Origin of the sequence: Streptomyces sp. NPDC057877 (assembly GCF_042796855.1) — a bacterium.
In the GTDB taxonomy this organism is placed as follows: Bacteria; Actinomycetota; Actinomycetes; order Streptomycetales; family Streptomycetaceae; genus Streptomyces.
Genome location: NZ_JBHVMS010000008.1, coordinates 283,730 through 340,422 on the forward strand (window position 1 = coordinate 283,730; position 56,693 = coordinate 340,422).

Below are 56,693 nucleotides of genomic sequence, written 5' to 3' on the forward strand. Positions count from 1 at the left end.
ACGGCCTCCCCGGCGTCGTCCCGGTCCGCGACTCGAAGACGGCCTCGTACGACGGTCCTGTCCTCGTCTTCCAGCCCAGGGCGTGGTCCGCCTTCGTCGCTGGGCTCCGGACGGAGTGACCAGAAGCGCATGCCAACCCACTGTTCGAGGACTACCGACATGGCAAGCACAGAGGCTGACCTGAGCACCGTCCGCTGGTACGGGAGCAGCTACAGCAACGGCAGCGGCGGCGACTGTGTCGAGGTCGCCCACGGCCTCCCCGGCGTCGTCCCGGTCCGCGACTCGAAGACGGCCTCGTACGACGGTCCTGTCCTCGTCTTCCAGCCCAGGGCGTGGTCCGCCTTCATCACCGCACTCACGTCCTGACGCTCCCGGGGTCATCCACAGGCTGGGCGGGTTGACGGTGACGGGTGGCCCTCAAACCCACGGCAACACGTCAGCGCGGGGATCGGCCCGCCTGATTCCGACTGGTCGGTATGGACAGATGGAGCCGCCCACGGTACAACCGGGGCATGCGCATCGCCGTGACGATCTTCCTCACCGACGAGACGATCACCCCCACCCGGCTCGCCCGCGAGCTGGAGCAGCGGGGCTTCGCCGGGCTCTATCTGCCCGAGCACACCCATATCCCCGTAGAGCGGACCACGCCGTACCCGGGAGGCGGGGACCTGCCTCGTGAGTACGGTCGTACCCTCGACCCCTTCATCACGCTCGGTCAGGCCGCCGCCGTCACCGAGCGGCTCGGGCTCGGGACCGGCATCACGCTGGTCGCCCAGCACGATCCGATCGATCTGGCCAAGCAGATCGCGACCCTGGACCAGCTGTCCGGCGGACGCTTCACCCTCGGCCTCGGCTTCGGCTGGAACGTCGAGGAGGCCGCCGACCACGGCGTGGAGTGGCGCACGCGCCGTGACCTCGTCCGGGACCGGATGCGGCTCATGCGGGCGCTCTGGGCGGATGAACCCATGGCTTACGAGGGCGAGTTCGGTGGCGTGCGGGCCAGTTTCGCCTATCCCAAGCCCGTGCAGAAGCCGCGTGGGCCGGTCAGCGGGCCGCGCACGCTGGTCGGCGGGGCGGCCGGGCCGAAGCTGTTCGCCCACATCAGCGAGTACGCCGACGGGTGGATGCCGATCGGCGGGCGCGGTCTGTCCGACTCGCTGCCGGTGCTGCGCGCCGCCTGGTCCGACGCGGGCCGCGATCCGGGCGCCCTCCAGGTGGTGCCGTACGCCGTCCACCCCACCCCCGGCAAGCTCGCGCACTACGCGGACCTCGGGGTCGAGGAGACCGTCGTGCAGTTGCCGCCGGGCGGGGAGGCGGAGGTGCTGCGGACGTTGGACGCGTACCAGGTCCACCTGTCCTGAACGCCGCCGTGCTGATCAGCGCTCGTATGCTCGAAGAATGACGACTCCCGCGACCTCCGGAACCGGCCCGACCGAGAACTCCATGCGTCGCGCCCTCAAACGCGCCCGGGACGGCGTCGCCCTCGACGTCTCCGAGGCGGCCGTGCTGCTCCAGGCCCGCGGCGAGGCCCTCGCCGACCTCACCGCGTCCGCCGCCCGGGTGCGCGACGCGGGGCTGGAGGCGGCGGGCCGCGCCGGTGTCATCACGTACTCCAAGAGCGTCTTCATCCCGCTGACCCGGCTCTGCCGGGACAAGTGCCACTACTGCACCTTCGTCACCGTCCCGGGCAAGCTGCGGCGCGCGGGGCACGGGATGTTCATGTCGCCGGACGAGGTGCTCGACGTCGCCCGGCGCGGTGCCGCGCTCGGCTGCAAGGAAGCCCTCATCACCCTCGGCGACAAGCCGGAGGACCGGTGGCCGGAGGCGCGTGAGTGGCTCGACGCGCGGGGCTATGACGACACCATCGCCTACGTACGGGCCATCTCCATTCGGATCCTGGAGGAGACGGGGCTGCTGCCTCACCTCAACCCGGGTGTGCTGAGCTGGACCGACTTCCAGCGGCTCAAGCCTGTCGCCCCTTCCATGGGGATGATGCTGGAGACCACTGCCACGCGGCTGTGGTCCGAGCCGGGCGGTCCGCACTACGGTTCCCCGGACAAGGAACCCGCGGTGCGGCTGCGGGTTCTGGAGGATGCCGGGCGCTCCTCCGTTCCCTTCACCTCCGGCATCCTCATAGGCATTGGGGAGACCTATGAGGAGCGTGCGGAGTCCCTGTTCGCCCTCAGGAAGACCTCCCGCGCCTACCACGGCATCCAGGAACTGATCATCCAGAACTTCCGCGCCAAGCCGGACACCGCCATGCGCGGCATGCCGGACGCGGAGCTGGACGAACTCGTCGCCACGGTCGCCGTCGCCCGGCATCTGCTCGGGCCCGCCGCCTGTCTCCAGGCGCCGCCCAACCTCGTGGACGCCGAGTACGAGCGGCTCATCGGCGCGGGTATCGACGACTGGGGTGGCGTCTCGCCGCTCACCATCGACCACGTCAACCCCGAGCGTCCCTGGCCGCAGATCGAGGAACTCGCCGAGAAGTCCCGGGCGGCGGGCTTCGAGCTGCGGGAACGGCTGTGTGTGTACCCCGAGTTCGTCACCCGTGGCGAACCCTGGCTCGACCCGCGGCTGCGTCCGCACGTGGCCGCCCTCGCCGACCCGGAGACCGGACTGGCCCGCCCGGACGCGGTGGTCGAGGGTCACCCCTGGCAGGAACCGGAGGAGGCCTTCACCGCCACCGGTCGTACGGATCTGCACACCACGATCGACACCGAGGGGCGTACCTCCGACCGCCGCGACGACTTCGACGAGGTGTACGGCGACTGGGGCGCCCTGCGCGAGGCCGCCGCCCCGGGCATGGTGCCCGAGCGCATCGACACGGACGTGCGGGAGGCGCTGCGCACCGCCGCCGACGACCCCACGCGGCTCACCGACGCCGAGGCGCTGGCGCTGCTGCACGCGGACGGGCCCGCGCTGGACGCGCTGTGCCGGATCGCGGACGACGTGCGCCGGTCGGCGGTGGGCGACGAGGTGACGTACATCGTCACCCGCAACATCAACTTCACCAACGTCTGTTACACCGGCTGCCGCTTCTGCGCCTTCGCCCAGCGCCGCACGGACGCGGACGCGTACACCCTCTCCCTGGACCAGGTGGCCGACCGGGCGCAGCAGGCCTGGGACGTCGGCGCGGTGGAGGTGTGCATGCAGGGCGGCATCCATCCGGACCTGCCGGGCACGGCGTACTTCGACATCGCGAGGGCCGTGAAGGAGCGGGTGCCGGGGATGCACGTGCACGCCTTCTCGCCGATGGAGGTCGTCAACGGGGCCACTCGTACGGGCATGTCCATCCGGGAGTGGCTGACCGCGGCGAAGGAGGCGGGGCTGGACTCGATCCCGGGTACGGCGGCGGAGATCCTCGACGACGAGGTCCGCTGGATCCTGACCAAGGGCAAGCTGCCCACCGCGACCTGGACCGAGGTCGTGACGACGGCCCACGAACTGGGCATCCGGTCGTCCTCGACGATGATGTACGGCCATGTCGACCAGCCCCGCCACTGGCTGGCCCACCTGCGCACCCTCGCCGGGATCCAGCAACGCACGGGCGGTTTCACGGAGTTCGTGACGCTCCCGTTCATCCACACCAACGCGCCCGTGTATCTGGCGGGAATCGCTCGCCCCGGTCCGACGATGCGCGACAACCGCGCGGTCACGGCGATGGCTCGGCTGCTTCTCCATCCCCATATTCCCCACATCCAGACGAGTTGGGTGAAATTGGGTACGGAGGGTGCGGCGGAGATGCTCCGCTCCGGTGCCAATGACGTCGGTGGGACCCTGATGGAGGAGACGATCTCCCGGATGGCGGGGTCCTCCTACGGCTCGTACAAGTCGGTGCGCGACCTGATCGCCGTGGCGGAGGCGGCGGGGCGTCCGGCGCGTCCGCGGACCACTCTTTACGGTGAGGTTCCGCAAGAGCGGCAGCGGGCGGCGCGGGAGTCGGACGGGCACCTTCCGGAGCTGTTGCCGGTGCTGGACTGACGCGACCGGCGGACCGTGGGGAGGGCCGCGCGAAGTACGATGATCCGACCCCGGGGTCGACGGGTCTCCCGGGGTCGGATACTGAGGAGATGCGTGCCGTGCGGATTCCCTCCTGGGCCTGGGTCACCGGCCTGACCGCGGGGGCGGTCGTGGCGGTCGCCGTGCTGGCCGTCCAGGCCGAGCGGGGCCCGCAGCCCATCGCCTCCGCCACTCCGCGCCCCACGGCCTCGGCACCCGCCGACTCCAAGCCCTCGGCCGACCCCAGCGAGGCCGCCCCCGCGCCGGTGCCGGACGACTCCGGAACCGGGCGCCGGGTCGTGTACTCCCTGGGCGAGAAGCGGGTGTGGCTGGTCGACGCGAGCGACTCCGCCCGCCGCACCTTCGCCGTCTGGCCGGGGACCGTCAGTCCGGACCCCGGCAGCTACGCGGTGTCCTCCCGCAACGAGGCCACCACCGGCTCGGACGGCGTCGAGATCGAGAACATCGTCTACTTCACCGCCAAGTCCGGCGTCTTCATCGGCTTCTCCAACGCCCTCGACGGCTCGTCCCCGCCCCCGCCCGCCGAGGGCGCCCAGACAGGCGGCATCCGGATGCGCGCGGCGGACGGGGACGCGCTGTGGGCGTTCGGTACGGCGGGGACGACCGTCGTGGTGGTCGGCTAGCGGGTCGCGGTCAGCCCGCCGCGTCGGTGCGCGGTGCCGCCTGTACGACGAGCAGCGCGACGCCGCTGAGCAGGACCACCCGCAGGGCGGCGTCCAGCCCGTTCCAGTCCGCCGACTGCCACATGGCGAACCACTCCCCGCCGATCGCCATGAACCCGGCCCCGAACAGCAGCAGCACCATCAGCAGCCCGTACGTCGAGAACCGCCGGGCCGGGCCCTGGCCGCGGCGCGCCCACAGCCAGGTCGCGTAGACCAGCAGGAGCGCGGCAACCGTCTCCCACACGATGATCGCCACATAGGCGGCATCCTGGATCCACCGGGTGGTGATGGCCCGCCACATCAGATCCTCGTCCTTGAACGTCGTGTCCATGGCCAGCACATGCCGTACGAACTGCTGGTTGGTCCCGAAGTCCGTGATGTTCCCGAAGGCCACGAGGGCCATGTAGAGCGCGACGGTCCCCGTGAGGACGGTCGCGGCGAGGGGGATGGTGCGCGAGGTTGTGGTCATGACACTCATCCTCTCCACCGTCCCTGAGGCCCCATGCGTCATTGAGCCACCCTGACCGGTCCTCTTTCTGCCGCCAACGGACCGTTCCCGTTCGATTACAGTGCTGAACTGTCGTACGGAACGGACGGACGGTGCCTGGGAGGTCGGGGTGAGTGGGACAGCCGGTGCCGTCTGGGGGCGGGGCGAGCAGCAGGACTTCCGGAGCCGGGTGCGCGGGACGCTGCTCGGGGCGGCGATCGGGGACGCGCTCGGGGCGCCCGTCGACGGGCTGGGGCTCGACGGCATCCGGGAGGCGCACGGCGCCGAGGGGGTCGTGGACCTGTCGCCCGCCTACGGCCGGCGCGGTGCCGTCACCCACCTCACCCAGCTCACCCTCTTCTCCGTGGACGGCCTGATCCGTGCCCAGGTACGCCGGGACACCGGCGCCTGGCACCCGCCGACCGATCTGCACCGGGCGTACCTGCGCTGGGCCACCACCCAGCGGGACTGGGGGCCCGACGAGCGGCGCAAGGACGACGGGTGGCTGGCGCGGGAGGAGTGGCTGTACGCCCGGCGCGATCCCACGCGGACGCTGCTGCTCGGGCTCGGCGACGACGTCATGGGCACCCTGGAGGCGCCGAAGAACCCCGGTGCGGACGGGCCCGAGGCCGCCGCCCGCTCGGCGCCCTTCGGGCTGCTCGTCGGCTGGGAGCCGCAGCTCGTCGTCCAGCTCGCCGTGGAGTGCGCCGCGCAGACCCACGGCCACCCCACCGCCTGCCTCGCGGCGGGCGCGTACGCCGTGATCGTGCACGGGCTGGCGCTGGGGGAGGGCCTCGACGGGGCCGTGCAGCGGGCGCTCGGGCTGCTCGCCGCGCGGCCGGGGCAGCAGCCGGTCGCGGACGCCTTGCAGCAGGCGCTCGGGGCGGTGCGGCAGGGCATCCCCAACCCGGGGCGGGTGGCCGAGCTGGTGGGGGAGGGGACGGCCGGGCAGGTGGTGTCCGCCGCCGTGTACTGCGCCTTCGTCGGCGACGACGTCCGGCAGGGGCTGCGGCTCGCCGTCAACCAGGACGGGCCCTCCGCCGTCACCGCCGCCCTCACCGGCGGCCTCCTCGGCGCCCTGCACGGCGAAACGGCCCTCCCCCCGGCCTGGCTGGCCGAGCTGGAGGGCCGTCCCACGATCCTGGAACTCGCCGACGACTTCGCGATGGAGATGACGCAGGGTCCGGCACTGCACGGTCCGGCGGGCGCGGCTCCGGCCTGGCTGGCGCGGTATCCGCGGGGGGCCTAGCCCGTAGCCGGGAAGGACCCCTCAGTCCTTCACCGTCGTCCCCACCCCACCGCTCTCCGCCGCCGGTGCCGCCGCGGGTGCGGGGATGGCCGCCGACGCGGAGTCGTCGCCGTCCGTGTTGATGCGCTCGATGATCGCCAGTCGTTCGGGGGTGTCCTCCGGCTTGATGAAGCCGATCAGGATGTAGAGGATCAGCGAGACGGCCAGCGGGATGGACACCTGGTACTGGAGGGGGACGCCGCCGTCCACGTTCCAGTGGATCGGGTAGTTGACCAGCCAGAAGGCCAGCAGACCCAGCCCCCAGCTCACCAGCGCCGCCGTCGGTCCGGAGCGGCGGAACGGGCGCAGCAGGCCCAGCATCATCGGGATGGCGATCGGGCCCATCAGACCGGCCACCCACTTGATCACCACGGTGATGATGTCCTTGAACGTGGGCGAGTTGACCTGCGTCGCCACCGCCATGGAGAGGGCCAGGAAGACGACCGTCGTCAGCCGCGCCGCGATCAGCCCCGAGCGGTCGTTCCACCGCCGCGCCTTCGCCGACAGCACCGGCGCCACGTCCCGGGTGAACACGGCGGCGATGGCGTTGGCGTCGGAGGAGCACATCGCCATGGTGTGCGAGAAGAAGCCGACGATCACCAGGCCCAGCAGACCGTGCGGCAGCAACTGCTCGGTCATCAGGGCGTAGGAGTCGGAGCCGTCCCCCTTCTCGGAGGTCACCAGCAGCGGGGACATCCACATCGGGAAGAACAGCACCAGCGGCCAGACCAGCCACAGCGCCGCCGAGAGGCGGGCCGAGCGCTCGGCCTCCTTCGGGGTGGGGGTGGCCATGTACCGCTGGGCCTGGTTGAGCATGCCGCCGTTGTACTCGAACAGCTTGATGAAGAGGAAGGCCAGCAGGAACACCGTGCCGTAGGGGCCGACCAGGGGCTTCTCGTGGCCGTCCAGGGCGGGTTCGTCCCAGACGCCGAAGAAGCCGCCGTAGTCGCCGATCTCGACGAGGACGGCCACGAACATCGCGAGACCGGCCAGCAACTGGATGACGAACTGGCCGAGTTCGGTGAGCGCGTCCGCCCACAGGCCGCCGATGGTGCAGTAGATGCCCGTGACGACGCCGGTGATGAGGATGCCCTGGTTGAGGGAGACGCCGGTGAAGACCGACAGGAGCGTGGCGATGGCCGCCCACTTCGCGCCCACGTCCACGATCTTCAGCAGCATGCCGGACCAGGCCAGCGCCTGCTGGGTCCTGAGGTCGTAGCGGTTCTTCAGGTACTCCAGCGGGGAGGCCACATGGAGTCGGGAGCGCAGCCGGTTGACGCGCGGCGCGAACAGCTTGGATCCGATGGCGATGCCCAGCGCGATCGGGAAGGACCAGGTCACGAAGGACGTGACGCCGTAGGTGTACGCGATCCCGGCGTAGCCGGTGAACATCACCGCGCTGTAGCCCGACATGTGGTGCGAGATGCCGGAGAGCCACCAGGGCATCTTGCCGCCCGCGGTGAAGAAGTCGCTGACGTCGTCCACGCGTTTGTGGGACCAGACGCCGATCGCGACCATCACACCGAAATAGCCGATGAGCACGGCCCAGTCGAGACTGTTCATGCGCCACCCTTCAACGGTCCGCCTTGTGAACGGCCCGCTCATCGTGGTGGCGTCTACGTGGGCACGACAAGGAAGGGGAAGGTCAAGAGGGAGTAAAAATGTTCGGTGCGATGACTCTGGTTCATGGACGTGAACGCCCGGCCGGGGGTCTCAGCGCATCAGTTCCCCCGCGTTGACCAGCAGCGACTGCCCCGTGATCGCCCTCGCCCGGTCCGATACGAGGAACACCGCCGCGTCCGCCACATCCGCGTCCGTCGCCAGCTCCGGCAGCGCCATCCGCGCCGTCAGCCGCCCCAGCACCTCCTCCTCCGGCACCCCCTCACGCTCCGCCGCCCGCCGCACGTACGCCCGCACCGGCGGCCCCCACATCCAGCCCGGCAGCACCGTGTTCACCCGGATCCGGTCCGGCCCCAGCTCCCGCGCCAGCGAGTACATCGCGCTGGTCAGCGCCCCCTTCGAGGCCGCGTACGCCGCCTGCCGCACCTGCGAGGGCGCCGCCACCGCCGACTGCGTCCCGACGAACACCACCGCGCCGCCCCCGTCCGCCGCCCGCAGCCCCGGCAGACAGGCCCGCGTCATCCGCAGCGTCCCCAGCAGGTTCACCTCCAGCACCCGCGACCAGTCCGCGAAGTCGGCGTCCTCCAGCCCGCCGAAGTAGCGGTCCAGCGCGGCCACGTGCACCACCCCCGAGATCCCCCCGAACCGCTCCCGCGCCAGCTCCGCCAGCGCCACGCACTGCGCCTCGTCGGTGATGTCCGTCGCCCGGTACGCCGTGTGCGCCCCGCCCGGATCCACCTCCGCCGCCGTCTTCGCCAACCGCGCCTCCGTACGCGCGCCGAGCACCGCGTTCCCGCCGTCCCGGACGACGGCCGCCGCGACCTGGTGCCCGAGCCCGGCGCCGACTCCGGACACGACGACGGTCTTCCCCGCGAGCAGTGACATGAGCACCCCTCCATGACCCCGGCGCTGTATCTGACGAGGCGTCAGAGTATGGCCGCGGCCACCAGGAAGAGGAAGGGAACATGAGCGGGTTGTCCGCCGAACTGGCCGCCGTGGGCCCCTACGGAGTCCACCCCGGCTGTGCCCGACACGCGGACCCCTACGGAGTCCACCCCGGCTGTGCCCGACACGCGGACCCCTACGGAGTCCACCCGGCTGTCCCCGGCACGCGGACCCCTACGTCAGCGAACTGAGGTGCCGGGCGGGCGTCAGCGCAGTTCCTCCGGGCAAGGCGTCCCCCGAGGGAACTGATACGGCGCCCCCAGCCGGTACACCCCCGCCTTCGGCGCGAGCAGCACCGTCCACTTGTCGCCGTGCGGGTCCTCCTCCGCCTCCATCAGGCAGCCGTTGGCGTTGTCGAAGGTCTTCGGCTCGCCCTCGGCCCGGTCCTTGGAGGCGTCCGTCTCCTTCGGCGGCTCCACGCCCTTGCCCTCGGCGTCGACCAGTCCCAGCCAGGGCGAGTACGGCACCCGGATGAGGACGCGGCCGGGCTGGCGTACCTCCACCGTCATCTCCCCCTGCTCGGCACGGTCGACCACGGCGGGCGGATCGGCGAGCGGTGCCGGGTCCTGCACGGCGAACAACTGCCAGTTGGCGTCGCCCCAGATCTGCTGGAGGTACGGCAGCCCGCGCTGCACCAGCTCCCGCTCCCGCTGCCCGCCGTCACCGTCGGGCTCGTCCTTGGGCAGCACCACGAAGTGCACGGCCCAGCGCTTGAGCCACTCGTGGTAGTTCGCGGAGTTGAGGGTGTCGTCGTAGAAGAGGGGATTGCGGTCCATGTCGGCCTGGCGGTTCCAGCCGCGGGCCAGGTTGACGTACGGCGCCAGGGCGGAGGCCTCCCGGTGGGAGCGGGCCGGGACGACCTCGACCCGGCCCTTCTCCGCGCCGACCTCCTGAAGCTCGTTGACCAGCGGCGCCAGCTCGCGCGCCCAGGACGCCGCCGGGGTGGTGTGCACCACGTCGTCGACGGACTTGAAGCCGATCCAGAAGGTGAACACGGCCAGCGAGAGGACGATCGTGTACCACTTGCGGGTCCGCGCCACCGCGAACGGCAGCGCCGCCACCAGCGCCACCCCCGCGAACATCATCGCCAGCCGGGTGATGTTCGACCCGATCTGCGAGCTGATCAGCCACACCAGCAGCACCGCGAGCCCGTACACCGCCGCCGTGATCCGTACCGTCGTCCACTCGCGCGGTACGCAGGCGAAGACGGCGATGGCGGACAGCAGCGGCAGTATCGCCGAGCCGAACGACATCGGCTGGGTACCGGAGAACGGGAACAGCCACGCCGACACCGCCACCACCGCGCTCGGCGCCAGCCCCAGCGCCCACGCCCCCGGCCGCCGCTTCTGCAGGAACAGCGCCGCCGCCACCAGGCCCACGTACAGTCCGGCGACGGGTGAGGCCATGGTCGCGAGCGCCGCCAGCGGGGCCGCGCACAGCGCCTTCGCCCAGCGCTTGTAGCGCCAGCGGTGCGGCCAGCAGAAGACGACGGCGACCGCGCCCAGCGCGAACACCGTCCCGAGCCCGAACGTCACCCGCCCCGAGGCCGCGTTGCACAACAGCGCGAACACCCCGGCCGCCGCTGCCCACAGCGGGTTCCGCACCGATCTGCTGCGCATCAGGACCAGCGTCAGCAGCCCCGCCGACACCGTCCCGGCGATCATCATCGTCGTACGGACCCCGAGCACCGACATCAGGTACGGCGACACCACGCTGTACGACACCGGGTGCATACCGCCGTACCAGGCGAGGTTGTACGCCGAGTCGGGGTGCCGCCCGACGAACTCGGCCCAGGCGTCCTGCGCCGCGAGGTCGCCTCCGCTGTTCGCGAAGGTGAAGAACCAGACGACGTGCAGGACTCCCGACAGGCCGGTGAAGAAGAGGATCGGGTGCCGGGAGACGCGGGCCCGCAGCGCCTGGACGGCCGGGTGGCGGGAGAGGCGGGAGAGACGGGAGGCGGGCGCGTCGGACGCGGGTACGAGTATTCGCGGCCCGCTGTCCGGGCTCTTGTCCGGGTTCGGACTGGCGTCACCGGCGTGTGTCGGCTCCGTAGTGACCACCTGAAGGCACTCCCCGTGTCCCGTATCTGTCCCGTTTCGCGACGCTAGCAGAGACCCCGCCGGTGGTCGCCCGGGCGGGCGACCACCAGCGGGGTGGGCCGTTGTGCGGCTCAGGCGATACGGGTCAGCTTGTCCATGAAGCCCGGCTCGGCGAGATCGCCCTGAAGGGCGACCGGCACCTCGACCGCACCACCGCTGTCGTCACCGACGGTGAGCGTGCCCACCTTGGTGCCCGCCTTGGCGGTGTGCGGTACGTCGTCGGAGGCGAAGGACAGCTTCACCTCGAGCCCGGCCCAGCCGACCGCGGTGACGTCCTCGGTGACGACGACGGGGGTCCGCCCGCCGAGCCCGTCGTCCACGTACCCGACGACGTCGCCCTTCTCGAGGATCTTCGCCGGGGTGAGCGCCTCTTGAGCACCGAGCATCGCGGTCTTGCTGACCGCGTTGACGGTGTCGATGATCGGCGCCTTGTGCTGTCCGAGGATCGCGCCTACGAGGGTGACCGTCTCACCGTCGACCTCCTTGCGGGAGGCGAAGAGGAGGTTGCCACCGGCGGCGGTGGTGGTGCCGGTCTTGATGCCGATGGCGCCGTCGTAGGGGACCAGATAGTTGTAGTTGTACCACTTCTGTCCGGACGGGTCGGTCCACTGCCCCATGCTGGTGATCTTCATCAGCTCGTCCATCTTCACCAGCTCGTTGCCGAGCTTCACCTGGTCCTCGGCGGTGGAGACGGTGGTCTCCTTCAGGCCCGACGCGTCGGTGTACGTGGTGTTGGTCATGCCCAGTTCCTTGGCGGTCTCGTTCATCTTCTCGATGAACGCCTCCTCGGAACCGGCGTCCCAGCGGGCCATCAGGCGGGCGATGTTGTTCGCCGACGGGATCATGATCGCGGAGACGGCGTCCCGCACGGAGATCTGGTCGCCGTCCTTGACGGTGTTGAGCGTCGACTCGCCCTGCTCGTTGTATCCGCCCTCCTTCTCGGCGAGCGCGTCGACGGGGATCATCTCCCCGTCCTCGCCCTCCTTCAGCGGATGGTCCTTCAGCACGACGTACGCCGTCATCGCCTTGGCCACCGACCCGATCGCGACCGGCTTCTGCTCACCGAAGTCGCTCATCGTGCCGATGCCGTGCACATCCATCCAGCCCTGGCCCTCACTCGGCCACGGCAGCCCCTTCAGGTCGCCCTCGAAGGAGTACGACTCCTGCGCGGTCAGCGTCAGCGTCGGCGTCGGCAGCGGGCGCACGGCCTGCACGATCGCAAACACGATCGCCAGCAGCAGCACCAGCGGCGTCCAGATCTTCACCCGCCGCGCGAGCGTCCGCATCGGGGTCGCCGGGGGCGGCGGCGTGTTCGTCAGCTCCGCCAGCAGATCGAGCGGCGGCTTCGGCGGCAACGGCTGCTGCGTGGTCCGCTCCGGCCCGACCTGCGGCATCCCCGAGGTCACGTCCCCGGGCACCGGCCGCCCGGCCACCTCGTCGGCCAGGGGCTTGAGCGCGACGAACTTGCTGGTGCGCTCGGCGTTGGCGGGGGCGGGGGGCTTCGGTGTGGCGGGGGGCTCGGGGTCCTCCGCGGGGGCCGTGGGCGCCGTGGGCGCCGTGGGGGGCTTGAGGGCGTCGCCCAGCTTGAGCATGGTCGTCGGCTGATCGACCTCGGGCTTCTTCAGGCGTACAGCCTTGAAGACGGCTGTGGGCTGGTCGACGGGGGGTGCGCCGGAGCCGTCGGCTTCCGGTGCGGTGTCGGTGTCGTCGCCGCCATCGTTGTCCGGGTCCGGGTCCGGGTCCGGGTCCGAGTCCGGGGCCGGGGCCGGGTCCGAGTCCGGGTCGGTGTTGGTCTCGGTGTCCGAGTCGGTGTCGGCGTTGGGGGCGGGGTCGACCTCTGGCCGGTCGTCGTCACCGGGGCCGTCGGCCTCATCGCTCGCGTCGCTCTCGCCCGCGTCACGATCCTCGACGGCGTCCGCGTCACGGCCCCCGGCGGCTTCCGCATCGTCGACCGCGGAGCCCTCCGCGTCGCCCGCGTCCTCACTCCGATCCTCACCGGCGTCCTCGGCCCGGGCCTCCTCCGCCTCCGCCGGGGCATCCGCACCGCCCCCGCCCTCGGCGTCCCGCGCGCCCTCGGCCTCCGAGCCCTCCGAGCTGTCGGTCGAAGCGTCCTGGGCCTCCGAGCCGTCGGTCGAAGCGTCCTGGGCCTCCGAGTCCTCAGCCGAAGCCTCCTCGCCCTCCGCACCTCCCGCCGGAGCCCCCGACGCCTCCTCCTCCGCCTCCCCGCCGGAAGGCGACGTCACCCAAGCCGCCACCGCCGCCCGCAACCGCTCATCACGCTCCGGGCCACCCGGGCCTGAGCCGCCGGGCCCGCCCGGTGCGGAGAGCACCCGGGTGGCCGTATCCGCGCGGCGGCCGGAGGCCTCCGCCTCCTCCCGGGTGACGGCGAGACGCGGGTCGCGGGACTCGCCCCGCGCCCCGGGAACCGGACCCGCGCTCCCCGACGTCGGTTCTTCCGACGACTCGCGCTGCCTCGAACTGTCGGGGGACTCGCCCGCCACCGATGCCTCCTCCATGCGCCGCACGTACTCTGTGCTCCTACCCGAAAACCCTGGAACCGCCGCCCGGACCACCGCCCCACGGCCTGTCCGAACCGTGTACCAGTGTCCTGTGTGCGGGCCTGCCCCACGCGGTAGACGAGAACGACATACCTACTGGTTCCACTACAAACAGGTCACGCACCCTCGACAGACGGATGTGAGAGGGGTCACCCTGTCATTCATCCACGCGGGGAGGCATGGATGGGCAGGAGCCGCAGAACACTTCCGGAGGAGCTTCTGCTGCTGGCGTTGGACCCGGCCACGGGTACCACTGCACAGCCGCAGTCGCTCGACCTCGGTCTGGCCGGAGCACAGCTAGTAGAGCTGGCGCTGGCCGGACGGATAGCCCCTGACGGGGATCGTATCGCCGTGGTCGTACCACGGCCGACAGGAGATCCGACTTTGGACTGCGCGTTGGAGTTGCTGCGAAGGCGTGGCGCTCCCGTACGGGCCGTCCACTGGATTGGCGGACCCCGGCTGGGGCTCCGTCAGACGTACCTCTCGCATCTGGAGCGCTGCGGCATGGTGCATGCCGTGGAGGGCCAGATGTGCGGGGTGCTGCCGACCACTCGCTACCAGGCGACGGACAACGCCATCAGCCGGGAGATCAGGGCCCGGCTGGACTCCGCGATCCGCACCGGCGTACCGCCGGACCCGCGGACGGCGGCGCTCGCCGCGCTGGCGCACGCGGTCGGCCTCGGCAAGCACCTGTATCCGGGCAACGAGGGACGCTCGTCCCGCTCCCGGCTGCGGGACCTGATCAGGCACGACCCGATGGGCGGCCTCGTGGCGCACGCCGTGATGGACGTCCAGAACGGCGTGGCGGCCCAGCCGCGCCGCAGCCCGGCCCAGGTGGCAGGCCGTCCGGCCGGTCCCGGGGCCAGGCAGGCGCCGGAACCCGCCCGCGGCGTTCCGACGCAGCCGCGCCGCGGGATGGCGCGCGCCGTGGCTCACTGAGCCGCAGTCCACGGCACGCACCGCGCACACAGACCCGGTTCGGGAGCCGCAGCGACCCGCGCGGGGTGGTGGGACCGTACGCATGTACCGGTACGGCCCCACCGCCCCGCGCGGTCGCGCACCGCCCCGGGCGTGGCGTACGGACGTGTGCTGTTCGGCCATCCGCCGTGAACTGGCGTGTACCCGCCGCATATCCCTGGTTCTCCAGCGGTAAGAAGCACCTTGGTGGCAGTCTGCTCAACAGCAGATACGCAAAGTCGCAAGTTCAGGCAATGCAGCCGGAGGTGCACGTCCCGTGGCGTCCAATGTCAATCCCACAGTCAGGCGGCGCCGGCTGGGTCAGGAGTTGCGCAGGCTTCGTGAGATCAAGGGCATGACGGCCGAGGAGGTGGCCGAGCGCCTGCTGGTGTCCCAGTCGAAGATCAGCCGCCTGGAGAACGGCCGCCGCAGCATCAGCCAGCGCGATGTGCGCGATCTGTGCGGGGTCTACGAGGTGGAGGACCACAGGATCGTCGACTCGCTGATGCAGATGGCCAAGGACTCCCGGCAGCAGGGCTGGTGGCATTCCTTCGGCGACATCCCCTACAGCGTCTACATCGGCCTGGAGACGGACGCGGCGAGCCTGAGGGTGTACGACCCGCAGGTGGTGCCGGGGCTGCTGCAGAGCCGTACGTACGCGGAGTCGCTGATCACGGGCGCGCTGCCGGAGGCGACACCGGCCGACATCGAGAAGCGGGTGCAGGTGCGGCTGCGTCGGCAGGAACGTATTTCTGCGGCCGAGAACCCGCTGCGGCTGTGGGCGGTGATCGACGAGGCGGCGGTGCGCCGGGAGGTCGGCAACAAGCAGGTGATGATCGAGCAGCTGGAGTATCTGCTGGAGATGTCCCAGCTGCCGCATGTGACGGTGCAGTTGATCCCGTTCGCGATGGGCGCGCATCCCGGGGTGAGCGGGCAGTACGCGATTCTGGAGTTCCCGGACGCGGCCGACTCGAGCGTGGTCTACATCGAGGGCGTCACCAGCGACCTTTATCTGGAAAAGGCGCAGGATGTCCAGAAATACAGCGTGATGTACGAGCATCTGCGGGCACAGGCCCTGAATGTCGACCAAACTCGGGAATTTATCTCGAACGTGGCAAAAGACTACGCACGCTGAGCGAGCCGCCGAACGGTACACGATCGCCCGGTCTGGATGGAAGACCCCACTGGAATATGCCATCCGGTCGAGTGAATAGTCTCTCCGGACGCCGATGTTGGCGAGTAGCGTCGATCACGCCAATCACGCACGAAGGTTGGCGCGATCCGAGCACATCGACTGCACCTGGCAACTGGAGTGAACATGGCAATCAAGCAGGGCACGACGGACACGTGGGTCAAGTCCTCGTACTCCCAGGGCAACGGCGCCTGCGTCGAGGTCAAGTCCCCTGTCCACAGCGCGCTGGCCGTACGGGACTCCAAGGTCCCCGCGGGCCCCGTCCTGGGCTTCCCCGCCGACGCGTGGAACGCCTTCGTGGCCTCGGTCAAGGCGTAGCACCGCGCACGCACCACCGACGAGCCCTCTCGACCAGTCCGCCGTCCTAGCCGAGGGGGCTCGGTTCATGCCGGTCCGTCAGCCGAGCGCGCGCTCCACCGCCGCCACGACCTCCGCGGACTCCGGCTCGGTCCGCGGCGCGAACCGCGCCACGACCTCACCGTCCCGCCCGATCAGGAACTTCTCGAAGTTCCAGCGAATGTCCCCGGTGTGCCCCTCGGCATCGGCGAAGCCGGTCAGACGGTCGTAGAGCGGATGCCTCCCCGCCCCGTTCACCTCCACCTTCTCGGTCATCGGGAACGTCACGCCGTATGTCGCCGCACAGAACTCGGCGATCTCCTCCGCACTGCCGGGCTCCTGCCCCATGAACTGGTTGCACGGCACCCCGAGCACGGTGAAGCCCTGTCCGGCGTACCGCTCGTGCAGCCGCTCCAGGCCCGCGTACTGCGGGGTCAGCCCGCACTTCGAGGCCACGTTCACGATGAGCACGGCCTGCCCGGCGTACTGCTTGAGGTCCGCCGAACCGCCCTGCAAGGCGCCAATCCCGATGTCGAGTACGGATCCGTTGCCGTCGGTGTTCGTCGTCATGCCCGGATGCTAGCCCCGCCGTGTGACGCCCTCGTGCCCGCCCCCGCCCCCGCGCCCCGCCTCCACCAGCGCGTCCCCGGCCGCCGTCCGCGCGTACAGCACCGACCGCCCGGCCCGGCGCCGCGTCACCAGCCCCGCGTCCAGCAGCACCCGCAGATGCCGTCCGACCGAGCCGAGGCCCTGCCCGGTGACCGCGACGAGCTGAGTGGTGCTCATGGGGGAGCCGAGCAGCGTCAGCACCGTCGCCCGCGCCCCGCCGAGCAGCGCGGCCAGCCCCGTGGGCACGGGATCGGCGTGCGCCAGCGCGCCCGCGCACGGGTAGACGACGGCGTACCGCTCGGGTTCCTCCCAGGACAGCCAGCCGGTCGCGTGCGCGGTCACGGGTACGAGGACCAGCGTGGCCCCCGATATCTCGCGCGGCGGATGGGCGTGCAGGTTCACCTGGAGCCGGTTGCCGCCCAGCCACCGGGTCCGCCCCGGCCGCAGCCCGTCCAGCGCCGCCGCCCAGCCGCCCCGGCCCACCTGCGCGGTCCGCGCGACGACATCGGCCTCCAGGACGCGCCGACGCCGGGCCCAGTACGGCCGTACCGCCTCGGCCCACACGTACTCCAGCAGGTCCGCCGCACGGCCGGGCAGGTCGTCGCGGTCCAGCGCGGCGGGCAGCGGCCCGGCGAGGGAGCGGCGCAACTGCGCACGCGCGTCCCGCGGATCCGCCGCCCGCACCCGGGCCAGCCCCTCCGCGAAGCTCTCCCCGTCATACGGCACCGGCGTCAGGAAGTCGGCGATCCAGTCCCGCCCGAGCCCGGCCCGGACGAGCAGCGCGGACACGGGATCGGCGGCGATCCGCTCCCGGTAGCCGGGCAGATGCGCCCGCAGCCAGGCCTGCTCACCGGGGTGCCCGCCCGCCCCCGAGTGCAGCACCCGCAGACTCGCGAAGGTCTCGGCGAGCGGGGAGAGCACGAACCGGCTACCGGCGAGCGTGTCGGCACTGACCTGCCACCAGCCCATGCCGCCCGCCACCCCCGATGCCCACCCGCTCCGTCGTTTCGCGCCTGTGCGCAACAGTAACGACCGCCGACCGGACCGCCGCAGACTCCGCGCATGCGCAGCTACCGGGACCTCTTCCGCACCCCCGAGTTCGGCCCGCTGTTCCTGGGCTCCGCCGTCCAGACCGCCGCCGGGACGATCGGTGGGCTGGCGGTCGGCACGCTGGTGTACCGGGCGACCCAGTCGCCGCTGCTGGCGGCGGTCGGGATGTTCGGGCCGTCGTTGGCGCAGGTGCTGGGCGCCACGTTCCTGATGTCGGGTGCCGACCGGTTGCCGCCGAGGGCCACGCTGACGGGCGTCTCGCTCGCCTTCGCGGCCGGTACGGCGGTGCTGGCGCTGCCCGGACTGCCGGTGGGGGCGGTCTTCGCGGTGCTGTTCGCGCAGGGGCTGGTCGCGTCCCTGGGCGGCGGGGTGCGCTGGGGGCTGCTGACGGAGATCCTCGCCAAGGACGGCTATCTGCTGGGCCGCTCGGTGTTCGGCATGGCGTCCGGGCTGACGCAGATCGCCGGGTTCGGGGCGGGCGGGGTCCTGATCGCCGTACTGGCGCCCCGCCCGGCCCTGCTGCTGGCCGCGCTGCTGCACGCCGCCGCCGCGATCACCGTCCGGCTGGGGCTGACCCGCCGCCCGCCCCGCGCCACGGGCCGACCGTCGGTGGCGGCGACCTGGCGGTCCAACGCCCTGCTGTGGTCCTCCCGCCCACGCCGCCGGGTCTATTTGCTGCTCTGGCTCCCCAACGGCCTGGTCGTGGGCGCCGAATCCCTCTACGTGTCCTACGCCCCCGACACCGCCGGACTGCTGTTCGCCTGCGGGGCGCTGGGCCTGCTCGCGGGCAACGTGACGGTGGGACGGCTCGTACCGCCCGGCCGCCGGGCGCGGCTCGGCGGCCCGCTGCTGGTGCTGCTCGCCGCGCCCTATCTCGTCTTCTTCCTGCGCCCCGCGCTGCCGGTGGCGGCCGTGCTGGTGACGGTGGCGTCGGCGGGGTTCGGGGCGAGCCTCGTCCACCAGGAACGCCTCGTCGCCCTCACCCCCGACGACCTCTCCGGGCACGCCCTCGGCCTGCACTCCGCCGGGATGCTCACCCTCCAGGGCCTCAGCGCGACGCTGGCCGGGACGGTCGCCCAGCTCACCTCGGCGGCCACCGCGATGACGGCGATGGCGTCGGCGTCGCTCGCGGTGACCGCCTGGCTGACCCTCACGCCACGACGGTGAACAGTCCCGTCCGCTCCCCGAGCCTGCTCAGGGAGATCTTGCCGGGGATGCCGTCGGCGTTGGTGCCGCCGTAGCCGAGGTGGCGCTGCCACTTGGCGTAGGCGGCGATGGTGGTGGTGCCGAAGGAGCCGTCACCCGCGTACGTCTTGGCCAGGTAGCCCAGCTTGACCAGCGCCGCCTCGGTGAGGTTGGTGCCCGCCATATAGGTGACGTGGCCCTGCCGGGCGCCGGGATCGGTCTTCGCGGCGCTGACCAGGCGGGACAGGTCGACGCGGGGCCTGGTCGCGGTGCCGGGCTTGGTCGCGTTGCCGGGCTTGGTGGTCACCGGTCCGGTGGCGGCCCCCGGCTTCCTGGCGAGCTGCTTGCGTACGTCGGCCCGGAAGTCGTCCATGTCGAAACTGGGGTCGATCTTGCCGGGCTGGACCTCCTTGTGCCCGGCGACGGACTTCTCCGTCCAGCCGTGCGCCCGGCACAGCGCCGCCGCCCACAGCACGGCCTGCCGGTACTGGGCGTCCGGGTAGGGGTCCTCGCCGTCGCCGAGGTTCTCGATCTCCAGGCCGTACAGGCAGTCGTTGCCGTCGGCGTCGGCCTGGTTGTCGCGGGGGAGCGGCTTCTCCGCGCGCAGGGCGTCGAGCACGTCGGGGTCCACCCCTCCGGCGTGGTTGGCGCGACCGTGGCCCAGCAGCCACAGCCCCGCGCTCTTGCCGAGCCAGGCGTGGCAGAGCGGCCCGGGAAGACCGGGTCTGCCCCGGAAGCACAGCTCCTTGTCGTTGCGTCCGGCGGTGTGGTGGATCAGCACCCCGATCACGGGGCCGAACTTCTTGCCGGTCGCCGCGTCGCGGTTGTGCGTACGCCAGCCGTCGTGCTCATGGACGCTGAGACCCTCGGCCTTCAGCGCGGCAAGCGTCTTCGCGGCGGACAGCGGGGTGGCCATGGCTTGGTTCCTCTCGGAGCGGTGCGTCAAGTGGTCAGCTCGCGCGGGCGAGTTGGGACGCGGGCCGGTGGCGGCCGGGGCCCGTCTCGTAGGGGTACAGCTTGGCGGAAGCGGGCCGGTGGTGGGCCGGAATCCGCACGTTGGGTGGGGCTTGCGGAGGCGTTGGGGAGGCGTGGGGAGGGGCGTCAACCTCGGGTTCCGGCTGTTGGGCTGGACCACGGTTCGTCCCTGGCGGTCGGGTTCCGGCTGTCGGGCCGGACCACGGTCCGTCCCCGGCGGTCGGCGCGGGGGGAGCGCCCCCCCCGGGCAGGCGGGGTGCGCCTCACATCCCGTGCGGAGCCACCCGCATCCCCCGGCCGCCCGATCCGCCGTCGCCCCTGTGCGCGGCCAGCCACACCCCCCGCACCAGCGCCCAGGCCACCAGCGCGGCCACCACCGGGACGCCGAACAGCATGGTCAGCCCCGCGCCGATGTTGGCGCCGATCACCCCGGCGGTGAGGACCCGGTAGCCGACGCCGATGACCAGCCCGGCCACCATCAGCGGTGCGAGGACCTGCCACCAGCGGGCGTCCAGCCGCCCGGCGCGCGAGGCGCGGACGAGCAGGGCCGCGGCGAGGCCGCCGAGGAGGAGGGCGGCGGCGCCGACGAGGGCGGCGGGGCCGTCGGCGATGTCCAGCGGCCGGTAGGCGTAGTCGAGTTCGGCGGGCGCGACGCCCTCGGCGTCCTGTCGGCCCATCAGGCCCCAGGCGGCGACCGGTACGGCCGTCACGAGTGCGGTGGCGGCGGTCAGAAGCGTTCCCCGTGTGGTCATGTGTCCATGGTGGCCGGGCCCGCCCGACCGGACATGAGCACCCATACTCAGCCGCTACTCATCCGGCCCCGTCCCCACACCTGCGTCCCCGTCCTCCAGCCACCGCGCCACCGCCTCCGAGATGGGCAGCCCGCTCTCCAGCTCGACGAACCCGAACTGGCCCCCCTGGTTGCACTCCAGGAACCACCACACCCCGTCCAGGTCCTCGGCGAAGTCGAAGGCGGCGTAGGCCAGCCCGGCCCGTGAGACGTACTCCCGCACCGACGCCCCGATGCGCCTCGGCACGGCCACCGGCTCCCAGAGGTGCCCGGTGTCGCCGTAGCGGCCGTCGATCTGGTCCGGCTCGGCGGTCTTGCGTGCCGCGAAGATCCGGGTGCCGACGCAGGTCAGCCGGATGTCGGCCCGCTTCGGTATGTACCGCTGGAGCAGCGCAGGACCGGCCGCGACCGCGGCGAAGTCGGCGTCCGGGCCGATGAGGGTCGTCGGCAGCACCAGCGCGGGCCCGGGACCGCCGCGCGGCGGACCCGAGGCGGCCTTCACCACCACCTCCCGGTGCTCCTCGGCGAACTGCCGGGCCAGCAGGGGGGCGGTGGTGAAGACGGTCGGCGGCACGGCGAACCCACTGTCGTGGGCGACGCGCAACTGCCAGGGCTTCAGACGCGCCTGTTCGGCGCTGCGCGGATGGTTCATCCACCGCGCGGGGGAGGAGTGCAGCATCCCGAAGAGGGCCTGCCGGGTCTCGGCGGTCAGCCACGGGGAGGCGTGGGCCGCGTGCGCGGCGGGTTCGCCGGGGCGGCGCATCCAGACGGAACGCAGGCCGCCCACGCACACGGTGCGCCCGTTCACCGACAGATGCCCGTGCACGTCGCCGTCGCGGTACTCGACGGAGAGCGCGGCCCTGCCCGGCAGGTCGGCGGGGTCGAGGCGCAGCACGGGGGTGCCCGCGGCGTGCAGCCGGGCCACCACCATGTCGGCGGTCACGTCCTCGTCGGACGTGAGGATCAGTACGGTCATGCGGTCGAGGCGCGTCAGTCGTCGAAGTGCGTCTGGGACCCGGCGGTGGACGTGGTCGTCCCGGCCGCCAGCAGCAGTTCGGTGTCGCTGATCGCGGGACGGCCGTCGGGCAGCACGTTCAGCTGACGCGCCACGTCGAACCGGTACGGCGGGACCGTGTCCGTCGGCCTACGGGAGGAGGCGTACTGGAGGGTGAACGGCCGCACGGAGGACCTCCAAGGGGTCTGCTGGATGCGCTGGAGCTGCTGGTCGTACATCACTTCTGCATCAACTGCACCACTGGTGCTCATGATTCCCACACCCCACACATCGCACGGCTCGTGGGAAGTGTCACTGCGGACGTCGCCGGGGGTGTGAGCGCGAGTACCCCCGGAGGGGTTGACGTGTCCCTGGCGTGATGGCTTCATGGGAGCGCTCCCATAGCCCGTTCGCTCTCCCCAACCCCTCACTCCCAGGAGCCGCAGTGAGAACACGAAGGAGCACGATCCCAGGAACGCAGCACCTCCACCCCCTCCCCGCGGCCGTGCTGACGGCCCTGACCGCCCTGCTGGCCCTCCTCGCCGCCGCCCTGACCCCCGCCGCCCACGCCGCCGAGCCCGCGGCGGCCGGGACGGCGGCGGCCACCGGCCTCCACATCTCCAACGGCCGCCTCCTCGAAGGCAACGGCAACGATTTCGTGATGCGCGGCGTCAACCACGCCCACACCTGGTACCCGGGCGAGACCCAGTCCCTAGCCGACGTCAAGGCCCTCGGCGCCAACACCGTCCGCGTCGTCCTCTCCGACGGCCACCGCTGGACCAGGAACAGCGCCGCCGACGTGGCCGCGGTGGTGGCGGACTGCAAGGCCAACCGCCTGATCTGCGTCCTGGAGGTCCACGACACCACCGGCTACGGCGAGGAGGCCGCCGCCGGAACCCTGGACCACGCCGCCGACTACTGGATCAGCCTGCGGAGCGTCCTCACCGGCGAAGAGGACCACGTCGTCATCAACATCGGCAACGAGCCCTGGGGCAACACCAACCCCGCGGGCTGGACCGCCCCGACCGTCGCCGCCGTGCAGAAGCTGCGCGCCGCGGGCTTCCAGCACACGATCATGGTGGACGCGCCCAACTGGGGCCAGGACTGGCAGGGCGTCATGCGCGCCGACGCCCGGACCGTCTACGACGCCGACCCGACCGGCAACCTGATCTTCTCGATCCACATGTACAGCGTCTACGACACGGCCCAGGAGATCACCGACTACCTCAACGCCTTCGTCACCGCCCGGCTGCCTATCCTCATCGGCGAGTTCGGCGGCCCGCCCGACCAGTGGGGCGACCCCGACGAGGACACGATGATGGCCGCCGCCGAGCAGCTCGGCCTCGGCTATCTCGCCTGGTCCTGGAGCGGCAACACCGACCCCGTCCTGGACCTCGCCATCGACTTCGACCCGAGCCGCCTCAGCAGCTGGGGCGAGCGCGTCTTCCACGGCCCCCACGGCATCGCGCAGACGTCGAAGGAGGCCACGGTCTACGGTCCCGGCAACCCCGGCGACACCCAGGCGCCCACCGCCCCCGGCACCCCGGCGGCCTCCGGCGTGACGGCCACCTCGGCCACCCTGACCTGGCCCGCGGCCACCGACAACGTTGCCGTAACCGCTTACGACGTGGTCCGCGTGGGCGCGGGCACGGAGACCGTCCTGGCCTCCTCCACCACCGCCACGGCCACCCTGACCGGTCTGACCCCCGCCACGGCCTACACCCTGGCCGTCTACGCCCGGGACGCCGCGGGCAACCGTTCCCCCCGCTCGGCCACGGTGACCGTCACCACCGACCGGGACCCCGGCAACCCCGGCACGTCCTGCGCCGTCACCTACCGGGTGGTGGGCGAGTGGCCGGGCGGCTTCCAGGCCGACCTCGTCGTCCGCAACACCGGTACGGCCCCGCTCAACGGCTGGACCCTCGCCTTCGCCTTCCCCGACTCCCAGACCGTCAGCAACATGTGGGGCGGCACCCCGGCCCAGTCCGGCACGACGGTGACGGTCACCCCGGCCGCCTACACGGCGACGATCCCGGCGGGCTCCTCGGTCCAGCTCGGCTTCACCGGCACCAGGACGACGACCAACGGCTCCCCGGCCACGTTCACCCTCAACGGCACGACCTGCACGAGCGGCTGACGCCCGGCGTCACCGCACCGGGGCCGGTCCGCGCCACGTCACCGCGGACCGGCCCCGGTACGTCAGACCACGTCGACGAAGTCGCCGGTGGCCTTGACGGCCGAGGTGGTGGCGGTGCCGCCGAAGTTCCAGCGCCAGTAGCCGTCGCGGGCGGCGGTCACGGTCGTCCGGAGCTGTCCCGTGCTGCTGCTCCGCACGGTCTTCACGGTGGTGTACGTATCGCTGCCCTTCGGACGGAACTGGAGCCGCACGGACTGGTTGGTGTAGCCCGCGTAGACGTACCTGTCCCAGTTGGCGCGGGTCAGCTTGCCCGTGACGGTGATCGTCCTGCCCTTGGCGACGGGCTCGGGGGAGGCGTTGACGCTGAGCTTGGCACGCCGCTGGACGGGATGCTCCTTGTAGTCGTCCCCGTAGTAGTCGCCGTCCTTCGACTGGAGCTGGACGTACACGTCCCAGGGCCCGGCGAGGGTGTTGCGGGGCAGGTCGATGTCCCGTTCGAGGGTCACCGTCAGCTTGCAGGTGGAGGTGGTGGAGCTGACGGCCGTACAGGTCGGCACGCCGTGGTACGACCAGTAGTCGTCCCCCTTCTCCCGGTCGATTTCGAGGAAGGCGCCGCTGTGCCTGATCCCCGAGTCGTCGGAGGCCGTCACCGAGATCGTGAACGACTCCGTCCTGGATATACCGAAGACGATGTTCTTGCCACCGTTCACCGACACCTTCTCGATGACCACATCGGTCTCCGCCGCATGCGCGACGGGCACGGCGAGGACGGAACCGGAAAACAGGAGGGCACCGGCAACTCCGGCCCTCACGAGGGTGGTACGCATGAATCCCCTGATCCCTGAAAGCGGCGCGTGAGGCGCCAAGTGGCGTGACAATACGGCATGTTCGCCTGGGACGCGCCGAGAGGTGAGCCGCGAGGTCAGGACCGCGTAGCGACCCCGCACTCGGCGTCCGCCCCGCCCTCCCGCATACGCTCGTCCATCGACGTACTCCGGTCGTACGGATCGACTGTGGCCCCGTCACCCGCCCCCGTACGCTCGTCCCCGAACTCGGGGGTGAGATAGCCGGTGAAGGTGTCGCAGCCGCCGTTGGTGGTGTCCACGGAGTAGGAGACGAGGGAGAAGGTCCCCGGGTCGATGACGACCTTCGCGGGATCGTCCCAGCTCATCACGACTTCCCGCCGCACGATGGTCCGCACGACTTCGTCGCTGCCCTCCTCGGCCCGCACGACGGGATAGACGTAGGTGACATCGGTGGTCACCTCCAGGGCCCCCCGCTCACCCTCCCGATAGCTGACACGCCCACGCGTCTTGACGACGTCCCCGACGACCCGTACGTCACTCTTCTCGAACCGGCTGAAGAGGAGCAGGGGATCGTTCTCGCGGCTGGGCTCGCGGAAGGCGGTGCCGAGGAAGTCCCGCACGTCGGACTGGTGCGGATTGACCAGCGCGATGGCGTCGGCGGGCCGCTCCCCCCGCAGCACACCGGGATCGAGACTGGAGGCGACAAGGAAGTCCCGGGACCGCTCGAGCGCCTGAGCGACCTGCTCCTTGCTCATCCAGCCGGTGGCTCGCGCCGCAGGAAGGTGAATCCCGGCGACCCCGTCACTCCACCGCGCGGCGGGCGACCCCCTGAAAGGCTGCTCGAGCGTCGGCGGTTGCTCGATGCCCTCAGTCGGCGGCGCCTGCGACGGCTGCCCGGTCTCCGCCCCCAGCGGTTCGCCGCCGCCCCCTGCCCACCGCCAGGGCGCCAGCGCGACGACGAGCAACCCGACCACCACGAGCACCCCAACGACGTACCACCCCGTGCGCCCCCCACGCCGAGGCGGCTGATACGTCCGCCACCCCTCATCCCGCGGCGCCCGCCCGGCAGCCTCTTCCTCCCGCAACCGCCGAGCCACCATCCGCGCCCGCGCCGACGGCTCCTCGGGCGCCCCCGACCCCCCGGCCTCGGCCTCCCGAAGGAAGCGCTCCCACTCGTCGTCGGATATCGGTGCCTGCTCCTTGCCCACGATGCCGTTTCCCGCCCTTTCCGCACGCGTCAGCCACTGACTGACTCCGCATGATCACACACCTCCGCCCGTCTGCTCCCAGGGAGGACTGAGGGCTCAGCGCTTGAGCGTGAAGGTGAAGTCGTCGGAGAGCCTGCCGCTCAACCGAACCGCCGAAACGACCTTCCCCTCCGCGACGAGCCGCTCGACCTCGGCCCGCGACAGACCGCAACCCTCGGCGATGACGCGCACCGGCCGAACAGGTATCCGCGCCGCGAACCGAACCGAGACGTCGATCACCTCACGGTCCAGGTGATCCGACCCGCTGGTGTCGAGCCGCCAGGCGCCCGCCCAGTCCAGGGCGATGCGATTGCGACGCAGCACGACCGCGTCCCGGAGCAACTCGGCCGCCAGCACAGGATCGTTGTCGTGCATCCGCTCCAGCAGCTCAGGCCGCACGGAGCGCACGTGCACCCGCTCCAGCACCGTGAGCTTGGCCGTGTCCCCGCAACCCGCACAGAGCACGAGAAGCCAGGCATCGAGAAGCTTGTGGTGGGCGTTGACGCGAAACTTGCCGTTCGCCCGGAACCGCCCGCACGCGCACGCGTGACAACGGCGGAGAACGGTCGGCAGACAGGTGGGCATGACCACCCAGCTATGAAGCACAGGAACACACCGATTTCAGTGAGAAGTCCGCAGCAAGAAGCAGCGCGGCGCACGCACACGCGCGACGCGCGACAGATCAGCTCTCGGGAGGTCTCACACGGTGTACAACGGCACGTCCTTGCCAAGACGACTCGGTCGGGCAGCACGCTAACGGCCCACAGAGGCCTGCTACCACCGTTTTTCTTGGCGCGCCTTCCACTCCTCGACGAGAAGCCCAAGCAGCACCTCGTCCAGGAACTCCCCCATCACCCAGGCCGAGGAACGCAGCACACCCTCACGAACGAACCCGTTCCGCTCAGCGGAGCGCAACATCGCGGCGTTGTCCGACAGCGTCTCGATCTGCAACCGCCGCAAACCACGTACGACAAAGCCGTAATGACACAGCACCGCGACCACATCGGTGCCGTACCCCTTGCCACGGCAGGACGGCAGCAGCCCCAGCCCGATGTGCGCGGACCGGTTGTGGTTGTCGATGCCCCACAGGGTCGCGGTACCGACGAGCGTGCCACCGCCCAACTCCACGACGGAGAAGGGAACATGCCCCTGCTCCTTGTCGTCCACCACAAGCCGCGGATCCTTCGACCCGGGTGTGATCGGCCGCCACGGCCCACTCTCGGCCCGCGAGCCGTTGACCACGTCGTCGTACAGCTCGGCTCGCAGGACCGGAATGTCTTCCTCGTGCCGGGCCCGCAGCCCGACCTTCCCACCCTTCAGCATGCAGGCTTACTAGCCGACCGACCTGGGCCACGGCAATCGAATAGCCCGGGGCCGTCAGCGACCGCCGGTCAGCAGCACCGGGCTCGTCAGACCCGCCGCCCCCCAGTCGTTCGCGGCGACGGTGACTCCCCGCGAGGTCCACGTCAGTCCGGCCAGATACCGACTACCGGCCGCGCCGCCCTCCGGTACGCCCAGGTCCGACCACCGTCCGTCGCGCAGCCGCATCACATAGGGCCTGCCGTCCGCCTGCTCCCCGGCGACCGTCACCCCGCCCGGCGCCAGGGCCAGGTCCTTCACACGACCGGCGCTCGCGGGAGCCGACACCTGCTGCCAGGCACGGCCGTTCCAGTGCGCGACCAGGGCATGCCCACGGTCCTCGTCGTCGTCCAACTTCCGCCCCGCGGCCCAGACATCACCCGCACCCCGCGCCTCCAGGTCGATGAGTTCACCGTTGACCCCGTCGTACGGGACCGCGACCCGGGACCAGGACCTGCCGTCGTAGTGCAGCATCGCGGGCTGGTCCTCGGCGGTGTACCCGGACACCCACACGTCGTCGTCGGCGACGGCGGCGACGGAGTTCACCATCAACGAGGAGGCACCCGGCACGCGCACGAGCCGCCACGCCTCCCCGTCCCAGTGCTGGACGACCGCCTCATTGTGCGTCTCCTGAATGACCCCGCCAGGTACGTCCGCATGAGGCACCTCGCTGTCGACGACAGTGATCCACCCGACCGCCCACACGTCATCGCCCGCCCGAGCCGACACATCGAGCAGCCCGGCGTCGTTGATCACCACGTCTTCCGGCACCGGCGCTTCGACCACCCGCCAGGTGCTGCCGTCCCAGTGCTGGGTGTGGATGGCCCCCCGCTGCCCCTCGTGATCCCCGACGGCCCAGGCGTCGTCCTCCCCTACGGCATCCAGCGAGTTGATCCGGTTGGTACTACCACTCCCGGCAAACCCCTGCATCGGCACCTGCCGCCATCCACCCGCGTCCCCGTCCCGGGCCAGCAGCAACGGCGTCGTGGGCCGCACCTTCCCCTCCCCACTCACCCCTACGCCGTACGCCCACGTGCTGTCGTCGTCCACCCTCGTAACGCCGTACAACAGCGCGCTGCCCACCCCCGCCAGATCGGCCGCGGACCACCTCGCCTCGCCGTGCGCCGTGCCACCCGACACGGCCACGGCGGCCACGGCCAGTGCCACGACAGCGACTCTCGTCCGCCCACGAACCCCACTCATACTGAACTCACCTGGCTCTGTTCCCGGTCTCGGTGTCGGTGCCTGCACCTGTTCCCAGTGCGGTGACCGGGGCCGGGGGTTGCGGCGCGGCCGGAATCCGTGGGCCGGTGCCCTTCACGCGTGGTCCGGGGCCCTGCCGACCGGCCCGGGGCCGTGATCCACCAAGGCGGGGGACAGACCACTCCGCGACGGGCTGCTGGTCGGCACATCTGGACCGGCCAGCACGGCTCAGCGCAGTCGCTCTGCCTGCTCATACTCGACTGCCGCCAGGGCAGGCCGAGATGCGAGCCGGACGACCGAAACTCCTTGCGCCGGAAGGAGCGGGACTGGAAGATCGCTTCAGCATTTCGACCGGATTCTCAAAAAGAGGGGGGACATGCACGACAGACACCGTGCCGCGTTGGTGGCATTGGGCGCCGTCGCGCTCTCGTTCACACTCGGCGCGCTCCCTGGCGTCGCCTACGCGGCCGACAAGGGACACGGCCCCCGGGCTGAGGAGACGCCGCTGAACCGGGAGGGCTACTGGCCCCTGGAGGAGGCGCCCGGCGGCATCGCTGCCAACGTGGAGCCCGGGGGCCTGCCGCTGACTTTGCACGGCGGTGCTTGGATCTACCGCAACGAGGACATCTTCGGAGATCCCGCACTGGTTGATCAGGGCGATCTCAGGCTCGACGGCGACGGTGACTGGGCGGCGACATCAGCGGCACCGGTCAGCGGGAACGGGAGCTTCACTCTCGCCGCTCGCGCTCGCTTGGCCGCGGTCGACGACCGAACGCAGACGGTCCTCTCACTTCCGGGCTCTGACGCCGACCGCATGGCCATCCGGTACCAGGCGGCCAGTGGGAAGTGGGAAGTCGTGGTGTCCACCAAGGACAAGGCGAATGCCCCGCAAGTGGTCATCACTGAGGAGCAGGCCTTGCCCGATGCCGATCCCTACGGCGTGGGCGACCACTTGGCCGTCGTCTTCGACGCCCCTGCTCAGGAGCTTCGCCTTTATGTGAACGGCCAACTGGCCAACACCTCCACCGCCCTGGACACCACCTCGTGGACGGCCGCGGGTGGCCTTCAGGTGGGCCGCTCCGCGACCCGCGGTGAGTACTTCGAGGGCACCGTGGACGAGGTGCGCGCCTACTCCGGCGCCGCGAACCCGACGATGATCAGTCAGATGGCCGCCCTGACGGGAGTCCCCGACCTCTGAGTACCAGCCGGTCACGCCAGTAGGGACATGCAGCCCCTCCGAGCCTCCGCACCCAGGACGCCCGCGAGCGGAGGCTCGGGCACGGGCGCCGCTTCTTCTTCCCCCGGGTCCTGTCGGGGATCTTGGTGAGCGGGGTCCTCGCTGTGTCAGAAGTGGACGCAAAAGGCCCCGGACCATGATCGGTCCGGGGCCTCCTGCCTGGTGCCCCCGGCAGGATTCGAACCTGCGACACCCGCTTTAGGAGAGCGGTGCTCTATCCCCTGAGCTACGAAGGCGGGGCGCTGCCGTCTGTGTAGGCGGCGGCGTCACAAGGTTAGCGGATCAGGGGCGGGGTGTGGGGGTCAGGTCAGGGAAGGGCGGGTGAAGCGGGAGGCGGTGTGGAGGTCTGCTTCGATGGCGGAGGCTGTGGCGGTGAGGGGCGGGAGGATGTGGTCCAGGCATTCGCTGACCGTGCGGCGGGCCGCGTGGGTCGCGACGTTGATGGCGGCGATGGCCTTGCCGGTGCGGTCGCGGATGGGGACGGCGATGGAGCGCAGGCCCTCTTCCAGTTCCTCGTCGACCAGGGCGTAGCCCTGGGTTCGGGTGAGGGACAGGCGCTTCCTCAGCGCGGTGACGTCCGTGATCGTGTGGGGGGTCAGCGGGTGCAGGGGGCCCAGCGTCAGTTCGTTCGGCTCGTGCGCGGCGTCCGCCAGCAGGACCCTGCCCATGGAGGTGGCGTAGGCCGGTAGGCGGGTGCCGATGGTGATGTTGACGCTCATGATGCGGGTGGTGGCCACCCGGGCTGTGTACTGGATCTCCCGGCCGTCGGGGGTGAGGGTCGCGAGTGATGCCGACTCGTGGATCTCCCGGGTCAGGGCCGCCAGGTGGGGGGAGGCGATGTCCGGGAGTGAGGTGCGGGAGAGGGGTGGGAAGCCCAGGGACAGGGTTCGGGGGGTGAGGGCGAAGGTGCGGTGCGGGGTCTGCGTGGCCAGGCCCAGGTGTTCGTACGTGATCAGGGCGCGGCGGGCCGTCGCTCGGGCCAGGCCCGTTGCCCTCGCGACCTCCGTGAGGGTCAGCTCGGCGCGGCCCTCGCCGAAGGCCGTGAGGACGGTCAGGCCTCTCGCCAGGGATTCGATGAACTCGCGGCCCAGTTGTTGTTTTGATGCGCCCGTCCAGATCGCCAGGTTGGAGGGGGGTGGTCCGGGTTGGGGGGTGGGGGCCGTTCGTAGGTCCTCCTCCATTGCCGCTACCGCTGTGCGGAGGCGGGGGAGCAGGGTGTCCCGCAGGGCCGTCGCCGAGTGGCGGCTCGTGTGGCTGACGATGCTTGCCACGCAGGCGATCCGGGACGTGGCCGGGTGCCGTACCGGGACTGCCACTGCTACCAGGCCCGGTTCGATCAGTTGGTCGTCCAGGGACCAGTCGTTCCTGGACGCGGCTTCCGTCCGGGACCTGAAGTCCTCGTCCGGGATCCGGGGGCCTCTCGGGGGGAGGGTCGGGAACGTCTCGTCCTGCGGGTCCGACGCGCGGCGCGTCTCCCAGTCGTGCCAGTCCCGCTGCGACCACTCCGTCGCGAACAGCGCGCCCGGTGCCGTGCGTTCCGCGGGCAGCAGGTCGCCGATGCGGAAGCTGAGGGACATCGCTCTGCGTCGGGTGGCCTGGTGGATGAAGCGGATGCCGTCACCGTCGCCGACCGCCAGGGACACCGACTCGTCCAGCTCGTCGGCGAGGGCCTCCGCCCGTGCCCCGAGCAGGGCGGGCAGACGGAGGGCGGCCAGGTAGGCGTTGCCCAGTTCCATCAGGCGCGGGGACAGGGTCACGTCGCGGCCGTCCAGGCGGACGTATCCCATGCGTGCCAGGGTGGCCGTGATGCGGTCCACCGTGGAGCGGGCGAGGCCCGTGGCGCGCTCCAGTTCGCTGGGCGTCAGCGTGCCGTCGGCCTCCGTGAGGCGTTGCAGTACGGCGATCCCGCGGATCAGCGGTGTGACCGCCTCGGTCGGGGCGGCGGCGGGCTCGTCGGCGGCCCGGCTCCGGGGCTGTGCCTGCTGCGTCGGGGTGTTGGCGGGCATCGGGTATCGGGTCTCCGGTACGGCGGTGGCGGCAGGGCCAACCGTAATGCCGACCGGGATGGGTCGGGATGGGCCGGGTGGACTGGGATGGGCCGGGTGGGCCTGGGTGGAGCGGGATGGGCCGGGTGGGCCTGGGTGGAGCGGGATGGGCCGGGGGGCCTGCGTGGACCGGGATGGGTGGCGGTTCGGTCACGGGGAGGGTTCACCGCCGTCGGCCCTCGGATGCGACCGTCATTTCCTGGTCGACCCCTCCTACCGCCGCGTCACCCGCACCACGTGATCCCCCGCCAACGTCACCCCCGCCACCTCCACCCGAATCCCATGCCGCGGGTCCTTGAACGTCTCCCCGGGGGCGAACGCCGCGTCGGACAGTTCCGCGTGGACGTTCGGGCTGCGGGTGCAGCCGCCGCTGTCGCGGTGGGAGTCGTAGACCGTGACCGGGCCCCGGCCGGTGTCCACCTCCGCGTCGACCTTGTAGATCAGTACGCCCGGACGGCACACGGCCTCGTCGTTGCCGCCGCGGGTGCGCAGTTCCATGGCGTAACCGGTGCTCTCGTCGACGGGTATGAAGACGAGCTTGGGGCCGCCCGTGCGGGAGAGCGGGGTGAGGAGGTGCTCCGTGGCGCCGGGGAGGGACGCGCAGGCGACCTGGTGGGCGTCCAGCCAGCCCAGCTTCCACTTGTGCCAGCCGAGCAGGTCGTTGTTGGCGCCCCAGTCCTCGCTCATGATGTCCCAGTGGCCGACCGCGCCCCCGCCCTCCTGGGTGTAGAGGTCGGGCAGGCCGAAGACATGGCCGTTCTCGTGGGGCAGGACGCGGTAGCCGGTCCTGGCGTAGGAGCCGGAGCCGTCGTCTTGGCGGGAGTAGACGAAGGAGGCGTTGGCCACGGGTACGCCGTCCGCGGTCGGGGCCTCCGTGTTGCCCGCGAAGGTCACGGAGAGGACGGTGTCCAGGGCGGACGGGCCCGCGTTCGGGGTGACCAGCACGTTCAGGAGGTCGTACGCGCTGAAGTCCACCTTGGGGTCCGCCGTGGCCACGATGTCCTGGACCAGCTGCCGGTAGCCGGGGTCGAAGGGGGCGCCGCGCTCTATGCCGTACGCGCGGAAGGGCTTCGGCATGCGGAGCCAGCCGCGGATCGGGGTTTCCGGGCGGTAGTCGAGGCGGCCGTAGGAGCTGGTGCGGAACCACTTCCGGGTCTGCGGGAAGAACTCGCGGAAGCGGGACCGCGCGCTGCCCTTCCCGGGGGCGTCCGAGAAGTCGATCATCAGGGTCAGGGCCCGTACGGTGCCCGTGGAGCGGGTGTAGCCCGTAGGGGTCGGGATGCCCTCCGACATCTGTACTTCCAGGCCGCCGTCGATCATGCAGGGGCCCAGCGCCGAGGAGTGCGCCGCCGACAGCGGGCGGGCCCCGGCCGTCGTGTTGCCCGGCAGCAGGTGGCCGGTGCCCGCCGAGGTGCTGACCGTCAGGGTCAGGGCGGTCACGGCCGTGAGGGCGGCCGCGCGCCGCGCGCGTATCCGACGGCTCCTCGGCAGCGGCTGCATGCATGGACCTTTCGCTCCAGGCAGCCACCGGTCTCCGGCTGCACCCTCTTGATCACCATGTGCCGAGGCGGGCGCGGGCGCGCGCTGGAGGAGACCGATCGTGGGACCGGGGAGGGGTGTGACTCAGGTCACGGGAATTGTTCGGCCGGGCGGGAAATAAGCGGGGATCCAATCCCCGTTTAGCTTGGTGTTCGGGTTAACCGGGGAGCGCCTCCCCGGTTAGCCCCCGGATAGCCCGGTCGGTGACCCGTCACCGGTCGTTCGTCGTTCGTCGCCGGTCATCGGTCGTTCGTCGTCCGTCGTTCGTCGCCGGTCATCGGTCGTCCGTCTCCGTCGTCGGTCGTCAGTTGTCCGTCGGCGGTCGACGGTCATCGGTCATCGGTCAACCACCCGCCCACACCCAAGGAGCACACCGTGCAAACCGCGCCCCCCGTGCGACGCAGGACGACCCGGCCCCGTGCCGACGCCCTGCGCAACCGGGAGCGGATCGTCGCCGCCGCCCGTGAGATGTTCGTCGAACACGGCCCCGACGTGCCGCTCGACGACATCGCCCGCCGGGCCGGGGTCGGCAACGCCACGGTGTACCGCAACTTCCCCGACCGTGACTCCCTCGTCCGCGAGGTCGTCTGCTCGGTGATGGAGCGCACGGCGCGGGCGGCCGAACAGGCGCTCGCCGAGAACGGTGACGCGTTCTCGGCGCTGGAGCGCTTCGTGCACACCGCCGCCGATGAGCGGATCAGCGCGCTGTGCCCGATGATCTCCAGCACCTTCGACCAGCACCACCCCGATCTGGAAGCGGCCCGGCTGCGGGTCGAGCGGCTCGTCGCGGAGGTCATGGACCGTGCCACGGCGGCCGGTCAGCTCCGCGCCGACGTGGGCGTGGGCGATCTGATGATCGTCGTCGGCCAGCTCAGTCGGCCCCCGGCCGGGCTCGAATGCCTCAGTGTCGACCGCTATGTCCACCGTCATCTCCAGCTGTTCCTGGACGGTCTGCGGGCCCCGGCCCGCTCCGACGACCTGCCGGGGACGTCCATGACATTGGAGGACCTGCGGAAGTCCTGAGCGTGATCGCACGTTGAGCACCCATCGGCGATGAGTTCTCGGGCGTACGACAGTCCCTCACTCCGAACCTTCACCAGTCGCCTCTACCAGTTTCGGCCCCTACCGGTCGGCCTCGACCGGTCGGCCTCGACCAGTCGGCTCTGCTAGTCGGCACCTACCAGTCCAACCACCCGAACCGAACCACCACACGTCCCGTACGAGTACCGAAATTTCCGTCACGAAGTCCCGAAGTGGGTACCACCATGTCTGAAACAGTCCGAAGCACCTCGGGTGCTTCCGACGTTCCCGGCGTCACCGGCGCTTCAGCCGCCCCGGTCCCGGATCCCGGTCGCTGGAAAGCGCTCGTCTTCATCGCGCTCGCCCAGCTGATGGTCGTCCTCGACGCGACCATCGTGAACATCGCGCTGCCCTCCGCCCAGGAGGACCTCGGCATATCCGACGGCAACCGCCAGTGGGTCGTCACGGCCTACGCCCTCGCCTTCGGTGGTCTGCTGCTGTTCGGCGGCCGGATCGCCGACCTGTGGGGCCGTAAGCGCACCTTCGTGCTCGGTCTGGTCGGCTTCGCCGCCGCCTCCGCGCTCGGCGGTGCCGCCACCAACGAAGCGATGATGTTCGGCTCCCGAGCCCTCCAGGGCGTGTTCGGCGCGCTGCTCGCGCCCGCCGCGCTCTCGCTGCTCGCCGTGATGTTCACGGACGCCAAGGAGCGTGCCAAGGCGTTCGGCATCTACGGTGCGATCGCCGGTGGCGGTGGCGCCGTCGGTCTGATCCTCGGCGGTTTCCTCACCGAGTACCTGAACTGGCGCTGGACGTTCTTCGTGAACATCCCGTTCGCCGTGGTCGCGGCGGCCGGTGCCTACCTGGTCATCCGTGAGCCCAAGGGCGGCCGCAACCGTTCCCCGCTCGACATCCCGGGCGTGGTCCTGTCCACCCTCGGCCTGGTCGCGCTGGTGTACGGCTTCACGCGCGCCGAGTCCGACGGCTGGAGCGACGCGGTGACCGTCACCATGTTCGTCGCCTCGGTCGTGCTGCTCGCCACGTTCGTCGCGGTCGAGGCCAGGGTCAAGGCCCCGCTGCTGCCGCTGCGCGTGATCACCGAGCGCAACCGCGGCGGAATCTACCTCTCGCTGGGCCTGGCGATCATCGCGATGTTCGGCCTGTTCCTGTTCCTGACGTACTACCTCCAGATCGTCAAGGGCTACTCGCCGGTGAAGACCGGCTTCGCGTTCCTCCCGATGATCGTGGGCATGATCACCGGATCGACCCAGATCGGCACCCGGCTGATGACCCGGGTCGCCCCGCGCCTGCTGATGGGCCCGGGCTTCCTGGTCGCGGCCCTCGGCATGCTGCTGCTGACCCAGATGGAGATCGACACCTCCTACGCCGCGGTGCTGCTGCCCGCGATGCTGCTGCTGGGCCTCGGCATGGGTACGGCGTTCATGCCCGCGATGTCCCTGGCCACCCAGGGCGTCGAGCCCCGGGACGCCGGTGTCGCCTCCGCGATGGTCAACACCTCCCAGCAGGTGGGCGGCGCGATCGGTACGGCCCTGCTGAACACGATCGCCGCCTCCGCGACGACCTCGTACATCGAGGACCACATCGGCTCGGCGGGCTCCCAGGCCCAGGCGCAGCTGGTCCAGCTCCAGGGTCAGGTGCAGGGCTACACCAGCGCCATCTGGTTCGCCGTCGGCATCCTGGTCGTCGCCGCGGCGATCGCCATGACCTTCGTCAACGCGGGCAAGCCCAACATGGGCGCCACCGCGGGCTCCGTCACCGGGGCCGAGGACGAGGTCGCGGTGCCGGTGGTCGCGCACTAGCCGTACCACCCCTTCGGGTTCCCCAGCACCACCCGTACGGACGGGGAAGGGGACGCCTCGTCCGTACGGTCCCCAGCGGGCCTGCCCAGGAGTCGCGCGCTCAGCGCAGCCAGGGCAGGTCCGCGCCCGCTTCCTTGGGCTGAAGTCCCTCGGCGACGATCTCCATGATCTCGCCGAGGGACTTCTGCTGTTCCGGGGTGAGCCGGTCGAACAGCGCCTGGCGTACGGCGGCCACATGGCCCGGCGCGGTGCGCCGCAGCACGTCGTAGCCCTCCTCCGTCAGTACGGCGAGCTGGCCCCGCTTGTCCGACGGGCAGTCCTCACGGCGTACCCAGCCGCTTCTCTCCAGCCGGGCGACCGCGTGGGAAAGCCGGGAGCGGGTGATCTTCGCCTGCATGGCCAGCTCCGTCATCCGCAGCCGCCGGTCCGGCGCCTCGGCCAGCTTGACCAGCAGGCCGTAGTAGACGTGCGGCATCCCCGCGTCCCGCTGGAGCTGACGGTCGAGGTGGTCCTCGAGCAGGGTGGCGGCGTGCAGGTACGAGCGCCAGACGCGCTGTTCCCCGGCGGTGAGCCACACGGGTTCGTCGGGAGGGGGAGAGGCGGGGGGCGTGTTCATGGGTCCACTGTACGAGGGGACTCCTTGAAATTTAAACAAGCTACTTCTTGAAGCTTAAACAAGCGGGTCGTATCGTGGGCACCGACGCAAGTGCTTGAGATTTGAAGCAAAGGAGTCGCCGTCATGACCGCCGCCGCACCCGCGCGCATGCCCACCCTCTACCTCAGCCACGGCGCCCCGCCCCTCGCCGACGACCCGGTCTGGCCCGGCCAGCTCGCCGCCTGGTCCGCCGACCTGCCGCGCCCCAAGGCCGTCCTCATGGTCTCCGCCCATTGGGAAGAGGCCCCGCTCGCCATCGGCGCCACCGAGCCCGTCCCGCTCGTCTACGACTTCTGGGGCTTCCCCGAGCACTACTACCGGGTCCGCTACGACGCCCCGGGCGCCCCCGAGCTGGCCGAGGCGGTACGGAAGCTGCTGCGCGCGCCCGGTACGCCCGTGCAGGACATCCCGGACCGCGGGCTCGACCACGGCGCCTACGTCCCGCTCGTCGAGATGTTCCCGGCCGCCGACATCCCGGTCCTCCAGATCTCCATGCCCACCCTGGACCCGGTGCGCCTGATGGAGATCGGCCGCAAGCTGGCCCCGCTGCGGGACGAGGGCGTGCTGATCGTCGGCTCCGGCTTCTTCACCCACAACCTCGCCGCGCTGCGCCACACCGGCGGAGGGGTGCCGGGGTGGTCGGCCGAGTTCGACGACTGGGGGCGCCGGGCGCTGGACGCTCGGGACGTGGACGCCCTGCTGGACTTCGCTCGCAAGTCGCCCGCGGGGCGGCTCGCCCACCCGCGCACCGAGCACTTCGCCCCGCTGTTCGTGACGATGGGCGCGGCGGACGCCGCCGGGGAACTGGGGGAACAGAAGTCGGTGATCGACGGGTTCTGGATGGGCCTGGCCAAGCGGTCCGTGCAGTTTGGGTGAGGGTGAGGGCGAGGGCGAGAGCGAGGGCGAGGGTGAGGGTGAGAGCGAGAGCGAGGGCGAGGGCGAAGGTGAAGGTGAGCGGGCGGTCGGGCGGGCGCGGCAACCTTCGGGCGGCATGGTTCGTCTAGAGGGTTGGGGGGACCAACGGCGGTGTTCCCCGGGAGTCGACCGGTGCTCCCAGGGGGTCGACCGGCGGCGGTGTTCCTGGGGGAGTCGGCGAGCGGCGGTGCTCCTCGGGAGTGAAGGTCGCGACACCGAGTGTGATGGCCATCTCACGCGCGGAGAGGCCGGACGGCTCGACGGCGGCCCTCGAATGGCCCGGCTACCGGGCCTGACCTGGGGCTCTGTACCTATCGGGGCCCGCTCGCCACCCTCGGGGGCCCGTTGCGGCTCAACAGGGTACTGCATGATCAGAAAAATTGAGGGGTGGGTTGGGAATTCTGTCCTGATTCCAGTCGTTGTTTCCATCGGATGCCGGGCACCCGGGGAGAGTGCCGAGAGCCCCAGGCGTCCCAAGGACCACCCGCTGACCTCACCATCGCAAGGGAGCACGCATGGCAACCCGTGCCGTCGCCCGTCGTACGTCCGCCAACGGCGAGACCCTCGACGCGGCACGCAGTGTTCGCGGCCATGGCGGCGAGATCGCCGACCGCGATCTGGTCGGCATGTATCTCGACGAGATCGCTCGGACACCGCTGCTCGATGCCGCCAAGGAAGTCGAGCTGTCCCAGACGATCGAGGCGGGTGTGTTCGCCCAGCAGGTCCTCGACGGATACGAGGAGTCGAAGACCGACGCCAGCCGCGAGGAGCTGGAAGCCCTGGTCGCCGAGGGGGAGCGGGCCAAGGACGTCTTCATCCGCTCCAACCTCCGCCTGGTCGTCGCCGTCGCCCGGCGCTACCCGCGCAGCGGCCTGCCCCTGCTCGACCTGATCCAGGAGGGCAACGCGGGCCTGGTGCGCGCCGTCGAGAAGTTCGACTACCGCAAGGGCTTCAAGTTCTCCACGTACGCCACCTGGTGGATCCGTCAGGCCATCACCCGCTCGATAGCCGACCAGTCGCGCACCATCCGGCTGCCCGTCCACCTGGTGGAGGAGCTGGGCCGGATCCGGCGCGTGCAGCGCGAGTTCAACCGCGAGCACGGCCGTGAGCCGGAGCCCACGGAGATCGCCGCCGAGCTGGGCTCCACGCCGGAGCGCGTCATCGACGTGCTCGACTGGGCCCGGGACCCGGTCTCGCTGAACATGTCGGTGGACGACGAGGGCGAGACCCAGTTCGGTGACCTCCTTGAGGACACCTCGGCGGTGTCGCCGGAGCAGTCGGTGCTGACGCTGCTGCGCAGCGAGGAGCTGGACGACCTGATCGGCCGCCTCGACCAGCGCACGGCCTCGATCATCAAGATGCGGTACGGCATCGAGGACGGCCGGGAGCGCACGCTGACCGAGGTCGGCAAGGAGCACGGCCTGACCCGCGAGCGCATCCGCCAGATCGAGAAGCACGCGCTGCTCGAGCTGAAGAAGCTGGCCCGCCAGACCGGCTTCGACGCGGCGGCCTGAACCGAGGACCGGTCGGCCTGAGTCGAACACCGGTCGGTCTGAATCGAGGACCGGTCGGCTTCGCGTCCAGGATCCGTCGATCCGAACCCGGGGCCGGTCCGGTGAATACCCGGCCGGTCACGGGAGTGGCGTGGCGTGACGTCCGCTTCCGGGGCGCGTACGGTTGCATGACCGCCGGTAGCGTACGACCGGGCCCAGCCGCGTACGCCGGGTGGCGCAAGCCCGCGCAAACATGGCCGTGTAACGTCGCTTCAATCGGCCCGGCCCCGGGAACAAGACCCCAGGGCAGGCACAGGAGTTCGGGCTCGTTTGCTCCTGGCGTGCCCGACCCGAACACTCCAGACCGTCACCGGTCTGGCCGAGACCACGTCCCGTCGCACACCCCCCCCAGCGCCGGGACCTTCCCCGCCGGGCTTCGGCGCCTTCCCCCGGGCGTCGGAGCCCGGCCCTTTTGTGAGCCAGGGGCGTGCCAGAGAGCGGGGCACCCCGTACCTGAACACCGGGGTGGCCCGCTCCGGATGGCAGATTGTGCCACAGAGGCATAGCCTGCCGACGTGAGCAGCACCACCCCTTCGTCGTTTCCGCCCGGATCCTCCGCTTCCTCCGCCTCCGCTTCCGCTTCCCCGTCTCTCACCGAGCGGCGGAAGGCCGCGACGCGGATGGAGATCGCTCGTGCGGCGGCCCGCCTCTTCGTCACCCATGGACTGCGCGGCACCCGCGCCGAGGACATCGCCCAGGCCGCCGGGATCGCCCCGCGCACCTTCTACCGCTACTTCGCCACCAAGGAGGAGGCGGTCGCCCCCCTCTACGCGGCGGGCGCCCAGCGCTGGGCCGAAGCGGTGCGCACCGCCCCCGCCGGACTGTCCGTGCCGCAGGCCCTCGAACACGCCGTCCGCCACACCCTCACCCCCGGCGCCGGGGTCTCGGCCGCCGCCTGGGAATGGGCCCGCACCCTGATCCGCCTCGCCCGCACCAGCCCCGGTCTGCGCAAGGTGTGGGCCGAGGTGTGCCAGGAGGCGGAGGGCGGGCTGGCGAACGTACTGGCGGAGCGGGAGAGGGCGGAGCGGCTGGCTCGGGAGACAGCGGAGCGGGAGAGGGCGGAGCGGCTGGCTCGGGAGACAGCGGTGCGGGAGGAGGAGCCGGTGGCACCGGACAACGTTGCCGACGAGGGCGCCGTCTCTCCCCACCTCCGTTTCGCCGCCGCCGTCGCCAGTGCCGCCGTACGCGTGGCGGTGGAGTCGTGGGCGGGCAGTGACGATCCGTACGACGGTGCCAGCGGGCCGGTGGAGTCGGCGCTGCGGAACCTGGGGGCGCTGCGGGGGTTCCCCTGGGAGGAGCGCGGCGACTGAGGACCGCCTCCGCGGGTGATTGAGACCTGCCCCTGCGGGGACTGGGACCAGTCCCCGCAGGCGACTGAAACCGTCCCCGCGAGGCGACTGAGGCCCGCCCCCGAGGCCGCCTGAGACTCCCCGTCCCTGCGAGGACTGAGACCCGTCCCTGTGGGGGTTGAGACCCGTCCCCGCGGGGGCTGAGACCCGTCCCCGTGATGGCTATCCGCCCCCGGCCCGGCTAAGGCGCCCGCCCAACTCCCGTACGCAGGTCACCAGTTCCTCCGGCTCGTGGACGGTGAAGTCCCAGCCCAGCATGGCCAGCCGGGCCGCCAGCCACTCCATCGGGTCGGCGGTCGTCGCGCGCAGGCGGCAGCGGTCGGGGCCGAGGGGTTCGGGGGTGCCGAGCCAGGCGGGCACGCGGGCCGCGACGGCCTCGGCGGGGGCGGCGAGGGTGACCGTGAAGTCGTAGGTCTCGCGATGGCGGTGGATGGAGCGCCGGAGGTACTCCGCCGCGCTGCCCGTCGGCAGCTCGCGCGGGGTGAAGCGGGCACCGGTGGCGAAGGGGCTGCTGACCCGGTCGACGCGGAAGGTGCGCCAGTCGTCGCGGCCGAGGTCGTAGGCGACGAGGTACCAGCGCCGTCCGGTCGACACCAGCCGGTACGGCTCGGTCAGCCGTCGGGACTCGGCGCCGTCCTTCGCCCGGTAGGCGAACCGCAGCCGCTCGTGCCCGGCCACCGTGGACGCCATCACGGTCAGTGTCTCGGGGGCGATGCTCGGTCCGTCTCCGCTGGTCAGCGGGGTGGTCGCGGCCTGGAGGGTGGTGACGCGATGGCGCAGCCGGGAGGGCAGCACCTGCTCCAGCTTGGCCAGGGCACGCACCGACGCCTCGTCCACGCCCTCGACGGCGTGCCCGGCCCCGGCGCGCAGGCCGACCGCGATCGCCACCGCCTCCTCGTCGTCGAGGACGAGCGGCGGCAGCGCCTTGCCCGCGACGAGCCGGTAGCCGCCGTCGGCGCCCATCGTCGCCTGTACGGGATAGCCGAGGTCGCGGAGCCGGTCGATGTCCCGCCGGACCGTGCGCCGGGAGACCCCGAGGCGCTCGGCCAGCTCGCCGCCAGGCCATTCGCGGGGCGTCTGGAGGAGGGAGAGCAGTTGGAGGAGCCGTGCCGGGGTGTCCGTCGTCATGTCTACGAGGATGCCGCGAATGTAGGACATGATCTGTCCTACTGGGGTCCTAGCTTTCTGGGCATGACCTCCACGACATCCTCCGAGACGACTCCCGGTACGGGCCCCGGTACCGACCCCGGCACGGGCGACCGGCGCCGCTGGCTCGCCCTCGCGATCATCATGACGGCGGCCTTCATGGACCTCGTCGACGTCACGATCGTCAATGTCGCGATCCCCTCCATCCAGCGGGACGCGGGCGCGTCGTTCAGCCAGATCCAGTGGATAACCGCCGGTTACGCGCTCGCCTTCGCCGCGGGCCTGATCACCGGCGGACGGCTGGGCGACATCCACGGCCGCAAGCGGCTGTTCCTCGTCGGCATCGGCGGCTTCACGGTCGCGTCCGCGTTGTGCGGGTTCGCCGTGAACCCGGAGATGCTGGTCGCCTCCCGGATCCTCCAGGGCGGGATGGCGGCGCTGATGGTGCCGCAGGTGCTGGCGATCGTGCACGCCACCTTCCCGGCGCACGAGCGGGGCAAGGTGTTCGGGCTGTTCGGCGCGATCGTGGGGCTCGGGGCCGTGTCCGGGCCGCTGCTGGGCGCGCTGCTGACGCAGTGGAACCTGTTCGGGCTGGAATGGCGCCCGATCTTCCTGATCAACCTGCCGGTCGGCATCGCCGGGCTGATCCTCGGCCGCCGCTTCATCACCGAGTCCAAGGCCCCGCAGGCGCTGCGCCTGGACCTGGTGGGCGTGGCACTGGTGACCCTGGGGCTGCTGATGCTGCTGTATCCGCTGACCCGCGGCCATGAGCTGGGCTGGCCGCTGTGGGGGTACGTGTCGATGGGCGGCGCGCTGGTGGTGTTCGGGGCGCTGGTGGCGTACGAGCGGCGCAAGAGCGCGCGGGACGGTTCGCCGCTGATCGAGCTGTCGCTGTTCCGGGTCAAGAGCTTCGCGGCGGGCATCGCCGTACAGACCGTCTTCGGGATCGGGCTCGGCATCTTCTTCCTGGTGTGGACGCTGTACATGCAGATCGGCCTGGGCTGGAGCCCGCTGCGGGCCGGGCTGACCGGGGTGCCGTTCTCCATCGCGGTCTCGGTGGCGGCGGGGATGTCGGTGCAGAAGCTGGTGCCGCGGTTCGGGCGCAAGGTGCTCCAGGCGGGCGCGCTGGTGCTGGGCGCGGGCCTGCTGATCTACCTGTGGGAGGCCGAACGGTACGGCCTCTCCATCTCCTCCTGGCAGATGATGCTGCCGCTGGTCGTCATGGGTGTGGGCATGGGCCTGATCTTCGCCCCGCTGACGGACGCGATCCTGTCGGAGGTGCCGCACGAGCACGCCGGTTCGGCGTCCGGGCTGATCAACACCGTGCAGCAGATGGGCAACGCGCTGGGGCTCGGGCTGGTGTCGGTGGTGTTCTTCGGCGTGATCGACGAAGGGGTGGCTCCGGCCCGGGTCGGCGCGGAGTTCGTGGACGCCTTCCAGTACGCGGTCGGGTGGGTCGCGGCGGTGATGGGCGTGATCTTCCTGCTGATGTTCGCGCTGCCCAAGCGGCCCGCACAGCATGTGGAGGGCTCGGTTCCGGAGGTGGCCAAGGAGCCTGAGCTGGTGGGCTGAGCGGGGTGAAGGGCGGGGCCCGGCGTCGGGGACACGACGCCGGGCCCCGCCGTCTGCGCTCCCCGGCCGCCCCCGGTTGGGTCCGTTCATGCCCGGTTAGAGTCCGACCCTGTTTACTTTCCGGAAATCCGGGCGTAGCCTCCGACTGAAACCACACGTTCGGGCAGAAACCCAGGCGGAAGCGGAGGCGAACGGGCATGTACGCACCGGAGCGGCAGCAGGAGATCCTCCGGCTCGCCCGGGACAGCGGGCGAGTGGACGTCGTATCCCTGGCCGAGGAACTCCAGGTGACCGCGGAGACGATCCGCCGGGACCTGAAGGCCCTCGACCGCGCGGGCCTGGTCCGCCGCGTGCACGGAGGCGCGATCCCGGTCGGACGGCTGGACTTCGAGCCGGACATCGCCGAGCGCGAGTCCACGGCAGCCGACGAGAAGGACCGCATCGCCAAGGCCGCCGTAGCGGAACTGCCGGGCGAGGGCACACTGATCCTCGACGCCGGTACGACCGTGGCCCGCCTCGCCGCCGCCGTCCCGCTGGAGGCCGACCTCACCGTCGTCACCCACAGCCTGCCCATCGCCGCCCGCCTCGCCGACCACCCCGGCATCCAGCTCCATCTCGTCGGGGGGCGCGTCCGGCACCGTACGCGCGCCGCCGTGGACGCCTGGGCGCTGCGGGCCTACGGCGAGATCCGCGCCGATGTGCTCTTCGTGGCCGCCAACGGCTTCTCCGCCGAACACGGCCTGACCACCCCCGACCTCGCCGAGGCCGCGGTGAAACGGGCGGCGATGGCGGCGGCCCGCCGCGTCGTCCTGCTCGCCGACTCCGCCAAGCACGGCCAGGAGCACTTCGCCCGCTTCGGCGACCTGAGCGATGTGGACCTGCTGGTCACCGACAGCGGGCTGAGCCCGGAAGACGCCGCCGCCATCGAGCGCGGCGGCACGGAAGTAGTGCGCACATGATTCTCACCGTCACCCCCAACCCGTCCCTCGACCGCACCTACGAGGTCCCCTCCCTGGAACGCGGCGAAGTCATCCGCGCCAGCGGCGAACGCATGGACCCCGGCGGCAAGGGCGTCAACGTCTCACGCGCCGTCGCCGCCGCCGGACGGCGCACGGTCGCCGTACTGCCCCTCGGTGGTGCGCCCGGCGCACTCGTCGCCGAACTCCTCGACGCCCAGGGCATCGAGGTGGCACCGGTCCCGCTGGCCGGGGCCACCCGCTCCAACATCGCCCTCGCCGAGGCGGACGGCGTACTGACCAAGATCAACGCACCCGGCCCCGAACTGTCGGCGGCCGAACAGGAACTGCTCCTGGAGACGGTACGACAGCAGTCCCGCGACGCCGACTGGATCGCCTGCTGCGGCAGCCTGCCCCGCGGACTCGCCCCCTCCTGGTACGCCGACCTGGTCGCCCGGGCGCACGCCGCGGGCACCCGCATCGCCCTCGACACCTCCGGCCCCGCACTGCTCGCCGCGCTGCGCGAACGCCCCGACGTCGTCAAGCCGAACGCCGAGGAACTCGCCGAGGCGGTCGGACGGCCACTGGCCACCGTGGGCGACGCGGTGAAGGCGGCCGAGGAACTGCGGGAGCGCGGCGCGGGCGCCGTCCTCGCCAGCCTGGGCGCCGACGGGCAACTCCTCGTCGACGCCGCGGGCACCTGGTACGGCAACGCCCGCGTCGACGTCGTACGCAGCAACGTCGGCGCCGGTGACTCCTCCCTCGCCGGGTTCCTGATCGCGGGCGGCGGCGGCCCGGACGCCCTCGCCTCCGCCATCGCGCACGGCGCGGCCGCCGTACAACTGCCCGGCAGCGTGATGCCGACGCCGCGGGACCTGGATCCGGCGGCGGTGACGGTGACGGCGGACGTGCCGGTGGACCGGGAGCTTTCGGAGGCGGTGTCATGACGGGGCGGATGGCTTTGCCGCGGTCATCGGGTGCCGGTTCGTGGCGTGCGCTGAGTGCTCCCCGGCGCGCGTGGGGGGCGCTGAGTGCTCGCCGGTGCGTGTGGGGGGCGCTGAGTGCTCCCCGGTGCGCGTCGGGGGCGTCCCGGCGTTCACCGAGGTGGGGCGGCTTCGCCTTACTCGCCGTCGGTCACCACCGCCCCAGGGTTCAGGCCAGCACGGTCCCCACGGCCGACACCACCAGCCCCACAGCCCCCCACCGCACCCCCGTCCCTACCCCCGTCCCCACCCTCGCCCACCACCCCACCCCACAACGGGCGATACGCGTGCTAAGGAGCCCGCGATGAGCGACATGATCACTGCGGAACTGGTCGATCTCGACCTGTCCGCCGACACCAAGGAAGCCGCGGCACGCGCCCTCGCCGAGCGCATGGTCGCCCTCGGCCGGGTCACCGACCTCGACGGGTTCCTCGCCGACGTGGCGGCCCGTGAGGCGCAGATGCCGACCGGCCTCGACGGCGGCATCGGGATCCCGCACTGCCGTAGCGAGCATGTCACCGAGCCGACGCTGGCCTTCGGGCGCAGCGCGGCCGGGATCGACTTCGGCGCGGCGGACGGCCCCGCCGACCTGATCTTCCTGATCGCCGCGCCCGCCGGGGCCGACGACGCCCACCTGACGATCCTGTCGGCGCTGGCCCGCAAGCTGATGGACGCCGAGTTCACCGGTGCGCTGCGGTCGGTGACGAGCACGGCCGACGCGGCGGCGCTGATCCGGGGTGAGGGCACCCCGGCCGCCGACGCACCGGCCGCCGAAGACTCCGTGGCGGCGCCGGTGGCGGCCTCCGCCGACGCCGCCACGGAAACCGACAGCGCGGGCGAGGCACCGGCCGCCCGCCCGTTCCGTATCGTCGCCGTCACCTCCTGCCCCACCGGCATCGCGCACACCTACATGGCCGCCGAGTCCCTGGAGAACGCGGGCCGGGACACCGAAGGCGTCGAGATCGTCGTCGAGACGCAGGGCTCGGCCGGGTTCACCCGGCTTGACCCGGCGGTGATCGCTGCGGCGGACGGCGTGATCTTCGCCCACGACGTCGCCGTACGCGAGAAGGACCGCTTCGCCGGGAAGCCCACCGTCGACGTCGGGGTGAAGGCGGGCATCAACCGGCCCGCCGAACTCATCGCCGAAGTACGGGCCAAGGCAGCCCGCGGCGAGGTCACGGCCGCCGCCCGGCCCGGCTCGCCCGTGGACCGCGCCGGTGAACCCGGCGAGGGCTACGGCACCAAGCTGCGCAAGTGGCTGATGTCCGGCGTCAGTTACATGGTCCCGTTCGTCGCCGCGGGCGGTCTGCTGATCGCGCTCGGCTTCGCGATCGGCGGCTACCAGATCAACGAGGCCAAGTCCGTCACCGAGCACTTCGACTGGGGACAGGTCGACAGCTGGGGCGCGCTGCTGTTCCAGATCGGCGCCGCCGCCTTCGGCTTCCTCGTCCCGGTCCTCGCCGGATACATCGCCTACGGCATGGCCGACCGGCCCGGTCTCGTCCCCGGCTTCGTCGGCGGCGCGATCTCGCTGACGATCGGCGCCGGGTTCCTCGGCGGTCTGGTCGCCGGTCTGATCGCCGGTGCGGTCGTCCTCGCCATCCAGCGCATCGACATCCCACCGGTGCTGCGCGGGATCATGCCGGTGGTGGTGATCCCGCTGGTGTCCTCGGCGGTGGTCGGGTTCCTGATGTTCGTGGTGATCGGCAAGCCGATCTCCGAGGCGCAGAACGGCCTCACCGACTGGCTGAACGGCCTCTCCGGCACCAACGCCGTCCTTCTCGGCGTCCTGCTCGGCCTGATGATGTGCTTCGACCTCGGCGGCCCCGTCAACAAGGTCGCGTACACCTTCGCCACGGCCGGTATCTCCGTCGCCGCGCCCAGCGACTCCGCGATGAAGATCATGGCCGCGGTGATGGCGGCGGGCATGGTGCCGCCGCTGGGCATGGCGCTGGCGACCGTGGTGCGCAAGCGCCTCTTCACCACCGCCGAGCGCGAGAACGGCAAGGCCGCCTGGGTGCTGGGCGCCTCCTTCATCTCCGAGGGCGCGATCCCCTTCGCCGCCGCCGACCCGCTGCGGGTCATCCCGGCCTCGATGGCGGGCGGCGCGGTCACCGGCGCGCTGACCATGGCCTTCGGCTCGACCCTGCGCGCCCCGCACGGCGGCGTCTGGGTCACCTTCCTGATCGGCTCGCCCTTCCTCTACCTGCTGGCCATCGCGGCCGGTACGGCGGTGACGGCGGGCCTGGTGATCCTGCTGAAGGGCATGCGCAAGCCGGTAACGGGAGCCGAGCCCTCCGAGGCGGCGGGCGGCACGACGGCCACCGCGACCGGCACCAAGCAGGCGGTGGCGGCGTAACGCATCCGCGGTCCGCGGCCCACAAGGCCGTGGCGGCGACTGGGCGGCGCGGGTCGGGGGACCTGCGCCGCTCGGCGTTCGTGCGGGGGTCGTGTGTACGGGCGGTGGGTGCGGGGGTGCGGGGGTGCGGGGGTGCGTGCGGTGCGTGCGGGTGCGTGCGGTGCGTGCGGGGGCGCGGGGGTGCTCGGGTGACCGGTGGGCGGGTGACCGGTGCGCGAGGCCCGGGTCAGGAGACCTGTGCCGCCCGGCGCTCCATCGCCTCCCGTGCCGCGTCCTCCGTCGGGTACACCTCGCACATGTGCCGTCCGTCCGGCGTGGCCGTGTGCTCGACCTCCCACAGGGAGATCTCCTGGCCGTCGCGGAGCAGGAACGCGTGCTCGTAGAGCGAGAAGCCCAGCTGGATGCGGCCCGCCCGGCAGGGGCGGCCGAAGGCCTGGGTGATCTGGTGCGCGAACGCGGTGGTCAGCAGGGCCGCCGTGTCCGCACCGGGCCGGTCGGGATTCTCCGCGCGGCGCAGCAGCCGACGCGCGTGATCCGCCGAGTCGTCCGGCACATACGCGTGCCGCGGCTCGGGAACCGGCGACAACTGCACCAGCACCGGCAACTCGAAGTCCGGGGCGTCCGGAGGCATCGGCAGCCGGGCCGTGGCGATGCGCAGTTCCTCCTCGTCGACATACACCTCGCGCTGCAGTCTGCTGTCCGGCGCGGTGTTGTGGACCAACTCCCAGAGGGTGAGCGCCGAGCCGTCGGCCAGCAGCCATGTGTGCCGGTACGTCTCCCGGTGCAGGCCCGCGCCATGGTGCGCGGAGTGCAGCGAACTGTCATGGGCCAGCGCGCTGTCGAGCCGCCTTATCGTCTCGTCGGGCAGCTCAAAGGAGTTCAGTGCACGGCCGAGCAGTCGCGCGAGGTGCTCCTCCGGCGACTCGGGCGACTCGGGTGGTTCGTACGCTGCCGTCTCGTACGGAACGCTCAAGGTTTCTCCTGGCGTTGCTGCATGTCACCTTGTGGGTGCATACCGTAGCCCCTCGGCCCGACATCATGTCCGGGAACGGGAAAACGTACGCCGGGAAAACGGCTACCCCGCGCAAAAAGTTCCCGCATTCCCGACGATCCGTCAAACCTTCGGCGCTGGCGGCCTCTTCTCACCGCACTTCAACTGGGGGGCTCCCCCCCCGGCCCCCCGCCCTCTCCCCTCCCTCCCCGCCCCCTCGCCCCCGTACAGCTCCTCATACGACGGCCACGCGCCCCCCGCCCCCGTCACCGACTCGGCCGCCCGTACCGCTCGGACGATCGCCCTGGTCAGGGTGTCCGCACCGGCGGCGAGGATCTCGTTGAGGGCCAGCGGGTGTCCCTCGTCGAGTGGGTGGCTGCCGGTCGCCAGGGCGAACACCGTGTCGCCGTCGTTGAGGAGGTGCACCGGCCGTACCGCTCGCGCGATCCCGTCGTGGGCCGTACCGGCCAGCTTCTGTGCCTGTGCCTTGGACAGGGCGGCGTCGGTGGCGACCACCGCCAGGGTGGTGTTCAGCGGTGGTGGCGCGTTCTTCGCCGCCAGCTCCGCCAGGCGCCGTTGCGCCGCCTCGTGCGCCTGTGCTTCCGGATACTCCGCCCGTCCCTGGAACAGCTCCCCGTACAACACCCCCGTCCCCGGATCCAGTACCTCACCCGCCGCGTTGGCCACCACCAGCGCCGCCACCGTGATCCCCGAGCCGAGCACCGTGCTGGCGCTGCCGACCCCGCCCTTCAGGGTCCCGACGACCGCTCCCGTCCCGGCGCCGACGCAGCCCTCCGGCACCGCCGCGCCGACCTCGCTCGCCGCGGCCGCTTCGACGGCGGCCCGGCCGAGCGCCGCGTCCGGCCTGGCCCGGAAGTCACCGCCGCGCCCCAGGTCGAAGACGCACGCGGCGGGCACCACGGGCACTACGTGCGCCGGGTCGGGCCCGACGCGCACCCCGCGCTGCCGCTCCTCCAGCCAGGCCATCACACCGGACGCCGCGTCCAGCCCGTACGCGCTGCCGCCGGTCAGCACCACCGCCTCGACCTTCTGCACCAGATTGCGGGGATCGAGGGCGTCGGTCTCCTTGGTGCCGGGCCCGCCGCCGCGCACGTCCACCGCGGCGACCACCCCGCCCTCCGGCGCCAGCACGACCGTCGTGCCGGTGAGCCAGCCGTCCCCGGTCCGCGTCGCGTGCCCCACCCGCAGTCCGGTCACGTCCGTCAATGCGTCTGCTGTCATGGGACCAGTCTGGGACCGATCGCCCTAGTCCCCCTCACCTTTGGGCCAGCGATCTCTGGGACCACTCCCTGCGTGCCGTCAGCGTCACGCCGGTCGCCACCGACAGCGCCGACACCACGCCCGACGCCAGGACCGCCCAGTCACCGAGGAACGTGCAGCAGATCACCAGCAGCGCCGTCATCGGCAGGACGAGCTGCTGGGCCAGCCCCACCTTGAAGTGCCGTGCGTGCAGCGCCCAGACGGCGAGCAGATACAGCGCCGTCGGCAGGGTCACCGCCGCGGCGGCGGCCAGGGTGGAGATATGGGCCACGCCGACCGCCTGCTCGACCGCCACCTCCAGGCCCGCGCCGATCGCGGCCGCCGAGGCGAAGATCAGGTAGTGGCCGTAACCCCACAGGAACGCCTGTCTGCTGGAGCGGAGGTGCCCGTGGATCGGTACCACGAAGTAGATCCACCACGCCGAGAACACGATCAGCAGCCCACCCGCCGCGATCGGCAGCAGCTCGCCCAGCGACTCGTGCTCGTCGGCGGCCGATTTCACGGCGACCGTGGCCGCGAGGATCGTCTCGCCGAGCACGATGATCGTGAACAGTCCGTACCGCTCGGCGATGTGCCGGGGATGCCAGGGCGTGGGACGGCTGCGCTCCGCGATCACCGGCACGCACAGCTCCGCGATCGCCATCACCAGGAACAGCCAGGGGCGGGCGGGTTCCGGCAGGACCACCAGGCCCACCCAGCCGACCTGGCAGATCAGCACCCCGACCGCGTACCGCAGGGCGACCGTCCGCTCGGCCCCCCGGGCGGTTCTCGCGGCCCGCAGCCACTGGGTGGCCATCGCCACCCGCATGATCACGTAGCCGAGCAGGACGAGCCCGTAGTCGTGGTCGTCGAAGGCGCGCGTCACCCCCGCGGCGAGCACCAGGACCCCCGCCATCTGCACCAGGGTGACGACCCGGTACAGCGCGTCGTCGTTGTCGTACGCCGAGGCGAACCAGGTGAAGTTCATCCAGGCCCACCAGATGGCGAAGAACACCATCGCGTAGTTCAGGATGCCCTCGCCGACGTGGTGCTCCGCCAGGGCGTGCACCAGTTGGATGCCCGCCTGGGCGACGGCCACGACGAAGCAGAGGTCGAAGAACAGCTCAAGCGGAGTGGCGCTGCGGTGTGCCTCGTCCCGGGTCCGGGCGGTGAGCTGCCGCAGCGGAGCCTGCGGGAGCTGCCCGCCGGAGGGCCCCGCCGGACCGGCGGGCGGAGTCGAACTGGACATCATGGGACCAAGTGCAGCAGATCCCCGGTGGAAAATCTTGCGAACCTGCGCACGTTGGCGTGCGGTTACGGGCTTGTGCGCGCCAGGGCCTACGGTCCCGGGTGCGTGCGCACCAGCGCCTGGGCCCCAGGGACCGTAGGCGCCAGGGTCTACGCCCGCAGGGCCGTACCCTGGACGCATGACCCCCACCGCATCCGCCCCCGAGCCGCGCGAGCCCAAGGCCGCGCTGATCTTCGATGACCCGCTGGACCAGCAGTCCTCGGACGACACGGACCGTGGGTGGGGCGAGCGGCCGGGCGGCACCGGTGGCGGCGCGGACGACCTGAAGCGCTTCCTCGACGAGAAGCCGCCCCACCACCTCTGAGCGGCCCACGGCCTCTGCGCGCCCCACCACCTCTGAGCGCCCCACGGCCTCTCCCGCCACCTCCGCCCGGCCCACGGCCTCTGCGCGCCCCGCCGACCCTCAAAGGCCCGCTGCCTCTGACCGGCCCAGCGACCCTGACCGGCCCACCGGACCCGGCCCGCACCAGCCGCCGCTACCGCTGCTGATCCTGACCCGAGCCGCGCTGTGCGAGCAGCGCGTCGCGGATTTCCTTGAGGACCTCCAGCTCGGTCACCTCGATGACCTCGTGGGTGCTCTCCCGTGCCTTGCGGCGGGCCTCCTGGCGGGCCAGGTACTTCGACATCGGCAGGACCATGATGAAGTAGACGACCGCCGCGGTGATCACGAAGCTGAGCGTGGCGCCCAGGACGGACCCCCAGAGGATCGTCACGCCGCTGGTGACCGTGCCGTCGGCCGCCACCTCGCACGGGCCCTTCAGACAGGACCGGTAGCTGTCGAGGTTCTGTGTGCCGATCGCTCCGACCAGCGGGTTGATGACGCCCTTCACCACCGAGTTGACGATGTTGGTGAAGGCGGCGCCGATGACCACCGCTACGGCCAGGTCGATGACGTTCCCGCGCATCAGGAAGGTCTTGAAGCCCTCCCAGACGCTCGGTCCCTGCTTCTCGCTCACCTGGGAGCCTTTCCTCTCGCGCACCCGGCGCGGAACAAGTCGCGGAACAAAACGCTCCGCAACCTACGTCAGGGTCCCGCGGCGCTGTCCAACGGGGTCGCTCGAAGTAAGGATGTGACGCAAAGCCAGGTCCCGGCGGGCGCACACCGTGTAATGCGCGGCTCACCACAGCGTCACCGCCAGCCGTGCCGTGGTGCTCGCGCCCGCCAGATCCGCCGCTTGCGACCGCGGCACGGACAGCAGCACCAGCGCGCCTTCAGGGGTGGGGTCCGCGGGCACCTTCCTCACCACGGCTCCCCGTGCGACCACCCTGGCCTCGCCGCCCGTCGCCGTCTCCTCCGCGGCGATGACGTCGACCCGGTCGCCCGGCCGCAGCAGCCGGGCCGTGGCGGCGTCGGCGATCCGTACCGGCGCCGTTACCAGTCGGACGCCGCGCGGCTCGGCGGCCCGCGTGCCCGAGGGGGCCTGTCGTACGACGACCGGATGCCCTCGGGCCTGCCCGTCCCGCTCAGGCTCCGCCGGTTCCCGCGGTCCGGCCGCCACCAGCGCGGCGGCCGTGACCGCCAGCCCCGCAGCCACCGCCCGGCGCCGATGTCGTAGCAGTCGGCGCAGGCCCTCCCGGCCGCCGCGCACCCGGATGGGAGCGAAGTGCGGCACCTCGCAGCCGGGCGGCACCTCCGTGCCGAGTGGGGGAGTAGCGGGGGACAAGGGAAAGGAGGAGGGACGGGACGTGGACATGGGGACCACCACCTGCGACTACGCGACGACGAACCGGCTTGTGGGTCCACGATGACGCCTCGTGCCGCAGCCCGCCGGAGCCCGTGCGCTACTCACGGGTTGTGGACAACTCGCCCACTCGAACGAGAGATTCCGCCCGCGCTCCAACGCCCCGCAGCGCTGGTGAACCCGCCCCTACGGCAACGCGAACCCCGGATCCATCCCACCCAGCGCCGTCGTGCACAGACAGTCCCGCTCCCCGCTCGCAGGCAGCGCCCCCACCGCGTCGAACAGCACCCCCCGCAGCCGGTCCACGTTGGCCGCGAACACCCGCAGCACCTCGTCGTGGGAGACGCCCTCGCCGGTCTCGGCGCCCGCGTCCAGGTCGGTGACCAGGGTCATGGACGTGTAGCACAGCTCCAGCTCGCGGGCGAGCGTCGCCTCGGGGTGGCCGGTCATGCCGACCACGGACCAGCCCTGCGCCTGGTGCCACAGCGACTCGGCGCGGGTCGAGAAGCGCGGACCCTCGACCACGACCAGCGTGCCGCCGTCCACCGGCTCCCAGTCCCGCCCGCGGGCCGCCTTCAGCGCTGCCGCCCGCCCGGTGGGGCAGTACGGGTCGGCCAGGGACACGTGGACGACGTTTGGCACCGTCCCGTCGGGCAGCGGAAGGCCGTCGAAGTACGTCGACGCCCGGGACTTCGTACGGTCCACCAGCTGGTCCGGCACGAGCAGCGTGCCCGGCCCGTACTCGGGTCGCAGCCCGCCCACCGCGCACGGTCCGAGGACCTGGCGCACGCCGACCGACCGCAGCGCCCACAGGTTGGCGCGGTAGTTGATCCGGTGCGGCGGCAGGTGGTGGCCGCGTCCGTGCCGGGGCAGGAAGGCGACCCGACGGCCGGCGATCTCGCCGAGGAAGAGGGAGTCGCTGGGCGCCCCGTACGGCGTGTCCACCTGGATCTCGGTCACGTCGTCGAGGAACGAGTAGAAGCCGGAGCCTCCGATCACGCCGATCTCGGCGTTCACCTTGTTCGCCATGCCCCTGACCCTAACCGTCCCGCAGGGCCCCGGGGACGCCGAGGACCCTGCCGCCGTACGACGACAGGGTCCCGAAAGGCTTGGAGTGCTACGCGGCCGAGCTGGTGGAGGTGCCGCTGCTCGACGTCTTCGAGTCGGAGGACGAAGAGGAGGCCGACGTCGAAGAACCGGAGGAGGACGAGCCGGACGAAGACGACTTCGACGCCGCCGGGGAACTGCTCGACGACGAGCCGCGGCTGTCGTTGCGGTAGAAGCCGGAGCCCTTGAACACGATGCCGACCGCGGAGAACACCTTCTTGAGGCGGCCACCGCAGTTGGGGCACTCCGTCAGGGCGTCGTCGGTGAACTTCTGCACCGCCTCGAGGCCCTCGCCGCACTCGGTGCACTGGTACTGGTAGGTCGGCACTGTCTTCCTCCTGGCACTCTCACTCGATGAGTGCTAACGACGCTCCATAGTGACGTATTCCCGCCGATCAGTCCACTGCGACCGAGGAGCGGTGACCGACGCCACGCGCGACGGTCCGGCTGCGCGGCCTGACCGCCAGCCGCGAGCGCAGCGCCAGCACCGTCGCCAGGGCCAGCAGTGTGCCGCCCATCGGCACCAGGAACCCGGCGCCGTCCCACAGCCGGTCCTCCAGCTGTCCGGCGACCGTGACGGCGGCGGCCTGGCCGAGCGCGACCGCGCCGGTGAGCCAGGTGAACGCCTCGGTGCGGGCACCGGCCGGGACCAGGCCCTCGACGAGGGTGTAGCCGGTGATCAGGGCGGGCGCGATGGCCATGCCCACCAGCAGACCGAGCCCGGCGAGGAGCACCACGGAGTGGGCGGCCCACAGTCCGGACGCGACCAGGGCGAGGGCGGCGTACCCGACGACGAGGCGCTGCTGCGGGGCGGCCTTCCAGGCGATGGCGCCGCAGGCGATGCCGGAGAGCATGTTGCCCGCGGCGAAGACGCCGTACAGGACGCCGTTCAGGCCGGGCTCGCCGATCGACTCGGTGAACGCGGCCAGGGAGACCTGCATGCCGCCGAAGACGGAGCCGATGCCCAGGAAGGCCACCACCAGTACGCGTACGCCGGGGACGCGCAGCGCGGAGGCGTGCCGCACGCGCGCGTGCCCGCCCGCCGCGACCGAGGGCTGCGTGCCGCGCTGGGCGGCGAACAGCAGACCGCCGACCAGGGTCAGCCCGGCCTCCGTGACCAGGCCCGCGGCCGGGTCGACGGTGGTGCACAGGGCGGTGGCGAGGAGCGGGCCGAGGACGAAGGTCAGCTCGTCGGTGACCGACTCGAAGGCCGCCGCGGTGGTCATCAGGGGCGAGCCCTGGAGCTTGACGCCCCAGCGGGCGCGCACCATGGGGCCGACCTGCGGCACCGAGGCACCGGTCGGGACGGCCGCCGCGAACAGCGCCCACAGGGGGGCGTCCGCCAGCGCGAGCGCGGTCAGGGTGAGGCCGGACACCGTGTGCACCAGTACGCCGGGGACGAGGACGGCGCGCTGTCCGAAGCGGTCGGCGAGGCGGCCGCTGTAGGGCGCGAACAGCGCCATGGCGACGCCGGTGACGGCGGCCACGGCGCCTGCCGCGCCGTAGGAGCCGGTGGTGTGCTGGACGAGCAGCACGATGGAGAGGGTGAGCATCGCGAACGGCTGGCGTGCCGCGAAGCCGGGCAGCAGGAACGTCCAGGCGCCGCGGGTGCGCAGCAGTTGTCCGTAGCCCTGGCGGGACGAGGAAGCCGAGTTCTTCGGCTGCTTCGACGGGGTGACCGTGGACACCACGGCCCGTGCCTTTCTGCCGCCTGGTAGCGCGGCCCCTTCGGATGGGGGGCGGCGCCGAGAGCTGTCCTCGTGCGCGGATGCGGTAGATACCGGCGCCCACTGCTCCAGTGGGCAACCCGGCCGCCATACGGTCGCGCCAGCTCTGCGTCAGGCAGAGTTGGTTCGATCAGGTTGGTCACATGATACAAGGGCCGACGCCGGGCGCACCTGTGAAAGCCAGCACCATCAGGCCGTACACCTGCGATGAAGGTCTTCGGCAATGGAGACCCTCCGTACTGGAGACCCTCCGCACTGGAGACCCCCTCCGTACTGGAGACCCCCTCCGTACTGGAGACCCCCCGTACTGGAGACCCCCGTACTGAGGACCCTCCGTACTGGAAACCCTCCGCGATACGGACCGTCTAGGTGCCGTCCGTCCCCAGCCACCCGGCCAGCTTGCCGCCGCGGCTCACCGCCCGCAGCCGTCGTTCGGCGGCGTCGCGCACCGGGTCGGTGGTGACCACCAGGAGTTCGTCGCCGCGCCGCAGCACGGTCGTCGGCAGCGGTACGAAGGACGTGCCGTCGCGGACGACGAGGGTGACCCCGGCCCCGGCGGGCAGTCGCAGTTCGGCCACCTCGACGCCGTGCATCCGCGAGCCCTCAGGGACCTCGACGGACAGCAGGTGCCCGCGCAGCCGCTCCAGGGGCGCCGACTCGATGCCGAGGTCGGCGGCCTCGGAGGGGTCGCCGAGGTGCAGCTTGCGGGCGAGCCAGGGCAGGGTCGGGCCCTGGATCAGGGTGTAGACGACGACCAGCACGAAGACGATGTTGAAGATCCGGCGGCTGTCCGCGACGCCGTTCACCATGGGGATGGTCGCCAGGATGATGGGCACGGCGCCGCGCAGCCCGGCCCAGGACATCAGCGCCTGCTCCCGCCAGGGCACCCGGAACGCGGGCAGGCACAGCAGCACGCTCAGCGGGCGGGCGACGACGGTCAGCACCAGTC

General features: G+C 71.5%; 51 protein-coding genes and 1 tRNA gene (1 of these 52 cut by a window edge). 22 read left to right on the forward strand and 30 right to left on the reverse strand.

What is annotated here, in order from left to right; all coding sequences use genetic code 11:
- From ACFVQG_RS25525 to ACFVQG_RS25545, 5 genes are all read left to right on the forward strand, one after another.
- On the forward strand, positions 1–119 hold a 119-nt coding region (locus ACFVQG_RS25525; protein WP_383388096.1), incomplete at its 5' end, for a DUF397 domain-containing protein.
- Positions 120–159: 40 nt separating this feature from the next.
- Positions 160–366, forward strand: a complete 207-nt coding sequence (locus ACFVQG_RS25530) for a DUF397 domain-containing protein (protein WP_383387683.1) — start codon at positions 160–162, stop codon at positions 364–366.
- Positions 367–512: 146 nt separating this feature from the next.
- Positions 513–1,361, forward strand: a complete 849-nt coding sequence (locus ACFVQG_RS25535; protein WP_383387685.1) for an LLM class F420-dependent oxidoreductase — start codon at positions 513–515, stop codon at positions 1,359–1,361.
- Positions 1,362–1,398: 37 nt separating this feature from the next.
- Positions 1,399–3,984 (forward strand): bifunctional FO biosynthesis protein CofGH, encoded by a 2,586-nt coding sequence (locus tag ACFVQG_RS25540; protein WP_383387687.1) that lies wholly within the window; start codon positions 1,399–1,401, stop codon positions 3,982–3,984.
- An 89-nt stretch (positions 3,985–4,073) separates the two neighbouring features.
- Entirely contained in the window at positions 4,074–4,646 is a 573-nt protein-coding gene (locus tag ACFVQG_RS25545; RefSeq protein WP_383387689.1) for a hypothetical protein, read from the forward strand.
- Positions 4,647–4,656: 10 nt separating this feature from the next.
- Here the strand turns inward: ACFVQG_RS25545 and ACFVQG_RS25550 are convergent, their stop codons facing one another.
- A complete protein-coding gene (locus tag ACFVQG_RS25550; protein WP_383387691.1) occupies positions 4,657–5,154 on the reverse strand; it encodes a DUF2165 domain-containing protein in 498 nt (165 codons plus the stop codon).
- A gap of 148 nt (positions 5,155–5,302) precedes the next feature.
- On the opposite strand from ACFVQG_RS25550, the gene ACFVQG_RS25555 reads away from it, so the two are divergent.
- On the forward strand, positions 5,303–6,421 hold the full coding sequence (locus tag ACFVQG_RS25555) for an ADP-ribosylglycohydrolase family protein (protein ID WP_383387693.1): 1,119 nt from the start codon (positions 5,303–5,305) through the stop codon (positions 6,419–6,421).
- 21 nt (positions 6,422–6,442) lie between these two features.
- On the opposite strand, the gene ACFVQG_RS25560 is transcribed toward ACFVQG_RS25555, so the two are convergent.
- From ACFVQG_RS25560 to ACFVQG_RS25575, 4 genes are all read right to left on the reverse strand, one after another.
- Positions 6,443–8,023, reverse strand: a complete 1,581-nt coding sequence (locus ACFVQG_RS25560; RefSeq protein WP_383387695.1) for a sodium:solute symporter family protein — start codon at positions 8,021–8,023, stop codon at positions 6,443–6,445.
- A gap of 150 nt (positions 8,024–8,173) precedes the next feature.
- Complete coding sequence (locus ACFVQG_RS25565; protein ID WP_383387696.1) at positions 8,174–8,965, reverse strand: SDR family oxidoreductase; 792 nt, start codon at positions 8,963–8,965, stop codon at positions 8,174–8,176.
- 266 nt (positions 8,966–9,231) lie between these two features.
- Positions 9,232–11,085 carry an MFS transporter gene (locus tag ACFVQG_RS25570; protein ID WP_383387698.1) on the reverse strand — a complete coding sequence of 618 codons (1,854 nt, stop codon included), beginning with the start codon at positions 11,083–11,085 and terminating at the stop codon, positions 9,232–9,234.
- A 110-nt stretch (positions 11,086–11,195) separates the two neighbouring features.
- Positions 11,196–13,640, reverse strand: a complete 2,445-nt coding sequence (locus ACFVQG_RS25575) for a serine hydrolase (RefSeq protein WP_383388098.1) — start codon at positions 13,638–13,640, stop codon at positions 11,196–11,198.
- A gap of 225 nt (positions 13,641–13,865) precedes the next feature.
- Between ACFVQG_RS25575 and ACFVQG_RS25580 the strand changes: the two genes are divergently transcribed.
- The 3 genes from ACFVQG_RS25580 to ACFVQG_RS25590 all read left to right on the forward strand — a co-directional run bounded on the left by ACFVQG_RS25580 (position 13,866) and on the right by ACFVQG_RS25590 (position 16,149).
- Positions 13,866–14,621 (forward strand): GPP34 family phosphoprotein, encoded by a 756-nt coding sequence (locus ACFVQG_RS25580; protein ID WP_383387700.1) that lies wholly within the window; start codon positions 13,866–13,868, stop codon positions 14,619–14,621.
- Positions 14,622–14,916: 295 nt separating this feature from the next.
- Positions 14,917–15,774, forward strand: coding sequence for a helix-turn-helix domain-containing protein (locus ACFVQG_RS25585; protein ID WP_383387701.1), 858 nt, complete (start codon positions 14,917–14,919; stop codon positions 15,772–15,774).
- A gap of 183 nt (positions 15,775–15,957) precedes the next feature.
- Positions 15,958–16,149 (forward strand): DUF397 domain-containing protein, encoded by a 192-nt coding sequence (locus ACFVQG_RS25590; protein WP_383387703.1) that lies wholly within the window; start codon positions 15,958–15,960, stop codon positions 16,147–16,149.
- 78 nt (positions 16,150–16,227) lie between these two features.
- Here ACFVQG_RS25590 and ACFVQG_RS25595 read toward each other — a convergent pair whose 3' ends face one another.
- Both ACFVQG_RS25595 and ACFVQG_RS25600 read right to left on the reverse strand, forming a co-directional pair.
- Positions 16,228–16,737, reverse strand: coding sequence for a glutathione peroxidase (locus tag ACFVQG_RS25595; protein WP_383387705.1), 510 nt, complete (start codon positions 16,735–16,737; stop codon positions 16,228–16,230).
- A 9-nt stretch (positions 16,738–16,746) separates the two neighbouring features.
- Positions 16,747–17,745 (reverse strand): ArsR family transcriptional regulator, encoded by a 999-nt coding sequence (locus ACFVQG_RS25600; RefSeq protein ID WP_383387707.1) that lies wholly within the window; start codon positions 17,743–17,745, stop codon positions 16,747–16,749.
- Between the two features lie 93 nt (positions 17,746–17,838).
- Between ACFVQG_RS25600 and ACFVQG_RS25605 the strand changes: the two genes are divergently transcribed.
- The gene (locus tag ACFVQG_RS25605) at positions 17,839–18,993 is read left to right on the forward strand and encodes an MFS transporter (protein ID WP_383387709.1); all 1,155 of its coding nucleotides are present in this window, start codon (positions 17,839–17,841) and stop codon (positions 18,991–18,993) included.
- Here ACFVQG_RS25605 and ACFVQG_RS25610 read toward each other — a convergent pair.
- The 4 genes from ACFVQG_RS25610 to tgmA all read right to left on the reverse strand — a co-directional run bounded on the left by ACFVQG_RS25610 (position 18,977) and on the right by tgmA (position 21,958).
- The gene (locus ACFVQG_RS25610) at positions 18,977–19,927 is read right to left on the reverse strand and encodes an N-acetylmuramoyl-L-alanine amidase (protein ID WP_383387711.1); all 951 of its coding nucleotides are present in this window, start codon (positions 19,925–19,927) and stop codon (positions 18,977–18,979) included. The genes ACFVQG_RS25605 and ACFVQG_RS25610 overlap by 17 nt on opposite strands.
- A gap of 322 nt (positions 19,928–20,249) precedes the next feature.
- Complete coding sequence (locus tag ACFVQG_RS25615) at positions 20,250–20,738, reverse strand: hypothetical protein (RefSeq protein WP_383387713.1); 489 nt, start codon at positions 20,736–20,738, stop codon at positions 20,250–20,252.
- A gap of 54 nt (positions 20,739–20,792) precedes the next feature.
- On the reverse strand, positions 20,793–21,752 hold the full coding sequence (gene tgmB, locus ACFVQG_RS25620) for an ATP-grasp ribosomal peptide maturase (RefSeq protein WP_383387715.1): 960 nt from the start codon (positions 21,750–21,752) through the stop codon (positions 20,793–20,795).
- A 14-nt stretch (positions 21,753–21,766) separates the two neighbouring features.
- Positions 21,767–21,958 carry a putative ATP-grasp-modified RiPP gene (gene tgmA / locus ACFVQG_RS25625; RefSeq protein ID WP_383388100.1) on the reverse strand — a complete coding sequence of 64 codons (192 nt, stop codon included), beginning with the start codon at positions 21,956–21,958 and terminating at the stop codon, positions 21,767–21,769.
- Positions 21,959–22,215: 257 nt separating this feature from the next.
- Between tgmA and ACFVQG_RS25630 the strand changes: the two genes are divergently transcribed.
- Positions 22,216–23,907, forward strand: a complete 1,692-nt coding sequence (locus tag ACFVQG_RS25630) for a cellulase family glycosylhydrolase (protein ID WP_383387717.1) — start codon at positions 22,216–22,218, stop codon at positions 23,905–23,907.
- Between the two features lie 62 nt (positions 23,908–23,969).
- On the opposite strand, the gene ACFVQG_RS25635 is transcribed toward ACFVQG_RS25630, so the two are convergent.
- From ACFVQG_RS25635 to ACFVQG_RS25655, 5 genes are all read right to left on the reverse strand, one after another.
- A complete protein-coding gene (locus ACFVQG_RS25635; RefSeq protein WP_383387719.1) occupies positions 23,970–24,734 on the reverse strand; it encodes a hypothetical protein in 765 nt (254 codons plus the stop codon).
- A 95-nt stretch (positions 24,735–24,829) separates the two neighbouring features.
- On the reverse strand, positions 24,830–25,921 hold the full coding sequence (locus ACFVQG_RS25640; RefSeq protein ID WP_383387720.1) for a hypothetical protein: 1,092 nt from the start codon (positions 25,919–25,921) through the stop codon (positions 24,830–24,832).
- A gap of 96 nt (positions 25,922–26,017) precedes the next feature.
- Positions 26,018–26,566, reverse strand: a complete 549-nt coding sequence (locus ACFVQG_RS25645; protein ID WP_383387722.1) for a DUF1062 domain-containing protein — start codon at positions 26,564–26,566, stop codon at positions 26,018–26,020.
- 168 nt (positions 26,567–26,734) lie between these two features.
- Positions 26,735–27,283, reverse strand: coding sequence for a GNAT family N-acetyltransferase (locus tag ACFVQG_RS25650; protein WP_383387724.1), 549 nt, complete (start codon positions 27,281–27,283; stop codon positions 26,735–26,737).
- Positions 27,284–27,337: 54 nt separating this feature from the next.
- Complete coding sequence (locus tag ACFVQG_RS25655) at positions 27,338–28,486, reverse strand: hypothetical protein (RefSeq protein ID WP_383387725.1); 1,149 nt, start codon at positions 28,484–28,486, stop codon at positions 27,338–27,340.
- 412 nt (positions 28,487–28,898) lie between these two features.
- Here ACFVQG_RS25655 and ACFVQG_RS25660 point away from each other — a divergent pair, with 412 nt between their 5' ends.
- Complete coding sequence (locus tag ACFVQG_RS25660; RefSeq protein WP_383387727.1) at positions 28,899–29,720, forward strand: LamG domain-containing protein; 822 nt, start codon at positions 28,899–28,901, stop codon at positions 29,718–29,720.
- A 199-nt stretch (positions 29,721–29,919) separates the two neighbouring features.
- On the opposite strand, the gene ACFVQG_RS25665 is transcribed toward ACFVQG_RS25660, so the two are convergent.
- The 3 genes from ACFVQG_RS25665 to ACFVQG_RS25675 all read right to left on the reverse strand — a co-directional run bounded on the left by ACFVQG_RS25665 (position 29,920) and on the right by ACFVQG_RS25675 (position 33,304).
- Positions 29,920–29,995: transfer RNA gene (locus ACFVQG_RS25665), tRNA-Arg, on the reverse strand.
- A gap of 66 nt (positions 29,996–30,061) precedes the next feature.
- Positions 30,062–31,765 carry an IclR family transcriptional regulator C-terminal domain-containing protein gene (locus tag ACFVQG_RS25670; RefSeq protein WP_383387729.1) on the reverse strand — a complete coding sequence of 568 codons (1,704 nt, stop codon included), beginning with the start codon at positions 31,763–31,765 and terminating at the stop codon, positions 30,062–30,064.
- Between the two features lie 252 nt (positions 31,766–32,017).
- Positions 32,018–33,304 (reverse strand): M6 family metalloprotease domain-containing protein, encoded by a 1,287-nt coding sequence (locus ACFVQG_RS25675; protein WP_383387730.1) that lies wholly within the window; start codon positions 33,302–33,304, stop codon positions 32,018–32,020.
- Positions 33,305–33,718: 414 nt separating this feature from the next.
- On the opposite strand from ACFVQG_RS25675, the gene ACFVQG_RS25680 reads away from it, so the two are divergent.
- The gene (locus tag ACFVQG_RS25680) at positions 33,719–34,366 is read left to right on the forward strand and encodes a TetR/AcrR family transcriptional regulator (RefSeq protein WP_383387732.1); all 648 of its coding nucleotides are present in this window, start codon (positions 33,719–33,721) and stop codon (positions 34,364–34,366) included.
- 242 nt (positions 34,367–34,608) lie between these two features.
- A complete protein-coding gene (locus ACFVQG_RS25685; RefSeq protein ID WP_383387734.1) occupies positions 34,609–36,180 on the forward strand; it encodes an MFS transporter in 1,572 nt (523 codons plus the stop codon).
- Positions 36,181–36,280: 100 nt separating this feature from the next.
- On the opposite strand, the gene ACFVQG_RS25690 is transcribed toward ACFVQG_RS25685, so the two are convergent.
- On the reverse strand, positions 36,281–36,796 hold the full coding sequence (locus ACFVQG_RS25690) for a MarR family winged helix-turn-helix transcriptional regulator (RefSeq protein ID WP_383387736.1): 516 nt from the start codon (positions 36,794–36,796) through the stop codon (positions 36,281–36,283).
- Between the two features lie 123 nt (positions 36,797–36,919).
- Here ACFVQG_RS25690 and ACFVQG_RS25695 point away from each other — a divergent pair, with 123 nt between their 5' ends.
- The 3 genes from ACFVQG_RS25695 to ACFVQG_RS25705 all read left to right on the forward strand — a co-directional run bounded on the left by ACFVQG_RS25695 (position 36,920) and on the right by ACFVQG_RS25705 (position 40,613).
- Complete coding sequence (locus ACFVQG_RS25695; protein WP_383387738.1) at positions 36,920–37,711, forward strand: dioxygenase; 792 nt, start codon at positions 36,920–36,922, stop codon at positions 37,709–37,711.
- A gap of 554 nt (positions 37,712–38,265) precedes the next feature.
- Positions 38,266–39,264: an RNA polymerase sigma factor RpoD/SigA gene (locus tag ACFVQG_RS25700; protein ID WP_383387740.1), complete on the forward strand. Its 999-nt coding sequence runs from the start codon at positions 38,266–38,268 to the stop codon at positions 39,262–39,264.
- A gap of 554 nt (positions 39,265–39,818) precedes the next feature.
- Positions 39,819–40,613: a TetR/AcrR family transcriptional regulator gene (locus tag ACFVQG_RS25705; RefSeq protein ID WP_383387742.1), complete on the forward strand. Its 795-nt coding sequence runs from the start codon at positions 39,819–39,821 to the stop codon at positions 40,611–40,613.
- Positions 40,614–40,814: 201 nt separating this feature from the next.
- Here ACFVQG_RS25705 and ACFVQG_RS25710 read toward each other — a convergent pair whose 3' ends face one another.
- Positions 40,815–41,780, reverse strand: a complete 966-nt coding sequence (locus ACFVQG_RS25710) for a helix-turn-helix transcriptional regulator (RefSeq protein ID WP_383388101.1) — start codon at positions 41,778–41,780, stop codon at positions 40,815–40,817.
- A gap of 63 nt (positions 41,781–41,843) precedes the next feature.
- On the opposite strand from ACFVQG_RS25710, the gene ACFVQG_RS25715 reads away from it, so the two are divergent.
- The 4 genes from ACFVQG_RS25715 to ACFVQG_RS25730 all read left to right on the forward strand — a co-directional run bounded on the left by ACFVQG_RS25715 (position 41,844) and on the right by ACFVQG_RS25730 (position 47,668).
- Positions 41,844–43,370, forward strand: coding sequence for an MFS transporter (locus ACFVQG_RS25715; RefSeq protein WP_383387743.1), 1,527 nt, complete (start codon positions 41,844–41,846; stop codon positions 43,368–43,370).
- A 197-nt stretch (positions 43,371–43,567) separates the two neighbouring features.
- A complete protein-coding gene (locus ACFVQG_RS25720) occupies positions 43,568–44,329 on the forward strand; it encodes a DeoR/GlpR family DNA-binding transcription regulator (RefSeq protein WP_383387745.1) in 762 nt (253 codons plus the stop codon).
- The gene (gene pfkB, locus ACFVQG_RS25725) at positions 44,326–45,273 is read left to right on the forward strand and encodes a 1-phosphofructokinase (protein WP_383387747.1); all 948 of its coding nucleotides are present in this window, start codon (positions 44,326–44,328) and stop codon (positions 45,271–45,273) included. Before ACFVQG_RS25720 ends, pfkB begins: the two co-directional genes overlap by 4 nt.
- A gap of 340 nt (positions 45,274–45,613) precedes the next feature.
- Entirely contained in the window at positions 45,614–47,668 is a 2,055-nt protein-coding gene (locus ACFVQG_RS25730) for a fructose-specific PTS transporter subunit EIIC (RefSeq protein WP_383387749.1), read from the forward strand.
- 226 nt (positions 47,669–47,894) lie between these two features.
- Here ACFVQG_RS25730 and ACFVQG_RS25735 read toward each other — a convergent pair whose 3' ends face one another.
- From ACFVQG_RS25735 to ACFVQG_RS25745, 3 genes are all read right to left on the reverse strand, one after another.
- Entirely contained in the window at positions 47,895–48,641 is a 747-nt protein-coding gene (locus ACFVQG_RS25735; protein WP_383387751.1) for a DUF6227 family protein, read from the reverse strand.
- Between the two features lie 141 nt (positions 48,642–48,782).
- Positions 48,783–49,901, reverse strand: a complete 1,119-nt coding sequence (locus ACFVQG_RS25740; RefSeq protein WP_383387753.1) for a P1 family peptidase — start codon at positions 49,899–49,901, stop codon at positions 48,783–48,785.
- Between the two features lie 34 nt (positions 49,902–49,935).
- Complete coding sequence (locus ACFVQG_RS25745) at positions 49,936–51,168, reverse strand: low temperature requirement protein A (protein ID WP_383388103.1); 1,233 nt, start codon at positions 51,166–51,168, stop codon at positions 49,936–49,938.
- 178 nt (positions 51,169–51,346) lie between these two features.
- Here ACFVQG_RS25745 and ACFVQG_RS25750 point away from each other — a divergent pair, with 178 nt between their 5' ends.
- The gene (locus ACFVQG_RS25750) at positions 51,347–51,532 is read left to right on the forward strand and encodes a hypothetical protein (protein ID WP_383387755.1); all 186 of its coding nucleotides are present in this window, start codon (positions 51,347–51,349) and stop codon (positions 51,530–51,532) included.
- Between the two features lie 172 nt (positions 51,533–51,704).
- Here the strand turns inward: ACFVQG_RS25750 and mscL are convergent, their stop codons facing one another.
- From mscL to ACFVQG_RS25780, 6 genes are all read right to left on the reverse strand, one after another.
- Complete coding sequence (mscL, locus tag ACFVQG_RS25755; RefSeq protein WP_383387757.1) at positions 51,705–52,184, reverse strand: large conductance mechanosensitive channel protein MscL; 480 nt, start codon at positions 52,182–52,184, stop codon at positions 51,705–51,707.
- Between the two features lie 162 nt (positions 52,185–52,346).
- Complete coding sequence (locus ACFVQG_RS25760; protein ID WP_383387758.1) at positions 52,347–52,922, reverse strand: hypothetical protein; 576 nt, start codon at positions 52,920–52,922, stop codon at positions 52,347–52,349.
- Positions 52,923–53,096: 174 nt separating this feature from the next.
- Entirely contained in the window at positions 53,097–53,939 is an 843-nt protein-coding gene (locus tag ACFVQG_RS25765; protein ID WP_383387760.1) for an S-methyl-5'-thioadenosine phosphorylase, read from the reverse strand.
- Positions 53,940–54,027: 88 nt separating this feature from the next.
- Complete coding sequence (locus ACFVQG_RS25770; protein ID WP_383387762.1) at positions 54,028–54,345, reverse strand: FmdB family zinc ribbon protein; 318 nt, start codon at positions 54,343–54,345, stop codon at positions 54,028–54,030.
- A gap of 67 nt (positions 54,346–54,412) precedes the next feature.
- Entirely contained in the window at positions 54,413–55,708 is a 1,296-nt protein-coding gene (locus tag ACFVQG_RS25775; RefSeq protein WP_383387764.1) for an MFS transporter, read from the reverse strand.
- Between the two features lie 401 nt (positions 55,709–56,109).
- Positions 56,110–56,693, reverse strand: partial view of a potassium/proton antiporter gene (locus ACFVQG_RS25780; protein WP_383387766.1) — the end only. Its footprint extends 967 nt past the window's final position; 584 of the gene's 1,551 nt are visible here — the last part of the coding sequence; the start codon falls outside the window, past its right edge; its stop codon occupies positions 56,110–56,112.

Excerpts from the sequence above, each read along its gene's own strand:
- ACFVQG_RS25535 (WP_383387685.1), top strand. The coding sequence starts at position 513 with ATGCGCATCGCCGTGACGATCTTCCTCACCGACGAGACGATCACCCCC.
- ACFVQG_RS25550 (WP_383387691.1), bottom strand. The coding sequence starts at position 5,154 with ATGACCACAACCTCGCGCACCATCCCCCTCGCCGCGACCGTCCTCACG.
- ACFVQG_RS25530 (WP_383387683.1), top strand. The coding sequence starts at position 160 with ATGGCAAGCACAGAGGCTGACCTGAGCACCGTCCGCTGGTACGGGAGC.
- pfkB (WP_383387747.1), top strand. The coding sequence starts at position 44,326 with ATGATTCTCACCGTCACCCCCAACCCGTCCCTCGACCGCACCTACGAG.
- ACFVQG_RS25615 (WP_383387713.1), bottom strand. The coding sequence starts at position 20,738 with ATGACCACACGGGGAACGCTTCTGACCGCCGCCACCGCACTCGTGACG.
- ACFVQG_RS25580 (WP_383387700.1), top strand. The coding sequence starts at position 13,866 with ATGGGCAGGAGCCGCAGAACACTTCCGGAGGAGCTTCTGCTGCTGGCG.
- ACFVQG_RS25575 (WP_383388098.1), bottom strand. The coding sequence starts at position 13,640 with ATGGAGGAGGCATCGGTGGCGGGCGAGTCCCCCGACAGTTCGAGGCAG.
- ACFVQG_RS25565 (WP_383387696.1), bottom strand. The coding sequence starts at position 8,965 with ATGTCACTGCTCGCGGGGAAGACCGTCGTCGTGTCCGGAGTCGGCGCC.
- ACFVQG_RS25765 (WP_383387760.1), bottom strand. The coding sequence starts at position 53,939 with ATGGCGAACAAGGTGAACGCCGAGATCGGCGTGATCGGAGGCTCCGGC.
- ACFVQG_RS25545 (WP_383387689.1), top strand. The coding sequence starts at position 4,074 with ATGCGTGCCGTGCGGATTCCCTCCTGGGCCTGGGTCACCGGCCTGACC.
- ACFVQG_RS25745 (WP_383388103.1), bottom strand. The coding sequence starts at position 51,168 with ATGTCCAGTTCGACTCCGCCCGCCGGTCCGGCGGGGCCCTCCGGCGGG.
- ACFVQG_RS25710 (WP_383388101.1), bottom strand. The coding sequence starts at position 41,780 with ATGACGACGGACACCCCGGCACGGCTCCTCCAACTGCTCTCCCTCCTC.
- ACFVQG_RS25730 (WP_383387749.1), top strand. The coding sequence starts at position 45,614 with ATGAGCGACATGATCACTGCGGAACTGGTCGATCTCGACCTGTCCGCC.
- ACFVQG_RS25675 (WP_383387730.1), bottom strand. The coding sequence starts at position 33,304 with ATGCAGCCGCTGCCGAGGAGCCGTCGGATACGCGCGCGGCGCGCGGCC.
- ACFVQG_RS25700 (WP_383387740.1), top strand. The coding sequence starts at position 38,266 with ATGGCAACCCGTGCCGTCGCCCGTCGTACGTCCGCCAACGGCGAGACC.
- ACFVQG_RS25715 (WP_383387743.1), top strand. The coding sequence starts at position 41,844 with ATGACCTCCACGACATCCTCCGAGACGACTCCCGGTACGGGCCCCGGT.
- ACFVQG_RS25560 (WP_383387695.1), bottom strand. The coding sequence starts at position 8,023 with ATGAACAGTCTCGACTGGGCCGTGCTCATCGGCTATTTCGGTGTGATG.
- ACFVQG_RS25695 (WP_383387738.1), top strand. The coding sequence starts at position 36,920 with ATGACCGCCGCCGCACCCGCGCGCATGCCCACCCTCTACCTCAGCCAC.
- ACFVQG_RS25670 (WP_383387729.1), bottom strand. The coding sequence starts at position 31,765 with ATGCCCGCCAACACCCCGACGCAGCAGGCACAGCCCCGGAGCCGGGCC.
- ACFVQG_RS25690 (WP_383387736.1), bottom strand. The coding sequence starts at position 36,796 with ATGAACACGCCCCCCGCCTCTCCCCCTCCCGACGAACCCGTGTGGCTC.
- ACFVQG_RS25760 (WP_383387758.1), bottom strand. The coding sequence starts at position 52,922 with ATGTCCACGTCCCGTCCCTCCTCCTTTCCCTTGTCCCCCGCTACTCCC.
- ACFVQG_RS25605 (WP_383387709.1), top strand. The coding sequence starts at position 17,839 with ATGCGCAGCTACCGGGACCTCTTCCGCACCCCCGAGTTCGGCCCGCTG.
- ACFVQG_RS25650 (WP_383387724.1), bottom strand. The coding sequence starts at position 27,283 with ATGCTGAAGGGTGGGAAGGTCGGGCTGCGGGCCCGGCACGAGGAAGAC.
- ACFVQG_RS25635 (WP_383387719.1), bottom strand. The coding sequence starts at position 24,734 with ATGCGTACCACCCTCGTGAGGGCCGGAGTTGCCGGTGCCCTCCTGTTT.
- ACFVQG_RS25660 (WP_383387727.1), top strand. The coding sequence starts at position 28,899 with ATGCACGACAGACACCGTGCCGCGTTGGTGGCATTGGGCGCCGTCGCG.
- ACFVQG_RS25685 (WP_383387734.1), top strand. The coding sequence starts at position 34,609 with ATGTCTGAAACAGTCCGAAGCACCTCGGGTGCTTCCGACGTTCCCGGC.
- ACFVQG_RS25610 (WP_383387711.1), bottom strand. The coding sequence starts at position 19,927 with ATGGCCACCCCGCTGTCCGCCGCGAAGACGCTTGCCGCGCTGAAGGCC.
- ACFVQG_RS25595 (WP_383387705.1), bottom strand. The coding sequence starts at position 16,737 with ATGACGACGAACACCGACGGCAACGGATCCGTACTCGACATCGGGATT.
- ACFVQG_RS25720 (WP_383387745.1), top strand. The coding sequence starts at position 43,568 with ATGTACGCACCGGAGCGGCAGCAGGAGATCCTCCGGCTCGCCCGGGAC.
- ACFVQG_RS25750 (WP_383387755.1), top strand. The coding sequence starts at position 51,347 with ATGACCCCCACCGCATCCGCCCCCGAGCCGCGCGAGCCCAAGGCCGCG.
- ACFVQG_RS25540 (WP_383387687.1), top strand. The coding sequence starts at position 1,399 with ATGACGACTCCCGCGACCTCCGGAACCGGCCCGACCGAGAACTCCATG.
- ACFVQG_RS25740 (WP_383387753.1), bottom strand. The coding sequence starts at position 49,901 with ATGACAGCAGACGCATTGACGGACGTGACCGGACTGCGGGTGGGGCAC.
- ACFVQG_RS25600 (WP_383387707.1), bottom strand. The coding sequence starts at position 17,745 with ATGGGCTGGTGGCAGGTCAGTGCCGACACGCTCGCCGGTAGCCGGTTC.
- tgmB (WP_383387715.1), bottom strand. The coding sequence starts at position 21,752 with ATGACCGTACTGATCCTCACGTCCGACGAGGACGTGACCGCCGACATG.
- ACFVQG_RS25590 (WP_383387703.1), top strand. The coding sequence starts at position 15,958 with ATGGCAATCAAGCAGGGCACGACGGACACGTGGGTCAAGTCCTCGTAC.